The following is a 57,671-nucleotide window of genomic DNA, read 5'->3' as shown; positions in this document are numbered from 1 at the left end:
CCTTCACTTACGTTGGTTACTTTTACCTCTATATTGCCAAATGATTTTAGAACCTCCAGTGTATTTTCTGCGATAGTGTCATTATATTTCCCTCCGGAATGTCCAAAGTTTTGCCCTCCGTTGATGATTAATACTTTTTTCATTTTTATGATTGTTTACATTTTATGATGCAAAGTTAGGGTGGATTTATGTATAATAAAAATAGTATAAATTATACTGAACTATTATAATAATGATAGTTTGTAGTCTCAGATTAATGTGCTTTGCCTGTTGTACAAAATCTACGATTATATTGATGCGGTAAAAACAGACTATTCAAGGTTGTATGGTGAAATGTCATATCAGATCTGAGTCAAAATTCCTTTCTCTCTTGTACATTTGTTATGATAAACAGAATGAATATGATACAGATTGCAGTTTTTAGTGATGTGCATGGAAATCTTCCTGCGTTGAATTCGGTGTTGGAGGATATAGAGAAAAGGGGAATCCGTCAAAAATTCTGTCTGGGAGATCTTGTAGATTTTGCTCCATGGGGAAATGAAGTGACTGAAAAAATTAAAGAGCTGAATATTCCCTGTTTAATGGGAAACCATGACGAAAGGATTGCTTTCGATATTCCTGTGGTTCCATTATCTAAGCATACCGAAGAAGAAACTCTTGCCCGGTTCGTTGCTATTGATCATTCTAAAAAACACATTACAGAATCAAATAAAAAGTTTCTTTCTGAGCTTCCTTTTCATTTGAAATTAAACTATAAAATAGGGAAGAAGCACTGGAATATTCAGCTTATGCACGCAAGTCTATCGAGTAATGATACTTATCTGTATAAATCTGAGAGTGATGAGGTTTTTATAAAAATGCTGGAAGAGTCCAAATCTGATATTATTGTGATGGGGCATACTCATTTATCGTTTAAAAAGCAGTTTGATAATAATAGCTGGGCCGTTAATTGTGGCTCTGTAGGCCGCTCTAAGGAAGAGAATAGATTAGCTTCATATGTAATACTTACTTTAGATGAAGAAAAGATTATTCCGGAGATCATACAACTGAGCTATCCGCTTGATGAAACCGTTCTTAAGATACTGGAAAGCGAGATTCCTGATTATTATGCCTCGTTTTTAAGAAATCAAAATGTATTAATATTATAATTATGTTGTAGCTTTGTATTATAATATTAATAATTAATTCATGGTCAATTTAGAATGGTACCGTACTTTTAAGGCGATCTATAAAACCGGGACTCTGACAGGAGCTGCTGATGCTTTATTTATATCACAGCCCGGAGTGAGCTTACATTTAAGTTCATTGGAAGCTTATGTAGGATATAAACTGTTCGACAGAACCGGCAGGAAGATGATTCCTACGGAGCGGGGGAAAGTATTGTTTAATGCAGTAGCCGAACCTATCACGAAACTTGAAGATGTAGAGAAAAATTTTCAGAAATCTACGGAAAAACATACTCCGACCATTAGTGTGGGAATGTGTTTTGAAACTTTTCAGACGACTTTAGAGCAATATGTTTCTTCCCTGCCCTTTAATCTGATCATCAGCTTTGGGGAATATCCGGAAATGCTTGATCAGCTGGATAAAGGAATTCTGGATCTTATCATCACTCCTAAAAAAGGATCTTCTCCCAATATAGAGCATGAAGCATTTTCTTCTGAACAGATTGTCCTTGTTGGAGGAAAAGAGGTGGATACGGATGATTTTAAAAAAGTGTTGAAAACAAAAAATGCAGAACAGATAGAAGAGTGGCTGAAAAAAGAAAAATGGTATGGAACCACAGGAGACATGGAGCATCTTTTTCAATTTTGGACCCTAAACTTTGGTCACAAACCGAATTTTAGACCCAATTATATCGTTCCCAATTTAAACTCAATTATCCGTTGTTTAAAAGGAGGGGCAGGACTAGCCGTTGTTCCTGATTTTTTATGCAAAAACGAAATAGACGGCGGAGATGTAAAGCTGATCTGGGAAGGCAAAAAAAAGCTGGAAAATACCCTGTATTTCGGATGCCGGAAAAATACCAACTATCAAACGGAAATAGAACATATCAAGGGGCTATTCCGTAAGGTGATGGGTAAGTAGAACCATGTCCCGCATTTGTAATCCGTTTTCATAAATAGGATCCGGATAATTTTCAATAAAAAAATCCCTAAGAATTCCCTTTTTAATGAAACCGTTTTTCTCATAAAATCTGATCTGTTGGAAGCCGGTATCCGAGGTTCCAACTGTCAGAGTTTTATAGTCATGTTCTTTTGCAATTTCTTTTGCTTTATTCATCAGAATACTTCCTATTCCCTTGCTTCTATAGCTTTCTACAACAGCAATGTTTTTAATTTCCAATTCGGTATTGCTGTTCTTGTACAATGCCATAACAGCAATATCCTCCACACCATTCTGTAAAAGATAAATATCAGATTTGAAAATATACCGGTCAATAGCTTCTACAGTTTCATCTGCCAATAATAGCAGCCCGTATGGAATTTCCGAACCAGATTCAATACTGATGAAAGTGAAATTTTCCATTATAAGCTCATATGAATAAGTGGATACTCCTTTCCTGAACTGTCTTTTTCTGATCTTCCTATCGTTTTGAAGCCCATCTTCTCATAGAATCCAATGGCCTGTGGATTCTGTTCGTTAACATCTACTTTGGTAAGGCCTGTTTTCTCTTTCATGAATTGATAAAGAGCTTTTCCATAGCCTTTCCCACGGACGTCATTATGGATGAAAAGCATTTCCAGATTGCCTTCAGCAACGGATGAGAAGCCTTTACTTTCGCTGTTTTCAGTAATTACATAGACTTCCAGGTTGGGTAGATAGTCCCTTGGAATGGCTTCTTTGAAATAATTAAAATCTTCTTCAGTAAGAAAATCGTGGGTAGCCTTTACGGCAGATTCCCATATTTCCATGATTTTTGGATAATCTTCAGTAGTGGCAAGCCTTATTTGATGTGACATGATTTAAGATTTTGACAAAAATAGAAAATTAGAAATTAGGAAAGGAAGTTTATAATGTGTTGGAAAAACGCAAGGATGCAAAGAAGTTTCATTATAAACAGCTTTTAAGGTACAAGAAAATCAAAGATTTTCAGCAAGTTTTATGATATTGCTGCTTTAGATGAGCAGCGTTCAATTGTATCGAAGATAAAATCCTTGCGTCTTATAGCATAAAGTATGTAAAAACCCTTTGCGTCTTTGCGTTTCCAATATTCTATTATTTGAATGAGGTTTATGTTATAATGTGTTGGAAAAACGCAAGGGCGCAAAGAAGTTTCATTATAAATAGCTTTTAAGGTGCAAGAGAATCAAGGATTTTCAGCAAGTTTTATCAAATGAATATTTGTGGTTTTAGATGAGCAGCACTCAATTTTATCATAGATAAAATCCTTGCGTCTTATAGCATAAAGTATGTAAAACCTTTTGCGTCTTTGCGTTTCCAACATTCTATTATTTGAATGAGGTTTATGTTATAAAGTGTTGGAAAAACGCAAGGACGCAAAGAAGTTTCATTTTAAACAGCTTTTAAGGTACAAGAAAATCAAAGATTTTCAGCAAGTTTTATGATATTGCTGCTTTAGATGAGCAGCGTTCAATTGTATCGAAGATAAAATCCTTGCGTCTTATAGCATAAGGTATGTAAAAACCCTTTGCGTCTTTGCGTTTCCAATATTCTATTATTTGAATGAGGTTTATGTTATAATGTGTTGGAAAAACGCGAAGGCGCAAAGAAATTTCATTATAAACAGCTTTTAAGGCGCAAGAAAATCAAAGATTTTCAGCAAGTTTTATCAAATGAATATTTGTGGTTTTAGATGAGCAGCACTCAATTGTATCGAAGATAAAATCCTTGCGTCTTATAGCATAAAGTATGTAAAACCTTTTGCGTCTTTGCGTTTCCAACATTCTATTATTTGAATGAGGTTTATGTTATAAAGTGTTGGAAAAACGGGAAGGCGCAAAGAAATTTCATTATAAACAGCTTTTAAGGCGCAAGAAAATCAAAGATTTTCAGCAAGTTTTATGATATTGCTGCTTTAGATGAGCAGCATTCAATTTTATCATAGATAAAATCCTTGCGTCTTATAGCATAAAGTATGTAAAACCTTTTGCGTCTTTGCGTTTCCAACATTCTATTATTTGAATGAGGTTTATGTTATAATGTGTTGGAAAAACGCAAGGGCGCAAAGAAGTTTCATTATAAACAGCTTTTAAGGTGCAAGAAAATCAAGGATTTTCAGCAAGGTTTATCAAATGAATATTTGTGGTTTTAGATGAGCAGCACTCAATTTTATCGAAGATAAAATCCTTGCGTCTTATAGCATAAAGTATGTAAAAACCCTTTGCGCCTTTGCGTTTCCAACATTCTATTATCTGAATGAGGTTTATGTTATAATGTGTTGGAAAAACGCAAAGGCGCAAAGAAATTTCATTATAAACAGCTTTTAAGGCGCAAGAAAATCAAAGATTTTCAGCAAGTTTTATGATATTGCTGCTTTAGATGAGCAGCATTCAATTTTATTATAGATAAAATCCTTGCGTCTTATAGCATAAAGTATGTAAAACCTTTTGCGTCTTTGCGTTTCCAACATTCTATTATTTGAATGAGGTTTATGTTATAATGTGTTGGAAAAACGCAAGGGCGCAAAGAAGTTTCATTATAAACAGCTTTTAAGGTGCAAGAAAATCAAGGATTTTCAGCAAGGTTTATCAAATGAATATTTGTGGTTTTAGATGAGCAGCACTCAATTTTATCGAAGATAAAATCCTTGCGTCTTATAGCATAAAGTATGTAAAAACCCTTTGCGCCTTTGCGTTTCCAACATTCTATTATCTGAATGAGGTTTATGTTATAATGTGTTGGAAAAACGCAAAGACGCAAAGAAAAAATAAATAATATGTTGTTTTAAGGTGCAAGAAAATCAAGGATTTTCAGCAAGGTTTATCAAATGAATATTTGTGGTTTTAGATGAGCAGCACTCAATTTTATCATAGATAAAATCCTTGCGTCTTATAGCATAAAGTATGTAAAACCTTTTGCGTCTTTGCGTTTCCAACATTCTATTATTTGAATGAGGTTTATGTTATAAAGTGTTGGAAAAACGCGAAGGCGCAAAGAAATTTCATTATAAACAGCTTTTAAGGCGCAAGAAAATCAAAGATATTCAGCAAGTTTTATGATATTGCTGCTTTAGATGAGCAGCGTTCAATTGTATCGAAGATAAAATCCTTGCGTCTTATCGTGTAAAGTATATAAAAATCTTTTGCGCCCTTGCGTTTTTCCAACACTTTATGATCTCAAAAAATAACGTTTCAAAGAGCTTATTAAATACCAATTCTTGACACAACCAGTAAAAATGGTAGGTGAAAATTTCAATTTTTTATTGCAAATTTGTTTAATCACTTTATATTAAAAATTAAAACTAAGAGTTTATGCAAAAGAAAACCTACACAGGGCAGCCTGTGGTAACCTTAAATAATGGGATAGATATTCCTGCTTTAGGATTTGGAGTATGGCAGATGGAAGACCTGAAGGAATGTGAAAGTGCAGTCATTAAAGCTATTCAGACAGGATACAGAATGATTGATACGGCTGCTATTTATCAGAATGAAACTGCGGTGGGGGCTGCTGTGAAAAATAGTGGAATCAATAGAGATGAGCTGTTTATCACTTCAAAGGTTTGGGTTCAGGATCATGGATATGAAAAAACAAACAGTGCATTTCAGAGAACATTAAACCGATTACAAATGGACTATCTTGATATGTATCTAATCCATTGGCCTTATGGAGACTTTTTAGGAACCTGGAAAGCTCTGGAGGAATTGTATCAGGAAGGAAAAATTAAAGCAATAGGAGTTTGTAATTTTACGGTTGAGAAACTGGAAGAATTAAAAGCTCATTCAGCTGTTGTACCGGTGATCAATCAGATTGAGCTACACCCAGTCTTCCAACAGAAAGAATTACAGGTTTACGACAGAGAAAATAATATTGTAACACAACCCTGGAGCCCGCTTGGAAACGGAAATGCTAATCTTTTGAACAATATTGAATTAAAGGCTATTGCCGAAAGATATGGTAAAACTGTAGCTCAGGTTATTTTAAGATGGCATTTACAGGAAGGTTTCGTGGTCATCCCCAAATCAGTAACTCCATCAAGGATTGAAGAAAATTTTAATGTATTCGACTTTGAGCTGACAGAAGATGAGATGAATGCTGTCCGTTCTTTAGATACAGGAAAAAGACTGTTTTTTGATCCGAAAGATCCGGAATGGGAACAGAAGATGCTGAATGCTGTAGCAGATATTTAGTACTAAAAAGTTGAAATAATTCCCCACAGATTCCACAAATTTTAAGATTCAAAAGGTCTTTATGCCCGGTGGGATCTGTGGGATTCTTATTAAAATTATCTTTGTGAGCAATGTCATATTATTTTAATAATGAGCATTGTCTGCTTATCCGTAACTTCTAATAAAAATAATCCTTATGTTTTGGCCGGATACAATCAGTAAAAAATTAGGAGTAAAATATCCTGTAATTCAGGCTCCAATGTTTGGAGTAAGTACACCACAGATGGTTGCAGCAGCAACAAAAGCAAATTGTCTGGGATCTTTGGCGCTGGCTGATCTTTCAGCCGATCAGTCTATTGAGCTGATCAGAGAAACCCGGAAACTTACTGATAGGCCTTTTGCAGCAAATATTTTTGTACATTCTATTCCAGAAGTCACAGCAGATCTAAAAACGAAATTTGTAAAAACCAAAGAGTTCATAGAACAGCTGGCCAGAGAGCATACTATTGAAGTCAGACTTCCGGATCTTGAAGCTATTCAATTAAGCACCTATCATGAGCAGGTAGATGCTGTAATAGCTGAGAAGTGCAGTATTCTAAGCTTTACTTTTGGAAATTTAGATGATAAAAGTATTCAGAAGCTAAAAGAAAATGGGCTAACCCTTATTGGAACCTGTACTTCTGTAGAAGAAGCTTTAGTTCTGGAGAAATCAGGAATTGATATGATTTGCGTTCAGGGAATAGAAGCGGGAGGGCATAGAGGAAGTTTTGATGCGGATGATATTCCCCAGATTGGAGGCTTGTCTCTATTGTCACAGGTTTATGATCATGTGAATGTTCCTTTGATTTATGCAGGAGGAATTTATAATGCTAAAACAGTACAGGCAATCAATGATTTGGGAGCACAGGGTTTCCAGGTAGGTAATCTTTTGCTAGCGTCTACAGAAAGTGCTCTGCAACCTTTTGAAAAAGAGCGTCTAAAGAAAGTGAAAGAGAACGAGATTGTTTTAACGAAAAGTTTTTCAGGAAGATATGCCAGAGGGGTTAAAAATAAATACATTGAAGTCCTTGAAAATTCGGAATATATTTTACCTTATCCGTATCAGAATAAACTGACCAATCAGCTGCGTAAAGCTGCAAAATATTTACAGAACTCAGATTTTCTGGGACTTTGGGTAGGGCAGTCCATTCATCATTACAGTGAACTTTCTACTGAAGACATCCTGAGGAATCTCATTACCGAAGTAGGTAAACTTTAAAAAATAGTACTATTATCTTTCCAGATTAACCCAAGCTGTTATTAAAAGGTATTTTAAACGAATTAACTAAATGAAAAACCTCCTTTCAGCTGGAAGGAGGTTTGTTTTATACAGAATTCTGAAATGAAATTCATTTTCAGATTAGCATTACTTCGTAAGATCCAGGCCACCAAAGTTTCCGGAGCTCATCATCAAATAAACACCATTGGTCTTATCTAAAGTGTTCCAGTAGGCATGAAGATCTTCAGCATTGGTGAAAACCTTTAGATTTTCATTTTTGAATTTTTCTTTAATGAATTCGGGAGAGATAGGTTCCATTCTTTTGATTTTTAGGGCGTCTTCAGAATAAAATACAATAGCTTCTTCCAACCCATCCATTGCATGGTCATATTGCTCTAAAAAGACAGGATTTAAGCTGGAATACGTATGAAGTTCCAGGAACCCATATTTCTTTTTATTCTCAAATTGTTCTTTGAAGGCTTTTACTGCTGCCTTCACTTTACTTGGAGCATGGGCAAAATCTTTGTAAAGGATTCCTTTATCTTCTCTTTCTACTTTTTCAAGACGTTTGGAAGCCCCTTTGAAGCTCATAATTGCTTCATAGAAATCTTCGTCCATAATCCCAAGCTGGCGGCAGATATGTCTTGCCCCTTCCATATTTAATAGATTATGTGCCCCAAAAACGGAAAGAGGAACATCTCCCATTTCAGTTTGTAAGTATACCTGTCCATTATTGATTTCATATTCAGGTGTTTTGTAAGGGATTTTTCTGAAATAATTTTCAGCATCTTCCACTACTTTTACCACTTCCGGGTCTTCTTCGTTGTAAACCAAAACCCCGCCGGCAGTAATACTTGCCACAAATTTTCTGAACTGCTCAATATAATCATCAAAAGTTTTGAAAACATTGATGTGGTCCCAGGCAATACCGCTCATTAAAGCGATATTCGGTTGGTATAATAAGAACTTTGAACGCAGGTCAATAGGAGAGGACAGGTATTCATCACCTTCCAGCACCATAAAATCATTATCCTGAGTAAGTTTTACCATACAGTCAAAACCTTCCAACTGTGCTCCTACCATGAAATCCACTTCCTTCTGATGGAAGTTCAGAACATGAAGGATCATTGAAGTGATGGTTGTCTTACCATGTGAACCGGCAATTACCACTCTGGTTTTATTTTTTGACTGTTCGTATAAAAATTCCGGGTAGGAATATATCTTTAAGCCCAATTCTTTTGCTTTTGCCAATTCAGGATTATCCTGGTGAGCATGCATTCCCAGAATAACAGCGTCAATATCTGAGGTTATTTTTTCCGGAAACCAGCCCATTTCCTGTGGCAGGAGTCCTTTTTTTTCCAATCTGGATTTTGAAGGCTCAAAAATAGCATCATCTGAACCTGTAACCTGATATCCTTTATCTTTTAGCGCAATAGCAAGATTATGCATAGCGCTTCCGCCAATGGCAATGAAGTGGGTTTTCAATTGTATTTACTGTTTTTTAACATTATTATTAATGAGCTCCTGGAAAGCCTGGAGTATATTGTCCCAATTGGTTTGGTAGTTGGGAACAATCAGGCTTGCATCTGTTTTACTGCCTTCATTGGGCCCTTTCTTGATGTTGATAGAAGTGGTAATGTTATCGTAAAGTTTTTTACGGCTTTCCTGAATTCTTCTAAAATTGTTCTGAGAAAGGGTTTGATCCAGTTTTTTTAAATCTTCGTTTGAGATTTTAAAATCCTGTTTGTATTTTTTACCCTGCCCTTCGAAAGAATAGTGTGCATTATTACCTTTTATAAGCAGGTTTTCATATACCGGTGCATATCCTCCACTTTTGGAATAACTTATATCAAAATCTGAATATACTTTTTGGCTGTTACACGAAACTAATACTATGATGGCGAATAAGATTCCTATTATTCTGTTCATAATTTTTTAATTTACTTTAATTATTAGGGTCCTGTTGTTCTAATTTTTTAGCTTTAAGTTCTTCATCATAAGTGTGTAGGAGGTTGAAATCCTCGGTCTGCTCAATAGCAGTCATAATTTTTAATAAAATTTCCGGTGCTTTTTCATTATCATAGTCGATATCCAGAGGGGCTTTGAATTCCATCGTTGGCTTTACTCCGGTGACTTTTACACGAAGGCCTTTTTTATCAAAAGCTCTTCTAAACCCGTTTATTTTAATGGGAATGACAATAGGACGCTGGTTTTTCACCAGTTTAGCCGTACCTCTTCTTCCCTGGGCAAAAGCTGATGTTGTTCCCTGTGGGAAAGTGGCTACCCACCCATTGTCCAAAGCCTTCATAATATTGTCAACTTCACTCATATCTACCATTCTGTTAACATTCTTACCTTCTGCTCTCCAGGTTCTTTTTACGGTTACAGCTCCTGCAATTTTGAAAATTTTCGGAAGAATACCTTTATTCATGGTTTCTTCGGCTGCTACATAGTAAAAATCAATCTTTGGATTCAACAGGTAGATCGGGTTTTTTATGGTATTTAAATAGCCATTATTTACGGCACAGAATGCATGATACATTGCTGCCACATCCGCAAAATAGGTTTGATGGTTACACACAAAAAGTACATTGGAGTCCGGAAGATCCACAAGGTGCTCTGTGCCGGTTATCTTCAATTTATTAAAGCCATTGAATCGCCTATAGGATACAATTCCTAAAATAAAAATAACTAACCTTTTTAAAAAATAAGGTGTTCCGAATGCATCGGTGAAAATATTTTTCTTCGCCATCTCTCAATTAAACACGGTTGTGCAAAGTTACATATTTTTCAGCAACTGGCTGAATTCACTTAATATCATCGCTGTAGCGCCCCAGATAATATATCCATTGAAATTAATCACAGGAACTTCATGGCCTCCTGCACTGGGAAGAGCCATCATTTCCGGAATGTCAGACAGATTTAGAAAAGAGGTGATAGGAAATTCAATGGTTTCCACGGCTTCGCTCTGCTGAAGAACGAAAAGCGGGTTCTTTTTAGTATACGAAATATAAGGATATACATAAAAGTTACTCGGTGGAACATAGATAGGAGACATTTCCCTGATAATCCTCAGATAATGTTTATCGATTCCAATTTCTTCAGATGTTTCCCTAATGGCTGTTTCAGCAAAATCCTGATCCATTTCCTCCCGTTTTCCGCCGGGAAGTGAAATCTGGCCGCTATGTCTGTCATGCTCATTAATGGTTCTTTGGATCAGAGGAAAATACCATTCATTGTCTTTTAAATACAATACAATATTAACTGCTGCAAATTTGGGATTCTTTGCCAGTACTTCATCATACGTAAAAACAGGACGGTAAGGGGGCGAGAACACCCCATGAGCGTGCTCACCAGGCAGCTCTACATTAGTTATTTTCCTCAATAAATCTTTTCCAAAATTTTCCATACTTCAAATTTAACAATATATCTTGAAGAATTAAAGGGCTTAACAATAATTAACCTACGTTGTTTTTTGAGTGATAGAACTGGCAGGAGTCAGTTTTTGCTTCACAAAGTCAATAGTGAATTTTTTGCTCCTCAAAATGAATAGTCAATAGAACGTGCATAATTCACAAGCGAAATGGATTGACCATTGAAGATTCATGATCTCAATACTTTATTTTCCAATAACTGAAACCAATGGGATGTGTTTTACAGGGAAATTAACGGAATTGGCAATAAAACAATATTCATTGGCTTTATAATGGAGCTGTTCTGCAGTTTCAATCATAGATTTTTCAGCTACAATAACTGTGGGGTGTAGTGTTACTTCGGTGAAATGCCCGCTACCATTGGATGTTTCGGCCATTATTCCCGTAGCTTCGTCTGTATAGTCTATAACAATAATGCCTGCTTCAGAACAAAAATGGAGATACCAAAGCATATGACATGAGGAAAGTGATGACAAAAATATTTCTTCCGGGTTATATTTCATTTTGTCTCCCCGGAAAGAAGGGTCGGATGAACCTTCAATATTGGGTTTGTTTTCTGCTGAAATCGTGTGACTTCTTTCATAATCTCTGTAGCCGCTGGTTCCGGTTCCTTTATTTCCGGTCCATTGGACAATGGTTTTGTAGTGGTGCTCTTTACTCATTCTGTAAATTTATTTTGTTTAAGCTTAAAAACAAAAAAGTATTTACTTAAACTGTAAGTAAATACTTTTATCAGACTGAAAAAATTTAAAAAGGAAATTAATCCTTTATAAGTTTTTTTACAGATGTTTTTCCACTTTCAAATATTACTTTTGCAATATAATTCCCCTTTAACAAATCTGAAACATCAGTATTATTGTCTTTTAAAACTTTTATGGTTTTGCCGTCCATAGAATAAATTTCTATTTTGATTACTTTTTCTTTTGTGTTGAAAACCAAATCTTTCTTAACAGGGTTTTCGAAAGAAAATATGCTGTTCGTTTTTGTAATATCAGTTGTTGATAAAGTCGTATTGTTTAGCAAATATTTAGTAACATAGCCGTTTCCGCAGGCTATAATATTAGTGTCATTCACAATCATATCACCAATAAATGTTAGTTCCGGATTGGTCTCGGAGTAATAGCTGAAATTGGAATTTATACTACCATTTTGATTGAGTTTGGAAATAAAATGAGTAGGTCTAAAATCTCCTTCACCACTTCCTCCAATGTAATAATACCCATCCTTTTCAATAATGCTTGTAATCCATGCACCACCATTGATGCCGGAATGTGAATATAAATCATAGTTGAATGTAGTATCGGGAGTGCCGTCTGCATTAATTCTGAAAATTTCATCATTTATGTTCGAATAAATAATTTTATTGTTAGTATCCATCAATACACAGCCTGCATGATTTAAACTGGATGTCATTTGTAGAGTGCCATTATTCCCAAAACTTACTAATGGCTGGCCGTCTGCAGTAAGTTTTTTCAGAATACCAGTATTTGTAATGACCACTATATTGGATTGATTATCTGTAAGAACAAATGTTCCGTTTGACCAGCTTCCTTCAGTGAATACAGAACCGTTATTTCCAAAAGTGTTATCAATAGCTCCTGCGGCAGTAAGCCTGTAAATTCTGTGTTGATAAACCTGACCGTTTGAGTAGTCAATGCCGTGAACAATTATTTTTTCGTTTTGCAGGATAAGACCGTAGGAACGGGTATTTCCATCATTACCAAGTGCTGCTATGAAAGCAATGCCATTGGAGCCAAAAGTAGGATCTAATTGTCCGTTTGGAAGTATTCTTGATATAGATGCTCCCGTGTCTGAAAAACCAAATACCACAAGCTTTCCATCAGATTGTTTTTTTAACTGGCTGTCTGTAGCAGAATAAGGTAGCTGAAGTTCCCCGTTGATTCCAAAAGAAGTATCTATAATTCCGCCGGGGCTAAGCTTAGATAAAAAAGATTTTTCAATTCCTGTGTTGCTGTTATGGGTATTATAGGTGAAATAAATGCTGCCGTCCGGGTTTTGAATCATTCTCGACCAGGCATTATTACCAGACATAGTGTATATTCCGTTTGAAGCAAATGTTGGATCTTTGGAAATAATTTGTGCAAAAGCAGTTTGTACAGCAAGAAGCAGTACGAGAAATAATTTTTTTGTCATTGTTGTATTTTTAGTTTTTAATTGAAAATGAAAAGTGCTTGTTAATAGTAATCAAACACTTTAAGGGTAATGTTGAAAATATATATTAGTTTTTGATCAACTTCTTTGTGGCTGTCTTCCCATTTTCGAAGACAACTTTTGCAATATAAACACCTTCTGGTATCTCAGAAATGCTGGTGCCGTTACGTTCTATATTTTTGATACGCTTCCCATTTAAATCATGTATTTCTATGGATTGTACTTTTTCTTTTGTATGGTAAACCAAGCTTTGTTTAATTGGATTTTCAAAAGCAATATCAGAATCAGTTTTTGTAATATCTGTTGCTGATAATGTAGCATTATTAAGCAGGTATTTTACAATATAATTATTGCCTTTTACGATAATAGTATTGCTATTAACAATCATTTCGCTTATTGTTGAGAAAGGCGGAGTAAGATAGGGAGGATCAGCGAAATTTGATTCTATATAATAGTTGAAGGTAGAATTCATAGAACCATTTTGATTAAGTTTTGAAATGAAATAATTAGTATTAAATAAAGTATTTCCAGCATTTCCTCCAACATAATAAGATCCGTTTTTTTCATGTATACTAAAAATCTCCGGTCCTGAATTTAAGCCCAAACTGGTATATAAATCATAATTAAATGTGGTATCAAGGGTTCCACTCGGATTTATTCTGAAAATGCCATGATTCCCGTTTGTTGAGAAAAGAATTCTATTATCACTGTCTATCATTGCGGTGCTAACATTGCCTATAGGGGAGCCATTAATGTTAATTTGTGCCACTCCATTATTTCCAAAACTTGTCATCGTATGTCCGTTGGAGTCAAATTTTTCAACAATACTGATGTTATCACTGAAACTGATAATATTTGATTGATTATCAATGAATACGAATGTTCGGCCTGTAATGTTACCCTGTGTGGTTACATATCCGTTGCTACCAAAAGTTTGATCTATACTTCCGTTGGTATTCAGTCGGTAGATGGCATGATGCGGATTCTGACCTCTCCGGATACCATGCACAATTATTTTTTCATTCTGTAGAATAAATTCATAAGAATTATAAAAATCATCATGGTCCGCATATATTTCAGGAGAAATACCATTTGTTCCAAAAGAAGGATCCAGCTGACCGTTAGGGAGCATTCTTAGTATTTGAGCATTGCCCCATAAACCGAGAATTAACAGTTTCCCATCTGTCTGTAATTTTATTTGGTTCATGAATGGTTCGGAAGCTAGCTTAACCGTTCCATTATTTCCAAAAGATTGGTCCAGGGCCCCATCAGGAGTAAGCTTGGATACAAATCCATGGGTGACTCCTGTGGCAACGTCCACATTATAAGTGAAATAAATTTCTCCATTAGAATTTTGAACCATTTGATACGAGTTACTTATAGAATAGCTGGGGATTTCAGCGACTCCATTTGAAGCAAATGTTGGATCTTTAGTGATAATTTGTGCAAAAGCAGCCTGTACTGCAAGAAGCAGTACGAAAAATAATTTTTTTGTCATTGTAGTTTTTAGTTTTTAATTGAAAAATGAAAAGTGTCTGTTGTTAGTAAGCAGAAACTTTAGAAAATATTGTAAAATAGGTATGTATTAATTCTTGATCAACTTCTTTGTGGTCGTCTTCCCATTCTCGAAGACAACTTTTACCATATAAACACCTTTTGGTACCTCGGAAATACTGGTGCCGTTGCTTTCTATATTTTTGATACGCTTCCCGTTTAAATTATATATTTCTATGGATTTCAACCTTTCTTTTGTATGGTAAATCAGATTCTGCTTAACAGGATTTTCAAATGAAAATAAAGGAAGAGTGGCTTCCGGCACTTTGGCAGCGGTTCCTAATGTTGAATTACTTAATAAAAATTTTAAAATATTGGTTCCTTTTTCTGCAATGATCGAATTGTTATTGATAATCATGTCACCAATTCCTTCTGAAGTGGGAGTAGTTTCGGAGTAATAATTAAAAACGGGATCTACCGTTCCTGAAGGAGTCAGTTTTGAAATGAAAAAAGCTTCTCCCATTGCTCCTGTCTGTCCCGCAATATAATAACTGTTGTTTTTTTCAATTACAGAAGATAAGCTAATGATTGCAAAAGGATAGGAATTAGTACTGTCAAATGCAAAAGAGCTGTCATAGATTCCGTTGGCATTAATTCTGAAAATTTCGTTATTCATATTATAGCAGATAATATTGTTATTGCTGTCTATGAGAGCATTTCCTACCATTCCCGGATAATTGTTAAAGCCAGAGTTCCGTTACTTCCAAAACTTGTTAGAGGCTGTCCATCCGGACTGTATTTTTCTAATCCTCCGTTGGGATATAGAGTAGCTGCATTGGTGTGACTGTGATCGCTAATCAGACTTACAATATTTGACTGACTGTCTAGAAATATGTAATTTCCCACTGTCTTAATCAAACCGTTATTGCCAAATGTATGGTCAATACTTCCATTGTTATTCAGCCTGTAAATTGCTTTGTAAAAATTGGATTGTCCGTCAGTTGATAATCCATAAATAATGATGTTGTTATTTTGCACATATAACCCATAGCCATATCCGTTGAAGTCGGTAAAAACATTGGCTATTTTTGAAACTCCATTTATTCCAAAAGTAGCATCAACCTGACCGTTGGATAGCAGTCTTGTGATAACAGATCCCTCGGTATTGAAACCATAGATCAACAGTTTACCATCTGCTTGTTGAGCTAATTGGCTGTCTATGCCTGCAAAATAATTACTGATCACGGTTTCTCCATTATTTCCGAAAGCCGAATCAAGGGTTCCATTAGGGCTAAGTTTTGATACTACACATTCCGGGCTGCTTAAAACAGCATTGTCTCTGGCATAGGTGAAGTAAATGTTTTCGTCAGTATGTTGAAGTATTTTAGTGGGATAACTGGTGTTGGCGCCTGCTGTAATAGCATATTTTCCGTTTACAGCAAAGCTGTTGTCATATGAAACGATCTGGGAATACACACTCTGAATAATCAGAATGAGTACAAGAAATAAACTTTTTTTCATTGTGTAAATAAATTTGGCGTAAATGTAATAAAAAAACCTTCAGCATTGCTGAAGGTTTGAATTTTGTTCTGATTTAATTAGAATGTCCTATCAATTCTTCTTTTTTGGAATTGTAAATCCGGTATTCTAAATACTTAAAAGAATCCCTTGGGATAATGGTTACCCATTTTTTGTACTTTATAAACCATTTCATCTGAATGCTTTTGATGCCTTTAGTAAGGTAAGCTTCTACAAATGGATGTACATGAAGGTAAAGTTTACCTTTTTCTTTTTGCATAATGGTTCTGATGGTATCACCCATTTTTTCCACAATAACAATAGGAGCGGTAATTTCTCCATCTTTATTAGGGTTTTCCTCTTTGGTGTCGATCTGTTTTTCCGGACGGTTTCTTTGTCTGGTAATCTGGATCAGTCCAAATTTACTTGGAGGTAAGATTTTGTGGCGTGCTTTGTCACGCTTCATCTCTTCTTTCAGATGCTCGTAAAGATCTCTTCTGTGGTCGGCATTAGGCATATCGATGAAGTCGATAACAATAATACCTCCCATATCTCGAAGACGCAGCTGTCTGGCAATCTCTGTGGCTGCCATTTTGTTCACTTTTAGAGCGTGCTCCTTATTGACAGCAGCTCCGGTAGTAATATTATTTCCGGAATTGACATCCACAACATGGAGTGCTTCTGTGTGTTCAATAACAAGATATGCTCCTTTTGAGCTTGGAATGTTGACGTGTTTACCGAAGCTTTGTTTAAGCTGTTTTTCAACATTGTAATATTCCAGAAGTGGAATATGAGAGTCATAAAACTGGACAATATTTTTTCTTTCAGGAGCAATTACTTCAACGTAATTGGTCATCTCTTGTACCATCTGTTCGTCATCACAGATAATACTGACGAAATCCTGATTAAAATTGTCTCTTAAAATAGCGGAAGCTTTATCTTCTTCGCTTAAAACTTTAGACGGAACTTTATTTTTCTGGATGTTCTTAAAAGTGCTTTCCCATTTTTGAATCAGCTGATTCATATCGTTATGCAGGTCAGCTACTTTTTTTCCTTCGGCTACCGTTCTGATAATAACTCCAAATCCTTCAGGTTTTATACTGTCAATAAGGGTTCTGAGTCTTTCTTTTTCCTCAAAACTTCTTATTTTTTTGGAAATGGAAACTTTATTATCGAAAGGAATCAGAACCAAAAATCTTCCTGTCAAAGAAACCTGGGTAGAAATCCTGGGGCCTTTTGTGGAAATAGGTTCTTTAGTAATCTGCAGAAGAACCAAATCATCCTTTGCAATTACTTTGTCTACCGTTCCGTTCTTGTCTATTTCGGGTTGTATCTCGAAATTTTTTAAGCTTGAAGTGCTTTGTTTTTTAGAAATAGTATCTTTTAAAAACTTTCTGTATGTAAGATATTGTGGACCCAGATCCTGATAATGCAGAAAAGCATCTTTATCATATCCAATATTAACGAATGCTGCATTCAGGTTAGGTGCCAGTTTTTTTACTTTTCCTATAAACAGATCTCCAACTATAAAATCGCTTTTGTCCTCTTGCTCATGAAGTTCACATAGTCTTCCGTCTTCCAGCAGTGCAATCTTTGTAAGATCATCTTCATGCGAAACTATTAGTTCTTTCTTCATTTTGTTATAAGATAAAATTGTTAAGATTATAGGAAATTGGCTGGTGTCTCTGTTAATTCATAAATATAAATATAAGGATTTAGAATGAAAACCATTATATTTTTATTAAAATAATATTTGAAACCGGCTGTCTTCCGCGGAATCTTATAGTTGTAAATAAAAATATAGTCGGTGGGCCTTAAAACTTAAAACCACCAACTATATTATTATATTGTAAATCTCGAGAAGAAGAGATTATTTTTTCTTATGTCTGTTTGCTCTTCTTCTTTTCTTTCTCTTGTGTGTTGCAACCTTGTGTCTTTTTCTTTTCTTTCCGCTTGGCATAATTTTAATTTTTTAGTAACTAGTTAATATTCAGTTAATGTTCTTATTTTACTGCGACTTTAGTTTTTACTTTCTCCACAAAAGATTTTGATGGTTTGAAAGCAGGAATGTTATGAGCAGGAATCTCAATTGCAGTGTTTTTAGAAATATTTCTTCCTGTTTTAGCAGCTCTTGTTTTAATGATGAAAGATCCAAAACCTCTTAGATAAACGTTATCCCCATTATACATAGAAGTTCTGATCTCCTGCATAAAAGCTTCTACAACTTTCTGTGTTTCATTCTTTTCTGTTCCCAACTTATTTGAGATGGTGTTTACCAATTCTGCCTTTGTCATTTCCTTATTTTAATTTTAAATTTTAGGTGTGCAAATTTAGTTAAAAAAATTGAATACTAGCAAATTAGTGGCGAAATATTTTTGTTCTGATCGTTGAGTTTTTATTGTAAACACTATATTAAGGCAGACTTATGATGATTTAATAAATTAATAATATAGCGGTATGACAATGGTTAAAGTGAAAAAGAAGCATCCTTAGCCGGTGCAATAATAACTCCTCTTTAACACATTATAATTATTCAAACTTTTTTACATACTGGAATTATAATATCCGTTTTCTACACAAAAACGGATGAGGTGAAGTTTTGTTTTTAATCCCAGTTTTTCTGTAAGCCTGTTGATGTAAGTGTCAATAGTTCTTGTGCTTAAGTTAAGCTTTTCTGCAATTTCTTTATTGCTGTATCCTTCGTAGCAGAAGCGCATCAGCTGTATTTCTGCAGGAGAAAGTTCTTCCTGGCTTTTTTTCTGCCTATCCATGTATTCCTGTACGGCAAGTGGCTGCTGTTCCCATTCTTTGGAATAAGTATGGTAGTCAAACTCATCTGAAGCAATAGTACCTTTAATGATATCCTTAATCGTATTGCTTTTTTTCTGACAGTAATAAGTATTGGGAATCTTTGCAAGAATTTCGGCCATATCTTCCTGAAAGGTTCCGGAATAAGTAACAATAGGAGTTTCTGCATTACTTTTTCTGATATATTTTATGGCTTCAATTCCGCTTAATACCGGCATAAAGAGCTCTATAATGAACACGTCTTCCTGTCTTCTGTAGATTCTGTTTACCAGCTCATGGCCGTTATTACAGTCGTTCAGAAGCATATAGAAAGGGTTTTCCATAAGTGTTTTGATCATTATTTTTTTAAAATAAAAATCGCTGTCAGCAATGGAAAAACGCACGGTATTAGATAATATTTTACTCATTCTTAATATCGATTTGGCAAATGATATTTGAAATTCAGAGGCCTAATTTATGAAAAACTTATCAAAGAGAAAATTAATATTGGGTTAATCAGGGTTTTCACGAAATTAGCATGGGGAAAATACGTATTGTGCATAAAATTTTTTTTTTATATTTTCACAGGCCAAACAAATCGCAATTTATGTCTTCAAATCGGGAAAAAAAATTGAACAAATCTGACGTCAGAACGGGCATTTGGAAGTTTATTCTATCTTTTGCCGTTTTGTCTGTAGTTTCTTTTGCCTGTCTATTTCTCTTCTTTAAGAGTTATGATATGCAGAGAGAGGGAATCAGCAAGGAAGCTGATGCCTATAAGGAACTGATGCAAAGAAGTGATGTACTGAAAAATCATGTGGATATTATTTATGATCAAATGTCCCAACTTAATATAAATAAGGTGGAGAATGATGTTTTTCTCCGTACCAGTATTATGGATAATGTAAGGGATGCCAAAAATATCATGAGTAAGGATAGTGCCGGAAGCCTTAAGCATTATGCTGTTTTGATGAAACAGATAGGATCTATCATGAATTTAAAAAGTAAGATCATTGAAGTAGAGTATAAAAAGAAAATAGTCTTCAGAGATCTTGAAGAATGTATGGGTAAAACGGTAAGAGCCAACAGCGAACTGAGAAAAGACCCTACAAGAAATTTCACCGGAAGTAAAAGAAGAAAATAAAAAGAAAAACAATGCAAGGACAAATTACATTATCTAAAAAGGAAAGGCATTATCAGTTTTTTTATTTAATACTGATGCTTGTGATGTCTATGCTTTTTCTGGGAATTATCTTTTTAAAGGGATTTGAATCTCCATTTTCAGATGAAGATGTAAGAGGCATCCAGAATCTCGAGCAGAAAGCAGAATTCGAACAGCACCAGAAGATTGTTCTGCCTATCATGGACAGTACCTATACGATGATCACCAAACTTACGGATGAAGCCCCGCAGCCCTTTGTGGAAAACAATATTCAGGTCGGTATTAACGATTTGAATAACTACTTTAGCAACTATGATATTTCCGATATCCGAAAAGATGCTTACCCCCAAATTGCCAGGTTTTATAAAATGTATTTTGAAGACAAAAAAGTAATTTCAACAACTACTGAAGATATCAAAAGATTCGAAAAACAGGTTGAAGACTGCAGAATTGGCTTTAAAGATAAACAGAATAAACTCTATGAGCGTGAAAGTGCACTGAAAGCACGAACCCAATAGTCTCAGAATAAAATATTAGGAACTTAAACAGAACACATCACAATTATTAACTATGAATTATTTTCAAAAGAACAAAAAGAACATTATCATTGGTGTTATCGCAACATTGCTCATAGCAGCACTCGTTGCACTATGGCTGCAGAAAAAGGTGATTCACTCTGCGGATGATATTGTTGGGGTGGTTTATCCGTCCTCATTGTCTGTGGGAGATACACTTCTATTTGAAGATAAAACCCAATTTGCAAAAACCAAAAGATGGAATTTTGGAGATGGTACAACCTCTGACAAAAATAGTGGTATTCACTTTTACAACAGACCGGGATATTATCAGGTCAGCTTAATCGTTGACAATAAGTACACGAAATCTTTCCCTGTAATGGTGGCAGCAAGAAGCCTTCAGAAGGCTAAAGATACCTCAAAAATCAAGTCGACCATTGAAGCCCCTACCCAGGCAATGCAGAATGAAAACGTACAATTTCGTGCCATTTCTGAAGCTAAACAGTTTGCGTGGAAATTTGGAGAAACTGGAAATACAGATTCGAAAGATAAGCTGGCCATCTATTCTTATAAAAAACCGGGTGATTACCTGGTGACTTTATACACAGAAGAAAATCAGGAACCTATCTATCACAATATCAAAATTCTTCCTGCTTACAATGCTCTGGAAGAGGATGAAGTATCTGTAGGAGATGTATTTGATAAAATAGATAACGACTTTAAATATCATTTACAGCAGATTGCCAATGGAAACAGTTTTAATATGCACTACAACTACTTGCTGAAAACTTACCTGTGCAACAATGAGAACACCGTGGTAAAAGTAAATGACAGCAAAGTAAATAATTTCTATATGTACTGTGCAGGTCTTCAGTTTGACAAGAATACCGTGATTCAAACCGTAAAGGTGAATTTTGATGATACACAAAGCTGTGTAACTAAAGTAGATATTAACCAAAGCAAATAATACCTTCCGGCCCTGCCGGATGCGCCAATCATAAAAAGATAAAATAGGATGAGAAATACATTTCCTCTAGCAGCATATTATATAGGACTTTCAGTATTGTTGACGAGTTGCCAGGTAAAGCTTCCGTCAAAGAAAACTCCCGAACCATCTCAGTATGGAAAGGTAGATAATTCAACTGTTGTCAATGGATATCCCAAGAAATCCGTTCCATGGATTGTGATTTCAGACCGGTCAAGAAATACAGCTTATTTAGATAAAAATGACGAAAAATCATATAAAGAAGTTAAATTTTTAGAACCTTTAATGGTTTTAAAACATAGAGATGGAATGGTAAAGGTGGCCGAATATGTTCCGGATGCTTTAATGAAGAAAGTTTCATCAAAGTCTATTAAGACATATGGCTGGATTCCTGAGTCTGACCTTTTGTTATGGAACAATTCTTTAAAAAGTGAAAGAACAGGATATCCTGTAAGAGCAGCTGTAGTACCTAATAACAGCGAGGTGATCAGAAGTGCCGAAAGATACTATAAGAATGACTCTATCATTGTATTTAACTCACCAAGTCTTATTGAAACTGCCAATGTGAAAATTCCTAACGGACAGATGGTGTATGTCTATAAGCAGGCTGAGAATAATAAGAGGTTTCTGGTAGGTAAAAAGCCTTCTCTTGACATAGACAGTATCAGTACAGGTCTTTACGGATGGGTGAGCTCCAATGTGATTTCTACATGGGGAGAACGTTCTGCTATAAAGCTGAAAAACACCACAGGAATTAATGATTCCGAATTAGGGATACATGAAGGTTATCCGGGTGGATCAGCCTCAGATGCCACTAATAAAACAGCTATTCTTATTTCAGATATCAACAAAAGATCACCTTTGGAAAATATTTATCCGGTGAATCTGCCGTTGGATGAAGCTCCTACTCCGGATATCAAAACAAAATATTTTACCAATATTTTAGATTACAGTAAAAACTATGTTTACAATGTTTTAGGTGAACCTATTTATTTTGACCGTTACAGGGAAATTACAGAAAGGGATAAAAATATCAATATTGTTTTTGCACTGGATGTAAGTGCGCCTAATGCACCATACGCACCTATTGTAAAATCATTATTACAGGATTTACAGCTTAGATTTGAAAAACCATCTTATTTCAGTAACGTTAAGTATGGAGTGGTTTTGTATAAAAATAACCCTTGCGGAAGCAATACTTCAGTTTCGAACTTAAGTGCAGACTACAGTAAAATCACAACATTCATTACTGAAAAAACAAATGAAATGAACTGTAGCAGTAATAGTGGTTATCAACCGGTAGGAGAGGCACTTTCTGCGGCAGGAAATCTTCTTTCAAACGTTCCGGATGAAACGAATATTGTAGTAACTGTAGGAACTTCTGCCAACCAAAGCGGAAATATGTACAGTGTGATCAGTTCTCTTACCCAGGCTCAGGCAAGGCTAATTATGTTCCAGACAAGCGCAAGATCATCAGATACTTATAACGACTTCGTATTGATGGCCGAAAATATAGTAACCAATACGGCGAAAAATATTGCGGAGCTTAAAAAACAAAAGATTATCAATCAATATGATGTTCTTACCAAGAATAATTTCAGCCTTGTAGAAGGGGATGAAGGGTTCTTCTCATTGGCCTATCCTAAGCAGAGTATGTCTCAGGGCTATGTTATTTTTCCTAAAAAAGGAGATATTGCAACTCCGGGATACCTGAAAAAATCTGTGGATAGCCTTATAGCACAGGTTACTGCCGATAATGAGGCTATTGACCAGTCGCTTAATGAGTATTTCCATTCTTCCGTAGGAGCAGGAAAGACGGATGTTGACTTAAAATATAAATATCTGTATCCGGGACTTACCAATCCTGTATCTGCAGGAATTGCAGCTCAGCTGATTAACTATGGAAGCCCATTCCTGGTAAAAGGATATATCCCGAAAGATTTAAAAGAATTCACACCGGTAATAGAAAAAGGAATCCTTATTTCTGAATCGGAATATGATAATCTTAAAGCTTTCTATACTGAAGTCTACAGGAATACAGAAGCTGACAAGCCTGGATTTAACCAGTCAAAAGCGGTTAAAGAATATGTAAAACTTCTGAAGAAATACAATCCAACAATAAAATTCCTTGACAAAGGAGCTCTTTACGAACAGCCGATGTCTTATGCAATAGGAATGAGTACCGGATTTGATCTTACAGAAGAAGAACTGATGGCTAAATATAAGCTTAAAGGCTGGAGAAAATCTAAAATTGTTCCTAGTGAGACCGTGAAGAATTATTTCCATCATTATAAAGACCTTGCAGATAGAATGCTTGCCAACAGAAATAACCCGGCAGTGAAAATTCAGCAGAACGGACAGACGTTCTATTGGCTTAACGAGTATTTTACCCCAACAAGAATTCCAACAGAGCAGCCGGAATACACTAAACATTAATTGTTTATTTTTATAATATCAAAAGCAGAAGAGACCTACTTCTGCTTTTTTTGTGTCTGTTTGGGGAGGAAGGGAGTTAAGAGTTAAGAGTTAAGAGTTGAGAGTTGGGAGTTGGGAGTTGGGAGTTGGGAGGCAGGATATGGTATATACCTAAGATTGAATATTAGTTTTTTGCTTGACCTACTAGGATGTATGGATACATCAAATAACATTTAAATATGGATTCATAATTCTTAATCAAAAAACAAATGTAGAGGCTCATTTTAGTGCTGTAAATTTAATTTTTATGCCCTGAAAAGAGTTCTATTTCTCTTTTAAGTGGAAAATTACTTTTTTAACTTAAAAATTGAAGTTACTTAAATCCCTTTACTGTAGAGAGTTACCTGGATGTTTATAAATCTAATGTCGTAGAATTACTACACAAAATCGTAGAACTACTACAATTTTTCAGATTTACATTCAAAAGTTTTTTTTAGAGAAAAAGACCCTCTATATTTGCTGAACAATCACCGAATCACAAAATATTATTAACGATTAAAATTTACAAATCATGGCAGAAAGAAATTCGAGAGGAATCTTAAAATTCAATGGAGGAGAAGGACAAAAGCTATTAAAAATGAAATATAGCGTATCCAGATCTACCGATGTATCCGGACGTGTAGCATCAGATCCTTCTAACGCATTAATCAAAGTAACAGTAGAAGCAACAGAGAAGTCTGATATTCTTGAAAGTTTACTGAATGGTAAGTACAAGCCTACTGTAGGTGAAATTACATTCAACAAATCTCACGAAGAAGGAACATTAATTACTTTGAACTGGCAAAACGGATATGTCATCCAACACCAGGTAGAATTTGATGCTATTGACAGTAACAGTATGTTGATCAGCTTCGTAGTAAGTGCTGAAACAATCGACTACGGTACTTCTCAATATGCAGGACTTTGGCCAAGCAGCTAAAATTGACACATTATCACACATTCATACGAAAAAAGACTGTCCTTATCAAAGACGGTCTTTTTTTCTAAGATAAAGGTTTACGGAAATTCATTTTTATCACTTCGATAGGAAATACTAAATGATTATTTCGTGAAATATTACTATCTTTAAACAAACACAAACACAAACACAAAATACATATGAAAACTGACTTAAACGGATCTTCCTTCCGTCCGTCACAAAATGCAGATGCCATATCCGAAAACCATCATGCAGGGATCAACCGGTTAGTGAAATTATCACTGGTTGTGGAAGGTAAAATGATAAGATACTATAAACATTTCACTCTTAAGCAACGGGCAGATCGTCACCATGAATTTACTCTTATCCTTGCCCACGATGCTTTGGAAGAACAGCAGAATCATACCCTTGAAGAAGCTAATAAATTTTTAGGAAAACGCCTTACAGCAGTTATCTCCTATAAAGACATTGAGAAAAGCCCCGAAAGAAACTTTGTGGGGATTATTACAAAAGTAGGTTTCAGCCAGGATAAAATGAGCCTCGGAAATATTGTATTGTCAGGGTATAGTCCTACCATATTATTGGATGGAGCTCCCCATATTCAGAGCTTTGGCGGAGGCCAGCCCGTTAATATGGGAATTATTGCTGCAGATGTTATCAAACAGGGGATTGACAAAGAACGTTTTGATATAAGAATTGATACCAACGATTACTCCCAGATTATCTACAGCAGTCAATACGATGAAACCCATTACAACTACCTTGCAAGAATGGCAGAAGCATATGGCGAACAGTTTTACTATGACGGCGAAGTTTTGCACTTTGGAAAACTTCCGCCACAGAATAAACCGATAAAACTGATCTACGGAAGTAATGCAGATAACATCAAAGTAGAATTAAAAGCGGTACATACCAAGCCTCAATACTATGGCTACAACAGCAGTAAAAATGAAAAACTGACTTCCGGTGATACACCTGTTACCCATGTGGGAGATCTTGCCAAGACAGCATACAGCCATAACGAAAAAATTTATAAAACTCCGGCACTTCAGGTAGCCCCTATAAAGGCATCTACCCATTTGGATGTAGAAAATTCCCAAAAAAGTACCTCCGGAAGTGAAGCCGTAAGTGTATTTTCAGTTTCAGGATCTACAACAGTCCCTTTTCTGCACCCCGGATGTGTGGCAGATATCCATATGAGAAGACCGGATAGCAATGAAACCTCCTATTTTACTAAAGTGATGGTGACAGAAGCTGTACATGAAATTGATACCATTGGACATTATACCGGCAGTTTTGAATCTATAGCTGCCGATACAGGTTTCCTGCCGAAACCGGAATTTAAAGTACCTGCCGCACAACCTCAGATTGCCACAGTCATTTCCAATGCCGACCCTGAAGGACAGGGAAGGGTTCAGGTAAGATTCGACTGGCAGATGAATGACACAACCCATTTTATAAGAATGATGAGTCCTGATGCGGGAGGAACTGATCAAATTACTCAAAACCGGGGATATGTAGCCATTCCTGAAGTAGGAGACCAGGTAATGGTTAATTTTGTCCACAGCCATCCCGATAGACCATTCGTTATGGGCGGAATGTTCCATGGGGGAATAGGCCTTGGAGGTGGAGCAGATAACCGTGTAAAATCGATCCAAACCAGAAGCGGCCACAAGGTAGTTTTCACAGAAGATGAAAGCATCATTATCACGGATAAGAGCGGAAATGAGATTCATCTGGATACTACAGGAAGCAATATCAATATTACTGCACCTGAAACCATGACCCTGAATTGTAAGAACATGAATATTAATGTGAGTGAAAGCATGAATACAACGGTGGGGATGAATAAATCGGACAGTATTGGCCTGAATAATACAAAAAGTGTGGGAGCAATGAAGCTGACTTCCGTAATGGGTGATGCAAGTACATTTATTACGGGAAAACTGACTGAAATTATTGAAGGAGATGTGCACAGTGAAACAAAGAAAGGACGGAATGAGATTTCTGAAAAAGAAATGAACATAAGTTCTAATGCTTCGATTAATAAACATGCACAGAAGGAAGTACAAAATAATAGTGGGGAGAAATCTAAAGCACATTAATCATGAGCCGAACAAGAATTGTAAAAGGTACTTATAATAAAATCTCTCATGAAGACCACAATATGTATTCTCAGGAGAATATTATTTCGCGAGCCTATAAATGGTTTACAGAAAAGGGTGATAAAAAAGGAGTGAGTCATGGTACACCAAATGATCCTCCTCCATCAGAGATAAAAGCAAAATGTGTTGTACATTTTCGTAGTAAAAATGGATGGAAAGGTGAAGAATATGGTTTTGACTGGATGAGATTAGGTGAAACATCCAATTTTGGTGATGTTAATTATGAAGATATTGTAGCGAAGCAATATACAGATGCCACTTATGCCACATTAGAAAGAGATATTAATGAATATGATGGAAGTTTTAAAAAGGCTCCTACTTTATATTCTAAGCTAAAGCAGGTATATGGTGTATACAGTATTCCGTGGAAGAAAAAAGCGGATGGTACGCTTGAAAATTATTACTGCTCCTGGCTATCACTTTATCCTTCACAAATTAAAGATACTAAAACGAACCAGCTTACCGCTTCCAATTTTAAAAATACCAAAGCTATTTTAAGCCTGAATATTGAAGTTGATGAGGAACCGGATACTTTAAGATTTAAAGAAAATAAACTTTTTAAAATTTCTCCCATGGAGATTACACCTAAAACAAAAGGTAAACATGATCTTAAAGATTTTGTAACTATAGAATGTCTGGAAGAATTTTCAGATGATCAGATTATAGAAGTGATTGCCGTTAAGAAAGACAGTGCTGGTCTTGAAGTTTCTGAAGTAGCGGGCAGATTAAATGTTTGGGCTAATCATGCTGCAAAAAGGAAAAAATCAAAAATACTTATTATTAATTTAGAAACCGATATAAATGGTAAAAAGGCAGGGAATTCTACTGGTCAAAAGGAATTATTTGAAAGTTACTTGAGACAAGCACTTATAGAAGCAGATGTAGAAACCGAAACTGTAGATATGTCTGGTGATGCTCATTTTCAAATTGGAGGTAGATATGTGATTGGAGGGAAAATAGCAGCTTATTATGAGCCTGCTGGCAATGCTCCTTCCGGATTTGTTGCATTACAAAACTATGTTTACAATAAAGTGAAAGAAAACTTAAAAAGTAATAATATTCCTGAAACAAAATATAACAAATACTATGTCGCTATTTATTTAGGTGAAAATGGAGGTTTTGTTGATGCATCAGGAAATGTTAGGGGGCTTAATGGGTATAGTTCTGGGAATTTTGTGGTATTATTTCCTTCAAAAAATAATCAAACAGCAGCTCACGAATTTCTACATAGTTTTGCATTGCCACATAGTTTTACCAATTCAGAGGCTGATGCAAAGGCACAATTTACTTATGAATATGCCAAAACAGAAAATATTATGGACTATTCACATCACATTCCGGAAACACGTTATAATCTTTGGAAGTGGCAGTGGATAATCGCTAATGACAATGCAAAATAAAATTCTATGAAAAAAATAATGTTTTTTTTAAGTTTACTAATAATCCTTTCTTGCAAATCACAAAATACAAAAAATATGTTGCCTTTAATTGATAATAATTTTGAAAAATTTGATAATATCAGATATAATGAACTCCATCAGAACAAATCAAGTTCTGTTTATGAAAAACTAAATGATGGGACAATTATAGAAAGGATTAAAATAAACTCAGGATCTGCCTATTATGAATCACCTCCAAAATCATATTTTATGATTTTTAAAGATTTTTATCCCTCTGATAATATAAGAAAAAAAGGGCTGAAGTTTAATGTGTGGGGAGGTTTTCAAAAAGGTACTTGGTATGAATTTGATGAAAAAGGAAATTTAATAAAGGAAATAGATTATGACAAACCTTACAAATTTTCATTTGAAGATATCTTAAGATTCTGTGAAAAAGAAGGGATTCCTTTAACCAAAGGTCCTGTATTACAAAGTACAGGTTTTCATACCATCATTACCCGAAGAATAGAAAATGAAAAACCTATTTGGGAGATAGAATGGCTTAAAAAGCCAAGTTTAGTTGAAAATATTATTTTAGATGGTATTTCCGGCAAAGAAATTTCGAGAAAAGAATCGAAGTTTACTAACAATTAATGTTTGTTGTTACAGGAACAGGAATAAACAATAATAATATAAAACAGAATTTTATGAAAAAAATATTGTTTTTTCTAAGTTTAGTAATAATCTTTTCTTGCAAATCACAACATAAAAAAAGTATGTTGCCTTTAATAGATAATCATAGTGAAATATTCAATGCAAATAAGTTTCCTGATATTGATAAATTAGAAAATGTAAATAAAAAGACAGATTCTGGTTTTATTGAAATAATGAAAAATAAAACCAATATTAGCTATAAATTCACACCTAATAATTCGTTATTCAAGATTGTAAAAGTATATTACTTAAATAATATCATACAGACTAAAGGTATAACTCTTAATTTGCCCTGGAGTACCTTTCTTAAGGGTACTTGGTACGAATTTGATGAAAAGGGAAATTTAATCAAGGAAGTAGATTATGACAAACCTTACAAATTTTCATTTGAAGATATCTTAAAATTCTGTATGAAAGAAGGAATTCCTTTAACCAAAGGTCTTGTATTACAAAGTACAGGTTTTCATACCATCATTACCCGAAGAATAGAAAATGAAAAACCTATTTGGGAGATAGAATGGCTTAAAAAGCCAAGTTTAGTTGAAAATATTATTTTAGATGGTATTTCCGGCAAAGAAATTTCGAGAAAAGAATCGAAGTTTACTAACAATTAATCTTATCTCAACAAAGAATTTTTAATTAAGATAAACGTAGGAGAAGAATCCATATCGACGATTCCAGTGATGAAAAGGAAAATCTCCATACCATTTGATATGAAGAGCGGAATCAAAGGGTTACATAGCCAATATTTATTCTATAGCTCTTTGTTTATTTTACACTATATTGCCAAAAACAAAACCATAAAACCAATTAAACAAAATCTGCCAATGAGTACCATTACTACCCATTTAAAATACTTTTCAAAACTATCTGCAGCATTTATTTTCAGTGTCCTGCAGATTTACGCAATAGGAGTTTTTTCCACCATCATTACCCTTGTACTGGGAATTTATATTTTAGCAGACAGTTTAGGTTCGTCATTAGGACACAGTGGTGCACTCGCATTTTTAGTGGCTACTGTTACGGCAAAACCAGTTTCTGCGGGTATTTTCTATCTGCTGATCATCATAGCCCCTTTCTTTACTGTTATGTTTGCCACAAAATATGCGATGTCTGTGGTGATCAGTAAACTGTTGCAGGATCATTCCAAAACGATTGTAGTTCCTTTTATTGAAAAGGTGATTGGGATATGTAAGGCAAAGCAGCCTACTGTTATCCGAACCGGTTCAGATTTTGCCATTGCAAAAGTCAAACTGTTGAATGAGTTTAAAAACAGCTCAGAAAATAAAATAGTAAAACGCGCTGTAAGCTATGCTTTAGGCAAAATAAAATTCGATGAACTGAACTTATCTGCGGATAATGCAGATTTTTCAGATATCATTAAAGTGGCACTTATTGAAAAACTTCAGGAACTGGCAGAGCCTTCTGCTATGTTGTTCTATATCTTTATTGGCCTGCAATGGGTAAGTTTAATTTTACTTTATTTTCTAAAAATATAAAATGTTGTATTCTACATAGAAAAAAGGCAATCATTTGACAACGCAGACCTGTCCTGAAAATTAAAAAATAGCATGGTTACTTCTCTAATTGAAGAATTAACTATCTTTATCTCGTTTTAGAATAAAATATTTAATTTTAGGCAGATAAAAAATAATGGCTTCTGATTCTCCGCCATGAGATCATAAGTCTTACAAAACAGAGCGCAAATATTAATATAAGAAAAATTATAAATGGGAGTACTAGTAACCAACGAAACAGTAAAACAGCTATTTCATATTGCTCAGTCTATAGCGAAGGAAAATTATAATGCTACTTATGGTGGACCTCATATTCTTCAGGCTTTAATGCACAAAGATATCGGACTTAATGAATTTTTGAAAAGCATCGATAAAGATCCGGGATATTTCTACGAATGGGCAGATGTCCGTATTGAAGAATATCCTAAAACAGCCCACCTTCCTGATGAAGTGGCTCAGGATGATGCCATTGATACCCTTGTGGAAGAAGCAGACGATATCCGTTTAAAATTAGGTTTGGATGAGATCACACCGATCTGTATCCTTACTGCTATTGTAAAACCACAGGTTGTATTTACTCTTCAGCAGTTGAAATCACTTCCATTGAGAGAACATGAGATCTTTAACCTGTATAGAAAAGATACTCCTTTCACCGTATCTGAAAATGGAGATTTTGCGTCTTTATTTTCAAATGGTTCAGACTTTTCAGACTCTTCCTTTCCATCTATTAAAAGCTATTGTGTAGACAGAACAGCACAGGCCAGAAACGGAGATCTGGAAAATATAATAGGACGAGACAAAGAACTTAGAATGCTGGTAGAGATTCTTTGCCGCAGAAGTAAGCCGAATGTCATTATTATTGGCGAACCGGGAGTTGGAAAAACAGCTTTAGTAGAAGGTTTTGCTATTGAAATTACCAAAGGGAATGTTCCTGAAATGCTTAAAAACGGAACCCTTTTAGAACTGGACACAGGAGCTTTACTGGCCGGAACTTCTTATAAAGGTGAAATAGAAGACCGCCTGAAAAAAATAATCAATGAATGTAAGAAAATTGAAAAAGCAATCCTTTTCATTGATGAAATTCATACCCTTTTAGATCCGAAAGGCAGCATAGGAAATGTTGCCAATCTTCTGAAACCGGAATTGGCAAGAGGTGAAATTACGGTCATTGGAGCTACTACCCAGGAAGAATATAGAAAAATTATAGAACCGGAACAGGCTTTCAACCGTCGTTTTGAAGTGCTGACGGTTAATGAACCGGATGAGCAGACTTGCGTGAAAATGATCGATGTACTGCTTGATGGCTATAAAAAGCACCATGGTATTGAAGTGGAAAAAACTGCCATTCCGGAATGTGTACGTCTGGCTAAAAGATATGCAAAAGGTAAAAAATTACCCGATGCAGCCATCGATTTATTAGACAGAACCATGGCTGCTATTAAAATGCTTGACGAACTTTCAGAAAAAGAACTGGAAAGCTGGAAAGCAAGCTATGAAGAGATTTTAAAAGAAGAATATACAGACAATAAAGACCAGGCTGATGAATTGATCTGGACTTATAATCTGTTGCGTGATAAAATAAGCCCTATTTTATGGGGATCACTGAGCGAACAACCTGCTATTGACAATTCAATGCCGGTAGAGCAGATTCATAAAATTATTGATGATACTTACGAAGAGCTTCTGCAGCATGCAGCGAAGAAAAGAGAAAAAGTAGGAAGATTAGAGCTGGCTGCTGTGATGGCTGCTAAAACCAATATCCCAATCGGTAAAATTCAGGCTCAGGAAAAAGAAAAACTCCTGAACATGGAATCCCTTCTGTTAAATAGAGTAGTAGGGCAGGATCATGCATTGAAAATCCTTTCCGATGCTATTGTTGAAAACCGAAGCGGATTGAATAAACCGGGACAGCCCATTGGTTCGTTCTTCCTTTTAGGACCTACAGGAACCGGTAAAACTGAGCTTGCAAAATCAATGGCAGAATTGCTTTTCAACGATGAAAAAGCAATGGTACGCTTTGATATGTCAGAGTTTAAAGAAGAACATTCTGCCGCGTTACTATACGGTGCGCCTCCCGGATATGTAGGATATGAAGAAGGAGGTATGCTGGTTAACAAAATAAGACAGCAGCCATATACTGTTGTTTTATTTGATGAGATTGAAAAAGCTCACCATTCTGTTTTTGATGTATTCCTTCAGATCATGGACGAAGGAAAGGTTCATGATAAACTAGGAAAAGAAGGAGATTTCAGTAATGCATTAATCCTTTTTACATCCAATATCGGAAGTGAAGAAATTGTAAAACAGTTTGAAGAAGGAAAAATTCCGGAGTCATCTTCACTGATGCAGATCATGTCAGGTTCAGGAAGATTCAGACCCGAGTTTTTGGCAAGAATTACAGAAATTATTCCTTTTGCACCGATCACAGAGTCTATTGCAGAAAGAATTTTCAATATCCAGCTGAAATCACTTCATACTTCATTGACGAGATTAGGAATAGCCTTGAAAATTAGTGATGAGGCTGTGAAAAACCTTGCATTGGGAGGGTTCAGCAGTAAATACGGAGCAAGACAGATCTCCGGAGTGATCCGTGCCCAATTGGCAAGGCCTATCTCCAAAATGATTGTAAGAGAAGAAGTGAAATCCGGCCAGACCATCCATGTGGATTGGAATACAGAAGAAGACAAACTGAGCTGGAAAGTAGACTCATAATAAAGTAAAAAGGCTGACTGGCAAATCTGCTCTTTAGCCTTTTTATTTTTAGCTTTATAAACATATATTTAAAATGAAAACTATTGTCAGAAATATCTTTACAGGCTTGATGCTGGTAGGAACCGGTATATTTGTAAACGGACAGTTTTTAACGGCCTCTGATACTTCAGAAAGCAGCGTGAAAAAATATAAAGGAATCATAAATTCTAATAAAGATCTTGTGGAATTTATTGAGCAGTTACTCCTTCAGAAAGGACTTCCCAAACATCTGAGAAACCTGGCCCTGATTGAGTCCCATTTTAACAGAAATATTACCTCAGGTGCCGGAGCAGTAGGAATCTGGCAGCTTATGACAGCACATGCCAATCAATATGGACTTACAGAACAGAACCGTACCGATGTCTATAAAAGTACAAAAACAGCTGTATTATCATTAGGAAACCTTTATAAAAAGTATAACAACTGGGTAACGGTTGTTGCAGCTTATAATTGTGGAGAAGGAAATATAGCAAAAGCAATGCAGGCTGCAGGCTCTTCGCAATATCATGAGTTTTCAAAATACCTTCCCGAAGAGACGATCAACCATGTAAAAAAATACCTGAACGCCTGCTATGCGACAGGAGAACTTCAGAGTGTCCTCAGTAATTATAATGCCTCCAGAATTAACAAAGTCTTTTTTGAAAATGGCGGCAGCAATGTAACAAATGAAGCGCTTTCGGAAACAGAAATCAATGCCGGCTTTAATTTAAAGGTTGTTGCAGATGAACTGGATGTGGAAGTAGATAAAATCCTTGCCTGGAATCCGGGAATAGTAGAAGAATTGCAGAAAAAAGGAGAAAGTCCTTTCTACCTTCCCACAGACCTTATGCCCGATTTTCTTTTAAGGAAAAATAAAATACTTATGCGATCTATAAAAGAAGGGGGAAGTGCCCAGTAACAATTTATAGCAAATATCAAAAAGTAAAGAATCTGATTATGATAATAGTCAGATTTTGTATTGTTTTAATTTGATCTCTTTGAAACCTAATCTGTAAAATGGAAATTGAAGAGCCAAATATATGATCAGTAAAAATGGAGCCTGGTAAAAATAGCCTGCAGCCAGTTCACAGCCTTAGAGGTTTTAAAATCTATAAGGTTAAAAAAAATAAACGAATAATATTTTCGAAATTTTTATAATTCAGATCTGTTAAAGCATGCTAAATTATATTAAAAAACCTTAATATTTCTCATTGCTGTGGAAAATGCCTATTTTGATCGATGTTTTTATGTATTTATACATCATTGTATATCATGTTTTTATATATAATTGTTAACTCTATTGTCGTAGAATTACGACATAAAATCGTAGAACTACTACAAAATTTCAGATTTGTATTCAAAAGTTTTTTTTAGAAAAAAAGACCCTCTATATTTGCTATACAATCACCGAATCACAAAATATTATTAACGATTAAAATTTACAAATCATGGCAGAAAGAAATTCAAGAGGAATCTTAAAATTCAACGGAGGCGAAGGACAAAAATTATTAAAAATGAACTACAGCGTATCGAGATCTACCGATGTATCCGGACGTGTAGCATCAGATCCTTCTAATGCCTTAATTAAAGTAACAGTAGAAGCAACTGAAAAGTCTGATATCCTTGAAAGTTTATTGAACGGAAAGTACAAGCCTACTAAAGGAGAAATTACATTCAACAAATCTCACGAAGAAGGAACATTGATTACTTTGAACTGGGAAAACGGATATGTAATTCAGCATGAAGTAGACTTCGATGCTATAGACAGCAACAGTATGTTGATCAGTTTCGTGATAAGCGCAGAAACAATTGATTACGGTACTTCTCAGTACGCAGGACTGTGGCCTTCATCGGGTAAATAAGCCGATATTCATCATCTTAGTAAAAATAAAATTGGTACAGGACAGCGCGCTCGTGAGGGTATGCTGTTCTGTTTTTTCCATTATAAACACTAAGAAGAACATTAGGAATCATTTTTTAGAAAAAAAGAGTATAAGATGTTCTGCTATTTTTGATTCCATGTATGCTGTACAGCAGTAGTTTATTCAATAATTATTTAATTCAAACAAAGACGCTATGTTTCAGGATGATAAATCAATTAAAGTAGAGGGCCAACATACAACAAAGGCAGATGCCGGCAAGTTGAAAAACACAGTAAAGGAAAAAACTATCCAAAAGGCAGAAGGAAAATTAAATAAAGCGGGTGAAGAAGTAAAGAAGGCAGCAAAAGCAGGACAACAAAGCTTAAGCGCTGCACAGGGTGCAGATATGTTTATGAATCAGACCCTGGTTTCTAATAAACCTTCAATCATTGAAAATAAAGTATGGGCAAAACAGCCCACTTCAAAAATACATAATGCTCCAGCCATTGCTGAAAGCTTTATTGCCGGTATCAACCGTGTGGTAAAGCTGGATGTTATTGTTGAAGGGAGGATGATTAAGCATTTCAAACATTTTAAGCTGGTTCAGAGCGCTGCTAAACATCATGAATTCAGCTTAACACTGGCTCATGATACCTTAGGAAATGCGGAAAACCACAATTTAGAAGAAGCCCAGAATTTTCTGGGAAAAAGAATTACCGTAGTCTTCAAATATAAAGATATTGAAAAAGGAGCTGAACGTAACTTTGTAGGAGTCATTACAGAAGTAGGCTTCAGCCAGGAAAAAGGAAGCCTGGGAAATATTGTCCTTAAAGGATATAGTCCTACGGTACTTTTAGATGCTGCACCCCATATCCAGAGTTTTGGGGGAAGTCAGCCTGTCAGCCTGAACAGTATTGCAGATCAGGTAATCAGAGAAGGGCTGGGTCAGAACAAGTTTGATTTCCGGGTAGATGCCCAGCATGGAAACGTTTCCTACAGCTCTCAATATGAAGAGACTCATTATAACTACCTTGCCAGAATAGCTGAAGCCTATGGCGAACAGTTTTATTATGATGGTGAAGTACTGCATTTTGGAAAGCTTCCACCACAGGAGAAACCGGTGAAACTTACCTATGGCAGCAGTGTGAGTGATATTGCTGTCAAAATGAGAGCACAGCATGTCAACCCAACATTTTATGGGTACAACAGCAGCAAAAATGAAAAGCTGATTACCGGAAACTCAAAAATAAACCATACTTCAGATATTGCACGGCGTGCTTACGAAATATCAGAAAAAACATTTACAACACCCTCTTTGAGAGTAGCACCTATAAAAGCTACATCCTTTATGGATATCGATGCTTCTCAGAAAGGAACGGCAGGAAGTAAAGCTTCTGAAGTTTTTATTACTTCAGGAACTACCACAGTTCCGTTCTTATATCCGGGATGCCCCGCTGATATTGAAATGCGTAAATCCGGAAGCAATGAAACGTCCTATTTTACCAAGCTGATGATTCTTGAAGTCACTCATGAAGTAGATGCCAGAGGATATTATGACGGTAAATTTGAGGCCATTGCTGCAGATACAGGATTTATCCCCCGCCCGGAATTTGAAACTCCAAGAGCTGAAGCTCAGTTTGCAAAAGTAATTTCCAATACAGATCCCCAAGACCAGGGACGGGTTAAGGTACAGTTTGACTGGCAGAATGGTCCTGATACTACAGAATTCATCCGCGTAATGTCTCCGGATGCCGGAAGCAGTGACAAGGTGAACAAAAACCGGGGCTTTATGTCAATTCCTGAAGTGGGAGACCAGGTGATCATCAATTTTGTACATCAGCATCCTGACCGTCCATTCGTGATGGGAGGAATGTTTCATGGAGGTATCGGCGCCGGAGGTGGAGCTGGAAACAATGTGATGAGCTTTAGCGGAAGAAGCGGAGCCGAACTGAAATATGATAATGGAGCAGGATCAATGAATCTTAAAGACCAGGGCGGAGCCAATATGTTTTTTGATGGAGCGGGAAATGCGGAAACCAATACAAATAACAATAAAACGGTAACCGTAGGAAATGATAATACAAAAACAGTTAAGAATAAAAATACTACCAATGTAGGCTGTAAACATACAACAAACGTAGGAGAAGGTCAAAGCATACTGACAATGGGAAATGATGGTGTAATTGATCTTAAAGGAGCAGAAAAAGTTACTTTAAAAGTTGGAAGTAGCAGCATTGAGATTACAAAAGATCAGATAACGGTGAAAGCTGATACAGTGAACATAGAGGGGGTGAGCATTACCAACGTTGGAAAGGCAAAAGGAAGTCCAGGAATGGTTGTAGATAGCAATGTTACAATCAAAGGTACCCAGGTAGATATAAATTAACGCATATAAATAAGATCTTCAGATAAACATATCGTTGATCTTATACATATTTTTAACTATAAAATAACCAGAAATCCATTGTATGGAATACAGTACGCATCAGATAAAAAAAGGAGATACATTAGAATCAATAGCAGAAAAATATCAGATGACGGGCAAAGAGCTGCTAGCCTTTCATAATTTATATTCGCCCCTTACCCAGCAATTTTTTGGGGATTACCTGCCTATCCATATTAAGACTGTTATCATCCCTTATCAAAAGAATAAAGAGGAGAAAAAAAATATTGATTATACCGTATTTGAACAAGAAAGCAGATACAGAACTGAACAACTGAATATAACCAGAATTGAGGATGAGGTAAAAAGTTATTCCCAGCTTAAAAAAGAATATGATGTGAAATTTAATCTGCCACATCACTTGGTACAGGTTAAGCTTTGCGACTTCTTTTATGAGTTTAATCCACCGGCATTGTCACGTGTTTTTGATTTCGTGTCTGAAGTTGATTATATCAGAAATAACTGTTTGGTAGAAATCGATAAGCTGGGAAGGTTTTCCAGACTTGTTGATAAAGATAAATTAAAAGTAAATTGGGACAAATTTAAAAATGAAAGACTCAATGAAATTGAATTTGTAAAAGTAATAAAACAGACCAAGCCGCAGGAATATGCAAAGCTTCTGCAAGAGGGAGATTTTCAGTTTTCTGATAAATATAATGATGAAAAGGACTATAACAGAGATCTTTTTTACCTTACATTATTGGACAAATATCTTTATTGCAGCGAAGAAAATATGGAAAGAGAAGAATACACTTATCAATCTCAGCTTTTTCCTGATGTACTTGTACCTATGACTGTGAGATATGATATTATTAAAAAAGAAGAAGACCTCATTACTATTAGAAAAGTTTGGGAAACAGTGGAATCTGAGGAACTCTTGGAAAAAGTAACCAAAGGATATGAAAAGTATCATCAGCCTCTTATAAAATATAAGTTTTCTGAATATAAGCTGGATTTAAGAAATCTATTCACTTATAATCTGAAGACAAAAACTCTGGAAAAAGCAGAATTGTCAATTATTGAAAATATAGAGAATAATATAAAATCCGAATGCATATTTAATCTGAGAAAGATATAAGGAACATTAATAATTCTAGAAAAAAATGATTTTTATAAAGACTTTAAACAGTGGCAAAAAAATAGGTGTTGTGCTTGCAGCACTATTTATTGTTCTTATATATTCTTATTTTGTACCGGGATGGGAATATCTTGATTTTGTACTTCATACTCCAAGTCTTAAAATAGATAGAACTTTTCTGTATTTTGTACTCTTTGTGTTTTATTTGTTTCACTGTATTGTTCTCTATAAAATTCTGGATTATAGTTTTTCACCAATCGGCAGTATCAGGGAAGTTGATGATCAATCAGTCAGTATTGAGTACAAAAAGAATAATTATACAATATCCAAAAATGAAATAAAAATAGAGAATAATAAAATTCTTCTCCCATTGAAGGCCGAAAAAATTACAGTCTCAAAACATCCTTTTCAAAGCAGTGCAGAAGAATATAATGACTTTTTAATGGATTTACAGAGAGGTAAAACGAGTAAGACAATAACCAGTGCTGAGCAGATTCCGGTGAGTTCTTTTTTGATTAAAAACCCAAAAATGAAGTTCATTATTTTCTGTGTATCAGGCTTTGCATTTATGCTGCTTTTTAGGAATATAATGGAACCTTTCAAAAATGATATTGGCGTAATTACAAGGACTGGGAATGTGTTTTTAGAGATTTTGGTAACACTTCCTTTCCTATTCTTATATTGTTTTCTGGTATATCTGTACTTTTATTTTACTTCTGGAGTTAAAACTATTGAACTGTCAGCAGATACATTGATTTTTAAAGGTTCCGGGCAAATTATTTTACCGAAAAAAAAGGTAAATGAAGTACATATTGTAGAGAATGCGGGTGATCATAAAGTTTTGCGGATATTGTTTTATACAAACGATAAAAATACATATTCATTGAATTTTGTGACTCCAAAGATTGTAAATTCTATTAGTGATTATTGGGAACTCAATGTGTTTTCCCCTGAAATTGCTGTAGGTACAAATAAAAACCAAATAAAGAAAATTTATAAATTATGAGTAGGTATCTTCCTCAGGAAACACATGTAGTCTGTAGCTATCAGATGGATCCCTCCCCGGGAGTTTTGCTTGTAGATCCTAAAATGTGGAATCTTTCTGTTGTCTATAAATCGGAAAAACAACCATTGCTTACAGAAGTAGATATGGTACTAAAGGATGATTTCGAGTGTAAAAGCAATTGGGGAAAAGCTGCTGCATGGTCATTTTTAGTGGCTGGTTTAGCCCTTGGACTTGCTGTCGCGTTTTCAGTTTGTACTTTGGGAGTGGGAGCTGTCGTTCTGGGAGCACTGGCTGTTGCGGCAACAGTGATTATAGCATCAAATAGTACAAAATGTAATCCTAATCTTGTAGAATGGGTTAATCCTCACGCAAGTGTTAAATTCGAAGGACATAAAGCGCTTACCCAAAAATCATTTCTTACCTGTTCTGCCGGCCCGGGAATTCTTACACCATTTTTAGATGAAGGAGAAGCGAACGCTGCTGCGAAAAATGTGGCTTTCAGAAATTGGGGCGAAGTAAGTTTAACAGCTGTAATCAGTGGACTTTTCGGTTACGCTATAGGATTTTCTGGTGGAACAGCCTTCACTGCTACCGGTGGCGGATTAGGGGCAGGCCTTTTTGCAGGAGGAAAAGAAGCTGCAGTAGGAATAGTAGGTGCATATCTTATATTTCAGCCCATTTCCTATTTGGAAGCACAGGGAATGCAGGGAATGTTCAGTAGCGATGACAAAAGTACTGCTTATGATCAAATGCTGGCTTCCCGTAAAGAATTAGAAGGACCCTTTACTGTGGATACACCTGATGATCCATATATAGGGACATCACAAACAAGTGCAGCCGAAAACCTTCTTTATCATTCTTATGACAAGTACAGACAAAAACAGAACGAAAAGTATATCAAAGAAATCATGGAACTGAAAGGTACCCGTGCACAACGTGAGGCGAGAATTGCGGAAATAGTAGCTGAAATGAAGAAAACCAGATCTGGAGCTCAGGCTGTAGAAGCAATGAAGAGAAAAAACAGCGGGAAAATTCTTCCAAGAATAAAAACAAGCAATAAAGGTAATAGAGTAATTAATGAACATAAGGCAGAAACCAACAAAGGCATGAAAGCTGAGACCGCTAAAGGCTTTGGAGGAATAAATGGGGTAGGGCTTATACTTCCCTTACTGGTATCTCCTCTTAATGAATGGACTTTTAATGTATTAGCGGATTCATTTGAAAACCAATCAGGAGGTGGGGTAACAATCAAAGCCGAACAAAATTAACAATAAATATATTTTGTATTTTAGATGAAGCATCAGAATATTTTTTTTGCAATCTTCAATTTAATCATATAGACAAGATTAAAAGGTAGATATTTTTAGTTGGATGGGTTCCTTATATTTAAGAATAAGAATTATTAAATAGATAATTGGGTATTCAAACATTCAATTTTAAATATTGTCTTTTATCCAAACCTGTACAAAAAGTACCCGCCAGAATAATTTTAAAAATCAAAATAATAGAGTCTTTATATTAAAATATTTCCCATAAAAGTGTATTAATGTATGTATTATTGCTGTTTTTGAATTATGGATAAAATATTTATTAATAAGCGATTGGGGAGCCATTTAACTCTATTGTCGTAGAATTACGACATAAAATCGTAGAACTACTACAAAATTTCAGATTTCTTATCAAAAGCTTTTTTTTCCATACCAGGGTCTTTATCTTTGCTATATAATTATTGAATAACAATTTATTACTAACGATTAAAATTTACAAATCATGGCAGAAAGAAATTCAAGAGGAATTTTAAAATTCAACGGTGGCGAAGGACAAAAATTATTAAAAATGAACTACAGTGTATCCAGAGCTACTGATGTATCCGGACGTGTAGCATCAGATCCTTCTAACGCATTAATTAAAGTAACAGTAGAAGCAACTGAAAAGTCTGATATCCTTGAAAGTTTATTGAACGGAAAGTATAAGCCTACTAAAGGAGAAATTACATTCAACAAATCTCACGAAGAAGGAACATTAATTACTTTGAACTGGGAAAACGGATATGTAATTCAGCACGAAGTAGACTTCGATGCAGTAGACAGCAACAGTATGTTGATCAGTTTCGTAGTAAGTGCTGAAACAATCGACTACGGTACTTCTCAGTATGCAGGATTATGGCCAGGTAAATAAGCCATAAACCAAACAAAAATAATACAGAACAGTGTACTCTTGAGTATGCTGTTTTGCTTTTTATAACAGTATACGGTTTTTTTTAAACTGGGGATAGCTTAGACCTGTCACAATTTTTCCAAGTAAAAAAATGAACCCTGCATCATCTGTTTTTTAGAAACAAAAAATTTTATTCTAAAAGCGTTATTTCATTTTAATTAGTGTAATAATACTCAACCTGTTTAAACCAATTAAAAATTGAGTCACAAAAACTGAGTGAAATGCTATAAACACTTTAGTTTATTTTAAGTTTAAACTGATTGAAAATAAAAAAGTACACTTAAGCAAAAAATCTTTGATTTTCTTTAAAATTACGTGAGATTATTTTCACAACTTTATTAATGCATAAAGCTGATACCTCAGATAACTAAAGTGTTATAAATCTTATGGACTTTATGATTTCTGTGCGAGATAAGAGATAGAAGCCAATACCAACAGCTTTTATTGTAAATTTTAAAAACGGAGACCAAAAACTCACATCCCGCATCCCGAACCTCACAACTCATATCTCGAATTTTGCTCCTATTTTCATATATTTGTTCATTATAGACAATATGGACGCAACACAAGATAAAAGGCTATTTCTCATCGATGCTTATGCGATGATTTTCAGAGGATATTACGCACTGATCAGAAATCCGAGACTCACGAGCAAAGGTTTGGATACTTCTGCCATCTTCGGTTTTACAAATTCTTTGATTGAATTGATCAGAAGAGAAAAACCAAGCCATCTGGCCGTAGTTTTTGATGTAGGAAGAGCAAGCGTAAGAACTGATGATTTTGCAGATTATAAAGCTAACAGAAGTGAAACTCCTGAAGCAATCAAAATTGCTGTTCCATACATTCACAGGATTTTGGAGGCGATGCATATTCCTATTTTGGGAGTAGAAGGCTATGAAGCGGATGACGTGATAGGAACTATTGCCTGCAAAGCAGAAAAAGAAGGCTATACCACTTTTATGGTAACACCGGATAAAGATTTTGCACAGCTGGTTACTGACCATATTAAAATTTATAAGCCCGGCTTAAAAGGTGGAGATATAGAAATTCTGGGAGTAGAGGAGGTAAAGGCAAAATATGAAATTGAAGATCCTAAACAGGTTATCGATTTCCTTGCTATGATGGGAGATGCTGTAGATAATATCCCGGGACTGGAAGGAGTTGGGGAAAAAACAGCAATGAAGTTCCTGAAAGAATTCGGAAATATTGAAACTTTATTGGCAAACACCGATAAACTAAAGGGGAAATTAAAAGAAAAGGTAGAAGCTTCGGCAGAAAGAGGAATTTTGTCTAAAAAGCTGGCCACTATTATTTGTGATGCTCCTATAGAATTCCATCAGGAACAATATGATCTGGAGACTCCGGATTTTGAAAAAGTAAAGGAGGTTTTTGAAGAAATTGAGTTCCGAAGACTCTATGAAAACCTGTACAGAGCTTTTGCGCCTGCAGCAACAGAAACAGTAGTGGTAAGCGAAATTGAAGTAAAACAAACTCCGGCAGGTACTGAAGTAAAAGGACAGGTCATGCAGCTTGACCTTTTTGCTAATTTCGAAGAACTGGATCAGGCAACCTCCACGAAATCCACCATTGAGCAGAATGACCACCTTTATCAGTTTGTAGATAATCCAAAAGCCCAAAAGGCACTGGTTAATAATTTATTGAAACAACAGGCCGTTTGCTTTGATACAGAAACCACTTCATTAAATGAACTGGAAGCAGAACTGGTAGGAATGAGTTTCTCTTATAAAAAAGGTCTGGCTTATTATATTCCTTTGTCTGAAGATAAAGGAGAAGTCTTGCAAACACTGGAGATTTTCAGACCGTTTTTTGAAAAAGAAGATCTGCTGAAAATTGCTCACAACTTAAAGTTTGATTATAAAATATTAAAACAATACGACATCACCGTTAAAGGGGCTATGTTCGATACCATGATTGCCCATTACCTGCTGAATCCGGATGGAAGGCATGGTATGGATTATCTTTCAGAAGTGTATCTGAACTATAAACCAGTTTCTATTGAAACCATTATCGGAAAAAAAGGTAAAAATCAGGGAACTTTCAGAGATGCTGATCTTAGGACACAAACAGATTACGCTGCAGAAGATGCAGATGTTACCTTCCAGTTGTATGAGCTGTTTGCTCCACAGCTGAAAAAAGAAAATTTAGAAGAGCTTTTTTATACTATTGAAATGCCTTTGATGGAAGTTCTCGCGAAAATGGAACTTTCCGGAATTTCTTTGGATGAAAAGTGGCTGGCACAGGAAAGTATTGATCTTGAAAATGACCTGAAGCAACTGGAAAGCACCATCTTTGAACTTTCAGGAGAAGAGTTCAATATGAATTCACCTAAACAGCTGGGGGAAATTCTTTTTGAGAAAATGCAGCTTGACCCTAAAGCCAAAAAAACAAAAACAGGACAGTATGCTACCTCAGAAGATGTACTTCAAAAGCTGGTTTCAAAACATGAAATCATCAAGCATATCCTGGAATACAGAACCTATCAGAAATTAAAATCCACTTATGTAGACGCTCTTCCTTCACAAATTGAGAAAGAAGATAACAGGGTACATACCAATTTTTCACAGACTACAGCCGCTACAGGCCGTCTGGCAAGTGTGAATCCTAACCTTCAGAATATTCCGATCCGAACATTAAGAGGCCAGCAGATTCGTGGAGCTTTTGTTTCCGGAGAAGGGAAGAAAATCATCTCTGCCGATTATTCACAGATTGAACTTCGTCTTATTGCCGAGATTTCCGGAGAAGATAATATGATCAAAGCTTTCCAGGACGGAGAAGATATTCATGCTTCTACAGCAGCTAAGCTATTTAAAATTCCATTGGAGGAAGTGTCTAAAGTACAGAGAAGCCAGGCAAAAACGGTAAACTTTGGAATCATCTACGGACAGGGAGCTTTTGCTTTGGCAGAACAGACCGGACTGTCCCGTACGGAAGCTAAGCAGATGATAGAAGCCTATTTTGAGACCTATCCAAAACTGAAGAAGTATATGGCAGAACAGGTGAATAAAGCACGTGAAATGGGATATGTAGAAACTATTCTGGGCCGAAAACGCCATTTAAAAGATATCAATTCCAACAATTTTGTTGTAAGAGGACATGCAGAAAGAAATGCTGTTAATGCTCCGGTTCAGGGAAGCGCAGCAGACATTGTAAAAATTGCTATGATCAAAATAGACAGAGAACTTGAAGAACAGCAGTTAAAAACAAAGATGCTCCTTCAGGTACATGACGAATTGGTATTTGAAACCCCTGCAGATGAAGTAGAAGCGACTTCAAAATTGATAAAAAAAGAAATGGAGAATGCCTTAAAAACACAGGTTCCCTTACTGGTAGAAATTGGTGTCGGAGATAACTGGCTGGAAGCGCATTAATAGACGTTACATTCTAAAAAATAATTAAAAAGGTGAGCCACTATCAGCTCACCTTTTTTAATTATAAGAAGTAATAATTTGGCTTTCGGCAAAATAAAAACAAGACGGATCATAATCATGCCAACAAGCCTGATAATTAGGACCATCTCCATAATTTGAGGTATTTATGTTATTCGGTCTGCCTCTTATATATACCAGCATATCATAATGCATTCCAATCCAAATCTTATGTTCAGAAATTTTAATGCAGTCTTCTCTTGACCATTCAGGATGTTTTTTATGAATTTTCCCGGCTTTGGTTTTTAAGAATTTTTCATTTTCAATTTTTTGTTGTTGATCTATGCTGTCAATTTTTGCTTTATTTTTAATACTGTCCTCTTTAGAGAATTGGCTAACTGTTTCACTTGTAGAATTAGAATGATCTTTTGTTTCAGAACATGTTTTAATTAAAAATATTATAAACAATATCCCTATAAATAACAAAACAATACCACATCCGTTATTTTGTTTTTTAGGAGTATGAGAAGAGGGAACATCTGAATTTTTTTGTTTTGGATCAGCTTTGATTGAATAACCACATTGAGGACAAAAAACAACAGTGGAATTTATGTATTTTTGACATTGAGGACATTGAGTTAATGACATAATTATAATTTTTTCATGTACAAAAATATTTTGAACATTTGAAAATTATTTACGGTTTGCCGTACTTTGAAAATTAAAGTTTATGTTTTTTATAAACTATCCATCTAGCTTTTATTTCTTTATAATGTAATAGTAAAATGCAGATACATCCAAGAATAATAACCGACAAAGAGGAAAGAGTTAGTGTATAATAAAGTTCTGATTTAAAGTCATAGGTACTCCACGAAGACTCTCTGTCCACAAAAATGCTGTAGTTCCAGAATATCCACAGACTTATTAATAATAGAAACTCAATAGCTGCCTTAATGAAAATCTTTTTTACAAAGGAAAATAAAAGGAAAATAGCCGATAAGAATACACTCGTAACAGCAGACATGTAAATAGTATCTTCAAAGAGACTGCATTCCAGACAACTACTTGAGGTATGGTCGGAAAACTGTCCCACAGACCAGTAAATCTGCAGACTGGTTATTGCGAAAATAAGAGCTATAGAAATAGAAAGTTTCTGTAAAAAAGGAAATAATCTTGGGGCTTTAGAAGAAGCTGTACTTTTCAAAATAAGATGTTTATGAGTCGGATGGCTTTAAGGATGAGAATTTTTCTTCACAGTGTTAATCTCTTTCTGCATTCTGTCTTCCCACCTTTTGCCGTTTCTCCGGTCAAGATAGGGATATACTATTTCTGAATATTTTTCCTGGCCTGTGGTTTCAAAGCCGTCAATCACACAACCGGTATTGATATATCTTACTCCATACCTTTTCCGAATACTGTCAATTTTATTGAGCGTTGCAGGGTCATGTAATAATAATGGAAACCCTCCGCCAAATTGTATAGTAACCTGATCATTTTTAATATCCTGGGTAGCCTGTTGGGAATACCTATTTTCTATTGCTGAGACTTTTCTTTGTTTTTCTACCCATCCGTTGATTGATAAATAAATAAAAAATGCCAGAACCGGAAAATTGACTATCGGAAAGATCCTTAAAAATTTAGTTTTGAAACTTAAACCTTTAATATCCAAGCTGCTTATCAGATAAGAAACCAAAGCTGTAACACTTAGTATTACAGCCAGGTATTCTAATCTGCATTCTTTACTACTATAGATGAGGTTAAACACCATCGGATAATTCTCTACATAATATTCAAAAATATACACCGCTATAATGAGCAGAATCAAGATGATATTAATAAGTATGAATTTCCTGTTCATAAGAAATGATGTGAAAACCTATGTTGTAATTTAAACGTCAAACTCAATCTCACCAATATAATACAGCTTGTTGTCATCCTGCTCTACAGAAACAGGGTTAGGAATCACAAATCTGCTGGCAAAGATAATGGCGTTGACCGGAGTATCGAGGCTAAGCTCATTGAGTTTGCTTTCCAGTACAGGAAGCCATTGGTCTGCATACGAGTACTCTGAAAACTTTTCATAAATTCCCAGATTTTCATTCTCAAAACCATACTCTATAAAATCGTCATCAAACCATTTTATATTCTGTGATTCTGCAAATTTTGAAACATATTGGTCATCAGTTTCTTCTTCTATATAAAAATTTTCATCCTCTTCTACAAAGTCATAAAAGTCTTCCTCATTTTTAAAATATCCCAGCCAGAAGTGAGAAGTTTCCTTATCCATAAATTATTTTTTTTGTATTGTAAATTTATTCTAATCTTTTTAATTGTCCACTTTTGTCAATCGCTTTTTCCAATCTTGAAAGCCTTGTCTTTTCCTGTTTTGCACTCATAATCCAATGGATGATTACCCTTTTATAAGAAGGAGGCTGGGCTTCAAAAAAATTCCAGGCAGTTGTATGAGCCATAAACTGGTCTTTATAAACTGGAGCCAGCAGTATATTCTCCTTTTCATGAGAATAAATACCGGATTTTTCTTCTTTTCTAAGTGCAAATGCCTGTTGACCTGAAGGGGTCATAAGGCCTGCCTTTGAAAGCTCTTCTACCTTTTTGATATTAATAAGACTCCAGATACTCCCGGATTTTCTTGGGGTAAACCGTATAGAATACCTTTCGTGGTCTATGGATTTTCTTACACCATCTATCCAGCCAAAACACAAAGCCTGATCTACAGATTCAGACCAGCTCATAGAAGGTTTCCCACTTCCGGTTTTATAGAATCCTGCTAACAGCTCTTTTTCTTCTGTATGGTGTTTTTCCAACCATTCTCTGAATTCTTCTTTTGTAGCAAAAAAAGTAGCTTCCATACTATAATTGGCTTCCTATTGAGACTGTAATATTACAAAAGTTTTCCGTTAAAAAAGGAATTTTTAATATCCGGATAAAGTCTGAATTCAAAAATAGTTCCGTAAATTTTTTTGTCGTAATTTTATTCTACACTTAATTTTTTTTTAAATGGAATTTCTTCAGGACCATTATACCGTTAAAAACGAACTTATACTGATTTTTATTTCAGTTATCCTTGGATTGCTGATTGGTGCTGAACGTGAATACCGCAATAAGTCGGCTGGCCTTCGTACATTTATTTTAGTCTGTTTTGGTTCCTGTCTATTCACCATTCTTTCTATTAAAATAGGAGTTGCCAATCCGGACCGCCTTGCAGCCAATATTATTACAGGAATTGGGTTTCTGGGAGCCGGGGTTATTTTTAAAGGCGATAACAAGATCGATGGGATCACCACTGCCACCACAATTTGGGCTACAGCCTCAATAGGAATGGCAGTAGGATCAGGATATGTTTATTTTTCCCTGTTAGGAACAGTGCTTGTTCTCTTGATTTTGAGTTCTCTTACCTATCTTCAGACCTTTATAGACAATTATCATAAGATCAGGGAGTATAAAATATCAGTAGCAGGTTCGGAAGATGTGAAACATTGTGAGGCTATTTTTAAAGAACATCACCTGCAATATATGATGATCAAACAGCAGTATACACAAGGGAATTTATCCGTTACCTGGAGACTTACAGGAAAAAATAACCATCATGAAGAAGTCATCAGTTGCCTGATGGATGATGAGAAGATCATAGCCTATCAGTTTTAATATAAAGCAAAAAAATAAAGGCCTGAGCCTTTATTTTTTCTTGAAGACATATAGATCTTTATTGGGACCGTCAATTTCTTTTCCGTCCATATCCAGCTGGATAAGTATGTTTTCTCCAACCTTATATTTATAGTTGGCTGTTTTACCTTTCAGTGTAATGATGCTTCCTGTGGTATCCCATTCAAAAGATCCTTTATCCTGACTCTTTGAATTTCTTTCAAGATACTCCTCATTGATAATAAATGTTTTGTCGTTATTCAATGTTAAAGAAGTCTTGATACCAGGGCAGTCAGCACACGGAACAACAGCCTCATAAGTACCATTCCAATCCAATGCATTTTCAGAAGTGTCACCCGCAGCAGTAGGAGTGGCCTTTGAAATACTGTCTGTAGGAGTAGGTTGCACACTGGTAGAATCTGTTGTAGAACCTATTGTTTCAGTTGTTGTCTCTTTTTTAGAACAAGAAGCAAGAAATAAAGCAGCCCCGATTCCCAGGATAAACATTTTGTTTTTCATCATAATAATTATTTAAATATTGTTAATTTTAAACTGACTGGCATCGAACAAAAACCAAGCCATATCAGGTGGGAGAGTTTGAGGGTTTGAGAGTGGGAGAGTAGATGAATGGTCAATTTGCTTCGCTTGTGAATTTTTACGGATACTACATTCACTATTTACTTTGCAAGCAAAAGATTCGCTATTGATAAAATTACAGTGTGAATGGGTAATGGCCAATGGTCAATTTGCTTCGCTTGTGAATTTTTACGGATACTACATTCACTATTTACTTTGCGGAGCAAAAAATTCACTATTGATATGGTCATATTCAATACCTCAGTTCTATCTCAATTTCAAAAGTCTGTCATCTGAAATCTACTATCTCCATTCTCTAAAAATATCCATTCCAACTTTACACCCGTTTTATGAAGCCTGTTCGTATTTTTCTTCGTAAATTCGGGCAAAATTATGATTATGACAAAAAAGATACTTTTATCCGTATTTCTTTTGCCGGCTGCAATGGCATTTGCACAACAATATGGAGGAATGTGGATTCCTACAGAACTGAATGAGAAGGAAATGAAGGATTTGGGAATGAAGATTTCTGCCAAAGACATTTTCAACCCTCAGAAGCCGAGTATTAAAGATGCAGTAGTACAGTTTAACGGTGGATGTACCGCAGAAATTATTTCGCCTAAAGGACTGTTGCTTACCAATCACCACTGTGGTTATGGGCAGATTCAGGCACATTCTACAGTTCAGAACGACCTGCTTTCAAATGGTTTCTGGGCTAAAAATATGACTGGTGAATTACCTAATCCAGGAGTAAAAGTAGACTTTATTGTAGATATAAAAGAAGTGACATACCAGGTGTTGGAGGGTACAGATAACCTTACAGAACCTGAGCTTACTAAAAAGATCAATAACAATATTGAGGTTTACAAAAACTCTCAGAAAACTGAATCATACCAATCGATCTTAGTAAAGTCAATGTACTATGGAAACAAGTATTACGCTTATACCATCGAGACCTATAAAGATATCCGTCTCGTAGGAGCTCCACCACAAAGTATAGGAAAATTCGGTAGCGATACAGATAACTGGGTTTGGCCAAGACATACCGGAGATTTCTCAATGTTCAGAATCTATGCAGACAAAAACAATAAGCCTGCAGAGTTTTCAAAAGATAACGTTCCTTATGTTCCCAAACATTATTTACCGGTTTCTATAAAAGACAAAAACGAAAATGACTTCACTTTTGTATTCGGATTCCCAGGGAAAACTACAGAATATCTTCCTGCAGTAGCTGTAGAGAAGATCATGAAGGATATTGATCCTGCAAGAATTGCTGTACGTGATGTGGCTTTAAAAACATTGGACGAAAAAATGCGTGTCGATAGTGAAACACGTATCAAATATGCTTCAAAATATGCATCAGTAGCCAATTATTGGAAAAAATGGATCGGTGAGGTAGAAGGATTGAAAAAATCCAATGCAGTAGAAAAGAAAGTAATGTATGAAGGTTCTCTTGTCGCTAAAAACCCTGAGATCAAGTCTACTTTAGATCAATTGAATAAATTTTACAATGATCAGGCTCCTTACGCATTAAACAACGCTTATTATACAGAAGTTGTAAAAAATGCTGAAACATTGAAGCTTGCAGGTGACTATTATGACTTTATAACTGCTGTAGAAGCAGGGAGAATGGATGAAAAGGAACTTGCAAAATTAAAAACAAAATTATCCTCTTTCTATAAAGACTACAGTGCAGAACTGGATTCTAAAGTAACGGCTAAATTATTGGCTTTATATGCCAATAAAACAGCACCCCAGTTTTTGCCGGCAGGATTTAATAAATTTAAAGACGAAAATGCAAACATCCCTGTAGTGGAAGAGATGTCTAAAAGCTCTATCATCACAGGAAGAACAGCAGTAAACGGGGCTGCCCTGACTGCTGATATTGAAAAAGGATTCTCTAATCAGGATAAGCTGATTAAAATGTTGAAGAAAGATCCTGTTTATCAATTGTACATTTCTATGAGAGAAACTTACATGAAAACTGCTGATCCGCAATATACTTCACTTCAGGCCAAGATTGATGCTTTGCAGAAGAAGTTTATGGCACAACAGATGGAAACAGATAAAGACAGAAAATTCTTTCCGGATGCCAATTCTACCCTTCGTGTAACATACGGAAAAGTAAAAGGCTCTGCACCAAGAGATGCTGTTTCTTACGGATATCAGACTCACTTAGCCGGAGTAATAGAAAAGTATGTGCCGGGAGATTATGAATTTGATGTTCCTAAAAAGCTGATCGATCTTTATAACAAGAAAGATTTTGGAGCCTATAAAGATAAGACCGGAGATGTTCCTGTTGGATTTACAGCAACAAACCATACCACCGGAGGAAATTCTGGAAGCCCTGCGCTGGATGCTAACGGAAATTTAGTAGGCCTTAACTTTGACAGGCAATGGGAGGGTACAATGAGTGATATCAATTATGATCCCCGTTTCAGCAGAAACATCATGGTGGATACAAAATATATACTGTTCATCATTGAAAAATTTGCCGATTCAAAATGGCTTGTTGATGAAATGAAAGTAATCAAATAAAGAATAATGATAAGAACCTATTTAATCAAAATTAAATAGGTTTTTTATTTGATAAAGATATCGTAATCTTTAATGCGTAAGGGAAATTTAAGATTTTATGTATAGGTTAATTCTATGGATAAAGTGAATTGCAATATATTATATCTATGTAATTTTAAATAAAAATCTTATGAACGGGAGCGATAATAAACTTAAAATGTGTGCTGAATGTGGTACACAATATCCGGAAAGTTATACGGATAATGCCTGTATTATATGTGAAGATGAAAGACAGGCAGTACCCCAAAGTGGGCAATCCTGGATCAGCCACGAGAAACTTTTAGAAGAGCACAGTGTCAAAATAAAAAAAATCAATAATAACCTTTATGAGTTTGTGGTAAACCCTCGGTTTTCTATTGGCCAGCGTGCCCTCTTTGTGATTTCAGAAGATGGAAATATATTGTGGAATTGTATCCCATTACTGGATGAAGGAGTGGTAGAATTTATTAAATCAAAAGGAGGATTAAAAGCGATTGCAATTTCCCACCCTCATTATTATTCAATTATGAAAATGTGGGCAGAAGCTTTTAACAGTAAAATCTATATCATGAAAAAGATAAAGAATGGGTGGTGAATGGTGGAAGATTGGTAGAATACTGGACAGGTGATCATATGAAGCTTTGGAATCAGCTAACACTTCATAATATAGGTGGACATTTTGATGGAAGTTCGATCCTGGAAATTCCCTGGATGAGTGAAAAAGGAACGCTTTTAATTGGAGATACGATGTATTTATCCCCATCCATGAAGCATTTTGCGACCATGAGAAGCTATCCGAACAGAATTCCTCTCCCGCAGAATGAAATTAAAAGAATTGAAAAACGATTTGAAGAGCTCAGCTTTGATACAGTTTACGGTTTCTATTCCTATCAAAATGTAGAAAATAATGCCAAAGAAATTGTGAAAGATTCTTTTGCTAAATATCAATAAAAAAGAACGGAGATATTTCCGTTCTTTTATTAAATATAGAAGATGTATTAATGTCCAAAAATATCCTGTAAACTTACTTCTGTAAAAGTTCCCATTTTACTTACGGCTTCCATATTAAGGTTTTCTTTTTTACCGATAATAGCTGTATTAAAATGTACAGGTTTGATCTCTGCCTGATAAAACTCTTTGAGGTCTTCAAACTTCAGTACCTGAATCTGCTCATAGATGTCTTTTCTGAAATCGTGAGTAATATTCAGTTTTTTCAGTCTTAATGTATTGAAAAATATATTAGTCCTTGTAACCCTTGTTGAAGCGATTTGTTTTAAAGCGGCATTCTTTGAATTTTCAAACTGAGAGGGAACTTCCGGAAGCTCACTCATCAAATCATTCATCGTATCTACAGCAATCATCAGTTTATCCGGCTGAGTACCAATATAAGTGGTAATGTAATCAGGATGATTCAGTTCTGAATGGGCACTGTAAGAAACATAAGCAGAATAGGCAAGACTCTTGCTTTCACGGATTTCCTGGAAAACAATGGAGGATAATCCTCTTCCAAAATACTCATTGAAGACATTTACTTTCCCAAAATTGGATGGATTGACAGGATTTCCCTTTCCTGCTTTGCTCATTTCCATCTGAACCATGTCATAATTGATGAAAAATACATTTCCTCCTGTATTGGGTTCTGGATAAAGCTTCGGTGCCGGAATCTGAAGACTTTCAGCTTCTATATACTTTCCAATATATCCTTTAAAGTTTTCAAAATCTTTTCCATAGAAAAAAATTTCATATGGATATTTGAATAGATTCTTCATTCGGTCAGTAAAAACTTCTGCTTTACTGCTTTCAAGTTCCTCCTTGGAAATAATATCCAAAAATCGGGAAGTACTACCCAGTTTGGTGTAGGTGGTTAAGGCGGTCATAATTCGGTTTTTATCCTTCTTTACAGCCTCACGGTTTTCCAGGATAGTATCCACAAATTGAGTATAAATCTCCTGATCCGGTTTTACTTCATACATCCAGTGCTGCAAAAGACTGATCCCTTTTTCAATATTTTCCTCCAGTCCGCTTAACGTGATCAGTAGCTGATTATTGGTCGTCTTAAAATCATTACTGACCCCTATTTTAAAGAATTCTTTCTTTAAATCTTCAGGAGAAAATCTATGAGTTCCCACATATTGCAGGAATTGAGTTGAAGTTCCCAAATCTCTGTCATTATCACTTCCGAAAGGGAAAATGAAATGTACCTGGGCGATATCATTATGCTTATTTTTAACAAAGCTTAGCTTTTTATCCCGAACGTGATCTGTAGCAATTTCTTTTTGGTAGTTGATAAATTCAGGCTTGATATCTTCAGGCTGGTCAGCCAAAATCTCTTGTAAAAATTCAGATTGAGCAGCACGGTTGATTTTAACAGGAGTAATGCCTGGATTTTCTACCCGTACCAATTTATCATTAACCCCTTTTTCTTTATAAACAACAACATAATTGTTTTTGAAGAACGCCTGGGCAAAATGTATCACATCTTCCTTGGTGAAACTGGAATATTCATCCATTTCATTAAGTTCCTGTTCCCAGGTTCTTCCTTTTATATAGGTGTCATAAAGAGTCGTGGCCAGGCCTTCTGCCGTTTCAAGGCCCTTCATTCTTTGAAGTTTGAAATCGTTTATAATGGCAGGAAGCATCCAGTCAGGGAAATCTCCCTTTTTGATCAGTTCAATTTCTTCCAGCACCATTTCCTTCGCTTCATCCAACGCCTGTGTTTCCTTGGGAACAGCTACAATAGAAAAATAGCCATATTGTTTTAATCCTACAGAAAAAGCCTGTGCCCACAACATTTTTTGAGTCTGATTAATATGGAGGTCCAATAAACCGGCCTCCCCTCTGTTGCTAAGGATGTTGGCTACAATATCAGCAAGCATGGCTTCCCTTGTACCATAGCTATCCGTTCTCCAGGCCAGCTGAACCCTTGGAGTAGTGGGGCTTTTTACCGTTTTCGTAACAACCTCAGTGATGGGCTTTTCAATAACCGGAGTTTTCTCAGGAAGCTCTCTGTAAGGAATAGCCCCAAAATACTGATCAATTAATTGGATTGTTTCTTCAAAATCAAAATCTCCAACCAATACCATTGCATAATTATTAGGAACATAATATTCATCAAAATATTTATGAATAGCTTCCATAGAAGGATTTTTTAAATGTTCCGGCTTACCTAGGGTAGTTTGTTGCCCGTTAGGATGGGTAGGAAACAAAGCATCCATCAGTTCATAGTTCACCAGTCTGGAATCATTATCCTGTGCTCTGTTGAATTCTTCGTATACAGATTCCAGCTCCGTATGGAAAAGACGTAATACGATTTCAGAAAACCTTTCCTTCTCTATTTTTAGCCATTTTTCAAGCTCGTTGTTGGGAATATTATTCTTATAAACCGTTTCATCAAACCAGGTATGGGCGTTGGTTCCGCTAGCACCCAAAGACGAAATAGCTTTGTCATACTCATTGGCGATAGCATATTGACTGGCTTCCTGAGAGATCTGATCTATTTTTTTATAGATTTCCTTCTTTTTTTCAGGATCCTGCTCTGCTTTATGGGCTTCATAAAGTGCTGAAATCTGATCAATAAGTTTCTTTTCTTTTTCCCAGTCCTGAGTTCCTATCTTAGAAGTACCTTTAAACATCATATGTTCAAGGTAGTGGGCCAATCCCGTATTGTCTGCCGGATCATTATTGCTTCCCGTTCTTACCGGAATGAAAGTCTGAATTCTTGGTGCATCAAAATTTTGGGCAAGGAAAACCTTTAAACCATTCTTCAGCATGTAGACTCTTACCTTATTTTCATCGTGGGTTACTGTAGTATATTCGTAGTGGTTCATATCTGTATGAACTGTTTCCGTATATTTCTTGTCAATCATAGATAAACTCATTTCATCCTTTAAAATTCAGAATGTACTACAAATGTAAGCAATCAAAAAAAATGTTTCCCCTTTTTTATGACTATTACATCTATTATGATCGTTGAAAAAGTGAATAAGAGTAAAGCATGTAGCCAATATAAGTGTACAGCAGGGGATAACACACCATATATACCAATAAACTACTATATAATATATATAACTTCATTTCACTCCCAAATCTTCAGCTTTCCACTCCCAAACCCCTCTCGAACTCTACATCTCTCGAACTCTCAAACTCTCGAACTCAAGAGGAGCTTTTTCCCGCTATCCACTCATACTCCTCGCGCCATGGCTCCCTGCACTGTATCCTTCCCCTGTGCCGAGCTGTGCTGCGGGGTACCCGTTACTATCGGGGCTAGGGGAGGAATAGGTAATAAGTAGTTATGAGTGATGAGTGATGAGTGATGAGTGATGAGTGATGAGTAATAGGGTTGGATTTCAACAATATAAAATAGAGAGCCATTGTATTCATTATTATAAGTGTTTCCCAGACCCGTTTCTCATTGATTACTTAGAATCTTTGATTTCCGCAGGGATCTTGCGATTGTATCCACTATCTTTCATATGAATATCCAGCGTCTGGATCCTTACAAGATAAATGTACGTCCAGCTCAGAATAACGTAGCAATGCGAAACAAACAATCAGCTGTACCTATATAATTAAGAATGCCGTCAATAGGAGTGGGCTTTAGCCCGCTCAAATAAAAGCAGCCCCTGCCTTGGCTTTAGCCCAAACCTAATCCGGGAACCTTCAGATAAGACAGCCCGATCATATAAAATAATATATAGTAAAAGAACAATACCATATATATGGAATAACTTCCATCACCTATCACTCACAACTCACAACTCATAACTCATAACTCCTCACTTATAACTCCTCAAACATTTGTTTAAAACTTTTCACCTTACCTTCCAGCGTGTTAAGATAAAAAATGAACGTAATATGAATTTAGTGTTACATAAACTTGTTTGGTATAGGTAAGTTGGCTTACCTTTGCCGCACTGAAAAACGAAAGAAAATCAGTAAGCGCAGAAGGGCTTTTAGATAAGCATAAAACGTATACTCGAAAAGAAAATAAGTCTAAAAAAAGGCTTCAAAATTTTTAGAAATAAAAGTTGCGGAAGTAAAAAAGATTTGTATCTTTGCAGTCCCAATACGGGAGCGCAGGAGTATAGAAGATTAAGGGTTATAGAAGGAGTTAAGGTTACCAAATAAACTTTAAATTTTCTTTCGAAAACATTTGGTCATTACGAAATAAAGTTTTACTTTTGCACTCGCAAATATGGAGCGCCACTGACAGAGAGAGTGTTTCATTACAAAGCGAAAGATATAAAGATCATTGACATACAATATAACAACCAAGTAAGGAAAAACTAAAGCGTCAAAACTTTGAGTGAGTCAGACAAACATACAATGGAGAGTTTGATCCTGGCTCAGGATGAACGCTAGCGGGAGGCC

Annotated in this window: 49 protein-coding genes (1 of these 49 running past the window's edge); 27 read left to right on the top strand and 22 right to left on the bottom strand. The window is 35.6% G+C overall.

Annotated elements, in window-relative coordinates:
* Positions 1–143, bottom strand: partial view of an NAD(P)H-dependent oxidoreductase gene (locus LQV47_RS20330; RefSeq protein ID WP_230040949.1) — the beginning only. Its footprint begins 472 nt before the window's first position; the window shows 143 of its 615 coding nt (coding positions 1–143); the start codon lies at positions 141–143; its stop codon lies beyond the left edge, outside the window.
* A gap of 258 nt (positions 144–401) precedes the next feature.
* Here LQV47_RS20330 and LQV47_RS20325 point away from each other — a divergent pair, with 258 nt between their 5' ends.
* Positions 402–1,148 (top strand): metallophosphoesterase, encoded by a 747-nt coding sequence (locus LQV47_RS20325; protein WP_230040947.1) that lies wholly within the window; start codon positions 402–404, stop codon positions 1,146–1,148.
* A 40-nt stretch (positions 1,149–1,188) separates the two neighbouring features.
* On the top strand, positions 1,189–2,088 hold the full coding sequence (locus LQV47_RS20320; RefSeq protein WP_230040945.1) for a LysR family transcriptional regulator: 900 nt from the start codon (positions 1,189–1,191) through the stop codon (positions 2,086–2,088).
* Here LQV47_RS20320 and LQV47_RS20315 read toward each other — a convergent pair.
* Both LQV47_RS20315 and LQV47_RS20310 read right to left on the bottom strand, forming a co-directional pair.
* Complete coding sequence (locus tag LQV47_RS20315; RefSeq protein WP_230040943.1) at positions 2,062–2,529, bottom strand: GNAT family N-acetyltransferase; 468 nt, start codon at positions 2,527–2,529, stop codon at positions 2,062–2,064. The two genes, LQV47_RS20320 and LQV47_RS20315, sit on opposite strands and share 27 nt — an antisense overlap.
* Positions 2,529–2,963, bottom strand: a complete 435-nt coding sequence (locus LQV47_RS20310; protein WP_230040941.1) for a GNAT family N-acetyltransferase — start codon at positions 2,961–2,963, stop codon at positions 2,529–2,531. The genes LQV47_RS20315 and LQV47_RS20310 overlap by 1 nt, the downstream gene beginning before the upstream one ends.
* Before the next feature lie 2,472 nt (positions 2,964–5,435).
* On the opposite strand from LQV47_RS20310, the gene LQV47_RS20305 reads away from it, so the two are divergent.
* Positions 5,436–6,311, top strand: a complete 876-nt coding sequence (locus tag LQV47_RS20305; protein ID WP_230040939.1) for an aldo/keto reductase — start codon at positions 5,436–5,438, stop codon at positions 6,309–6,311.
* A gap of 175 nt (positions 6,312–6,486) precedes the next feature.
* Complete coding sequence (locus tag LQV47_RS20300; protein WP_230040937.1) at positions 6,487–7,548, top strand: nitronate monooxygenase; 1,062 nt, start codon at positions 6,487–6,489, stop codon at positions 7,546–7,548.
* Between the two features lie 147 nt (positions 7,549–7,695).
* Here the strand turns inward: LQV47_RS20300 and LQV47_RS20295 are convergent, their stop codons facing one another.
* The 12 genes from LQV47_RS20295 to LQV47_RS20240 form a co-directional block, all read right to left on the bottom strand.
* Complete coding sequence (locus tag LQV47_RS20295) at positions 7,696–9,033, bottom strand: Mur ligase family protein (RefSeq protein ID WP_230040935.1); 1,338 nt, start codon at positions 9,031–9,033, stop codon at positions 7,696–7,698.
* 6 nt (positions 9,034–9,039) lie between these two features.
* Positions 9,040–9,477 (bottom strand): hypothetical protein, encoded by a 438-nt coding sequence (locus LQV47_RS20290; RefSeq protein ID WP_230040932.1) that lies wholly within the window; start codon positions 9,475–9,477, stop codon positions 9,040–9,042.
* Between the two features lie 16 nt (positions 9,478–9,493).
* Entirely contained in the window at positions 9,494–10,300 is an 807-nt protein-coding gene (locus tag LQV47_RS20285; RefSeq protein ID WP_047494666.1) for a lysophospholipid acyltransferase family protein, read from the bottom strand.
* Between the two features lie 27 nt (positions 10,301–10,327).
* On the bottom strand, positions 10,328–10,957 hold the full coding sequence (locus LQV47_RS20280; protein ID WP_230040930.1) for a CoA pyrophosphatase: 630 nt from the start codon (positions 10,955–10,957) through the stop codon (positions 10,328–10,330).
* Between the two features lie 210 nt (positions 10,958–11,167).
* Positions 11,168–11,644, bottom strand: a complete 477-nt coding sequence (locus tag LQV47_RS20275; protein ID WP_230040928.1) for an OsmC family protein — start codon at positions 11,642–11,644, stop codon at positions 11,168–11,170.
* A 97-nt stretch (positions 11,645–11,741) separates the two neighbouring features.
* Positions 11,742–13,136, bottom strand: a complete 1,395-nt coding sequence (locus LQV47_RS20270; protein ID WP_230040926.1) for a T9SS type A sorting domain-containing protein — start codon at positions 13,134–13,136, stop codon at positions 11,742–11,744.
* An 85-nt stretch (positions 13,137–13,221) separates the two neighbouring features.
* The gene (locus tag LQV47_RS20265; protein WP_230040917.1) at positions 13,222–14,652 is read right to left on the bottom strand and encodes a T9SS type A sorting domain-containing protein; all 1,431 of its coding nucleotides are present in this window, start codon (positions 14,650–14,652) and stop codon (positions 13,222–13,224) included.
* Positions 14,653–14,739: 87 nt separating this feature from the next.
* Positions 14,740–15,375 (bottom strand): T9SS type A sorting domain-containing protein, encoded by a 636-nt coding sequence (locus LQV47_RS20260; protein ID WP_230040911.1) that lies wholly within the window; start codon positions 15,373–15,375, stop codon positions 14,740–14,742.
* Positions 15,369–16,169: a hypothetical protein gene (locus tag LQV47_RS20255; protein ID WP_230040909.1), complete on the bottom strand. Its 801-nt coding sequence runs from the start codon at positions 16,167–16,169 to the stop codon at positions 15,369–15,371. The genes LQV47_RS20260 and LQV47_RS20255 overlap by 7 nt, the downstream gene beginning before the upstream one ends.
* A gap of 73 nt (positions 16,170–16,242) precedes the next feature.
* Positions 16,243–17,802 (bottom strand): ribonuclease E/G, encoded by a 1,560-nt coding sequence (locus LQV47_RS20250; RefSeq protein ID WP_230040907.1) that lies wholly within the window; start codon positions 17,800–17,802, stop codon positions 16,243–16,245.
* A gap of 367 nt (positions 17,803–18,169) precedes the next feature.
* Positions 18,170–18,460, bottom strand: a complete 291-nt coding sequence (locus LQV47_RS20245) for an HU family DNA-binding protein (RefSeq protein WP_002984212.1) — start codon at positions 18,458–18,460, stop codon at positions 18,170–18,172.
* 249 nt (positions 18,461–18,709) lie between these two features.
* Positions 18,710–19,381 (bottom strand): response regulator transcription factor, encoded by a 672-nt coding sequence (locus LQV47_RS20240; protein WP_230040905.1) that lies wholly within the window; start codon positions 19,379–19,381, stop codon positions 18,710–18,712.
* A 203-nt stretch (positions 19,382–19,584) separates the two neighbouring features.
* On the opposite strand from LQV47_RS20240, the gene tssO reads away from it, so the two are divergent.
* The 19 genes from tssO to polA all read left to right on the top strand — a co-directional run bounded on the left by tssO (position 19,585) and on the right by polA (position 45,509).
* Positions 19,585–20,097: a type VI secretion system TssO gene (gene tssO, locus LQV47_RS20235; RefSeq protein ID WP_230040903.1), complete on the top strand. Its 513-nt coding sequence runs from the start codon at positions 19,585–19,587 to the stop codon at positions 20,095–20,097.
* Between the two features lie 11 nt (positions 20,098–20,108).
* Positions 20,109–20,633, top strand: a complete 525-nt coding sequence (locus LQV47_RS20230; protein WP_230040901.1) for a type VI secretion system transmembrane protein TssO — start codon at positions 20,109–20,111, stop codon at positions 20,631–20,633.
* A 52-nt stretch (positions 20,634–20,685) separates the two neighbouring features.
* Entirely contained in the window at positions 20,686–21,597 is a 912-nt protein-coding gene (locus LQV47_RS20225) for a PKD domain-containing protein (RefSeq protein WP_230040899.1), read from the top strand.
* 48 nt (positions 21,598–21,645) lie between these two features.
* A complete protein-coding gene (gene tssR / locus LQV47_RS20220) occupies positions 21,646–24,051 on the top strand; it encodes a type VI secretion system protein TssR domain-containing protein (RefSeq protein ID WP_230040897.1) in 2,406 nt (801 codons plus the stop codon).
* Positions 24,052–24,601: 550 nt separating this feature from the next.
* Positions 24,602–25,009 (top strand): type VI secretion system tube protein TssD, encoded by a 408-nt coding sequence (tssD, locus tag LQV47_RS20215; protein WP_047494621.1) that lies wholly within the window; start codon positions 24,602–24,604, stop codon positions 25,007–25,009.
* Positions 25,010–25,188: 179 nt separating this feature from the next.
* Complete coding sequence (locus LQV47_RS20210; protein ID WP_230040895.1) at positions 25,189–27,114, top strand: phage baseplate assembly protein V; 1,926 nt, start codon at positions 25,189–25,191, stop codon at positions 27,112–27,114.
* Positions 27,115–27,116: 2 nt separating this feature from the next.
* Entirely contained in the window at positions 27,117–28,574 is a 1,458-nt protein-coding gene (locus LQV47_RS20205; protein ID WP_230040888.1) for a hypothetical protein, read from the top strand.
* Between the two features lie 6 nt (positions 28,575–28,580).
* Positions 28,581–29,207 (top strand): hypothetical protein, encoded by a 627-nt coding sequence (locus tag LQV47_RS20200; protein ID WP_230040886.1) that lies wholly within the window; start codon positions 28,581–28,583, stop codon positions 29,205–29,207.
* Between the two features lie 53 nt (positions 29,208–29,260).
* On the top strand, positions 29,261–29,881 hold the full coding sequence (locus tag LQV47_RS20195; protein ID WP_230040884.1) for a hypothetical protein: 621 nt from the start codon (positions 29,261–29,263) through the stop codon (positions 29,879–29,881).
* A 213-nt stretch (positions 29,882–30,094) separates the two neighbouring features.
* Positions 30,095–30,766 carry a hypothetical protein gene (locus tag LQV47_RS20190; protein ID WP_230040882.1) on the top strand — a complete coding sequence of 224 codons (672 nt, stop codon included), beginning with the start codon at positions 30,095–30,097 and terminating at the stop codon, positions 30,764–30,766.
* Between the two features lie 231 nt (positions 30,767–30,997).
* Positions 30,998–33,496 carry an ATP-dependent Clp protease ATP-binding subunit gene (locus LQV47_RS20185; protein ID WP_230040880.1) on the top strand — a complete coding sequence of 833 codons (2,499 nt, stop codon included), beginning with the start codon at positions 30,998–31,000 and terminating at the stop codon, positions 33,494–33,496.
* Positions 33,497–33,569: 73 nt separating this feature from the next.
* Complete coding sequence (locus LQV47_RS20180) at positions 33,570–34,433, top strand: lytic transglycosylase domain-containing protein (protein ID WP_230040878.1); 864 nt, start codon at positions 33,570–33,572, stop codon at positions 34,431–34,433.
* A 529-nt stretch (positions 34,434–34,962) separates the two neighbouring features.
* The gene (tssD, locus tag LQV47_RS20175; protein WP_230040876.1) at positions 34,963–35,376 is read left to right on the top strand and encodes a type VI secretion system tube protein TssD; all 414 of its coding nucleotides are present in this window, start codon (positions 34,963–34,965) and stop codon (positions 35,374–35,376) included.
* A gap of 214 nt (positions 35,377–35,590) precedes the next feature.
* Positions 35,591–37,762, top strand: a complete 2,172-nt coding sequence (locus LQV47_RS20170; protein ID WP_230040874.1) for a phage baseplate assembly protein V — start codon at positions 35,591–35,593, stop codon at positions 37,760–37,762.
* Between the two features lie 82 nt (positions 37,763–37,844).
* Complete coding sequence (locus LQV47_RS20165; protein ID WP_230040867.1) at positions 37,845–38,897, top strand: LysM domain-containing protein; 1,053 nt, start codon at positions 37,845–37,847, stop codon at positions 38,895–38,897.
* Positions 38,898–38,922: 25 nt separating this feature from the next.
* Positions 38,923–39,903, top strand: a complete 981-nt coding sequence (locus LQV47_RS20160) for a hypothetical protein (RefSeq protein ID WP_230040866.1) — start codon at positions 38,923–38,925, stop codon at positions 39,901–39,903.
* Complete coding sequence (locus LQV47_RS20155) at positions 39,900–41,171, top strand: PAAR-like protein (RefSeq protein WP_230040865.1); 1,272 nt, start codon at positions 39,900–39,902, stop codon at positions 41,169–41,171. Before LQV47_RS20160 ends, LQV47_RS20155 begins: the two co-directional genes overlap by 4 nt.
* A gap of 502 nt (positions 41,172–41,673) precedes the next feature.
* The gene (gene tssD, locus LQV47_RS20150) at positions 41,674–42,081 is read left to right on the top strand and encodes a type VI secretion system tube protein TssD (protein ID WP_230040864.1); all 408 of its coding nucleotides are present in this window, start codon (positions 41,674–41,676) and stop codon (positions 42,079–42,081) included.
* 593 nt (positions 42,082–42,674) lie between these two features.
* The gene (gene polA, locus LQV47_RS20145) at positions 42,675–45,509 is read left to right on the top strand and encodes a DNA polymerase I (protein WP_230040863.1); all 2,835 of its coding nucleotides are present in this window, start codon (positions 42,675–42,677) and stop codon (positions 45,507–45,509) included.
* Between the two features lie 57 nt (positions 45,510–45,566).
* Here polA and LQV47_RS20140 read toward each other — a convergent pair whose 3' ends face one another.
* From LQV47_RS20140 to LQV47_RS20120, 5 genes are all read right to left on the bottom strand, one after another.
* A complete protein-coding gene (locus LQV47_RS20140; RefSeq protein ID WP_230040862.1) occupies positions 45,567–46,154 on the bottom strand; it encodes a hypothetical protein in 588 nt (195 codons plus the stop codon).
* 73 nt (positions 46,155–46,227) lie between these two features.
* Positions 46,228–46,710, bottom strand: coding sequence for a hypothetical protein (locus tag LQV47_RS20135; RefSeq protein WP_230040861.1), 483 nt, complete (start codon positions 46,708–46,710; stop codon positions 46,228–46,230).
* 27 nt (positions 46,711–46,737) lie between these two features.
* A complete protein-coding gene (locus tag LQV47_RS20130) occupies positions 46,738–47,364 on the bottom strand; it encodes a hypothetical protein (protein WP_230040860.1) in 627 nt (208 codons plus the stop codon).
* 30 nt (positions 47,365–47,394) lie between these two features.
* Entirely contained in the window at positions 47,395–47,793 is a 399-nt protein-coding gene (locus LQV47_RS20125) for an immunity 22 family protein (RefSeq protein WP_230040859.1), read from the bottom strand.
* Between the two features lie 25 nt (positions 47,794–47,818).
* Positions 47,819–48,376, bottom strand: a complete 558-nt coding sequence (locus tag LQV47_RS20120; RefSeq protein WP_230040858.1) for a YdeI/OmpD-associated family protein — start codon at positions 48,374–48,376, stop codon at positions 47,819–47,821.
* Positions 48,377–48,524: 148 nt separating this feature from the next.
* On the opposite strand from LQV47_RS20120, the gene LQV47_RS20115 reads away from it, so the two are divergent.
* Complete coding sequence (locus tag LQV47_RS20115) at positions 48,525–49,172, top strand: MgtC/SapB family protein (RefSeq protein WP_230040857.1); 648 nt, start codon at positions 48,525–48,527, stop codon at positions 49,170–49,172.
* Positions 49,173–49,202: 30 nt separating this feature from the next.
* Here the strand turns inward: LQV47_RS20115 and LQV47_RS20110 are convergent, their stop codons facing one another.
* Entirely contained in the window at positions 49,203–49,691 is a 489-nt protein-coding gene (locus tag LQV47_RS20110; protein ID WP_230040856.1) for a copper resistance protein NlpE N-terminal domain-containing protein, read from the bottom strand.
* A gap of 453 nt (positions 49,692–50,144) precedes the next feature.
* Here LQV47_RS20110 and LQV47_RS20105 point away from each other — a divergent pair, with 453 nt between their 5' ends.
* The 3 genes from LQV47_RS20105 to LQV47_RS20095 all read left to right on the top strand — a co-directional run bounded on the left by LQV47_RS20105 (position 50,145) and on the right by LQV47_RS20095 (position 53,252).
* Entirely contained in the window at positions 50,145–52,283 is a 2,139-nt protein-coding gene (locus tag LQV47_RS20105; RefSeq protein ID WP_230040855.1) for a S46 family peptidase, read from the top strand.
* A 169-nt stretch (positions 52,284–52,452) separates the two neighbouring features.
* The gene (locus LQV47_RS20100; RefSeq protein WP_230040854.1) at positions 52,453–52,896 is read left to right on the top strand and encodes a hypothetical protein; all 444 of its coding nucleotides are present in this window, start codon (positions 52,453–52,455) and stop codon (positions 52,894–52,896) included.
* Positions 52,893–53,252, top strand: coding sequence for a hypothetical protein (locus tag LQV47_RS20095; RefSeq protein WP_230040853.1), 360 nt, complete (start codon positions 52,893–52,895; stop codon positions 53,250–53,252). Before LQV47_RS20100 ends, LQV47_RS20095 begins: the two co-directional genes overlap by 4 nt.
* 47 nt (positions 53,253–53,299) lie before the next feature.
* On the opposite strand, the gene LQV47_RS20090 is transcribed toward LQV47_RS20095, so the two are convergent.
* Positions 53,300–56,167, bottom strand: coding sequence for an insulinase family protein (locus LQV47_RS20090; RefSeq protein WP_230040852.1), 2,868 nt, complete (start codon positions 56,165–56,167; stop codon positions 53,300–53,302).
* Positions 56,168–57,671 lie beyond the last annotated feature (1,504 nt).

It is taken from the genome of Chryseobacterium sp. Bi04, assembly GCF_918698085.1.
Lineage (GTDB): Bacteria > Bacteroidota > Bacteroidia > Flavobacteriales > Weeksellaceae > Chryseobacterium.
Note: the sequence above shows the minus strand (reverse complement) of the source record. Positions and strands in the feature narration are given on the sequence as shown.

Coding starts and splice junctions, on each gene's coding strand:
- LQV47_RS20125 (WP_230040859.1), bottom strand. CDS start 47,793: ATGGATAAGGAAACTTCTCACTTCTGGCTGGGATATTTTAAAAATGAG.
- LQV47_RS20260 (WP_230040911.1), bottom strand. CDS start 15,375: ATGGTAGGAAATGCTCTCATAGACAGCAATAACAATATTATCTGCTAT.
- LQV47_RS20185 (WP_230040880.1), top strand. CDS start 30,998: ATGGGAGTACTAGTAACCAACGAAACAGTAAAACAGCTATTTCATATT.
- LQV47_RS20270 (WP_230040926.1), bottom strand. CDS start 13,136: ATGACAAAAAAATTATTTCTCGTACTGCTTCTTGCTGTACAAACTGCT.
- LQV47_RS20320 (WP_230040945.1), top strand. CDS start 1,189: ATGGTCAATTTAGAATGGTACCGTACTTTTAAGGCGATCTATAAAACC.
- LQV47_RS20315 (WP_230040943.1), bottom strand. CDS start 2,529: ATGGAAAATTTCACTTTCATCAGTATTGAATCTGGTTCGGAAATTCCA.
- LQV47_RS20115 (WP_230040857.1), top strand. CDS start 48,525: ATGGAATTTCTTCAGGACCATTATACCGTTAAAAACGAACTTATACTG.
- tssD (WP_230040876.1), top strand. CDS start 34,963: ATGGCAGAAAGAAATTCAAGAGGAATCTTAAAATTCAACGGAGGCGAA.
- LQV47_RS20205 (WP_230040888.1), top strand. CDS start 27,117: ATGAGCCGAACAAGAATTGTAAAAGGTACTTATAATAAAATCTCTCAT.
- LQV47_RS20240 (WP_230040905.1), bottom strand. CDS start 19,381: ATGAGTAAAATATTATCTAATACCGTGCGTTTTTCCATTGCTGACAGC.
- LQV47_RS20250 (WP_230040907.1), bottom strand. CDS start 17,802: ATGAAGAAAGAACTAATAGTTTCGCATGAAGATGATCTTACAAAGATT.
- LQV47_RS20285 (WP_047494666.1), bottom strand. CDS start 10,300: ATGGCGAAGAAAAATATTTTCACCGATGCATTCGGAACACCTTATTTT.
- LQV47_RS20140 (WP_230040862.1), bottom strand. CDS start 46,154: ATGTCATTAACTCAATGTCCTCAATGTCAAAAATACATAAATTCCACT.
- LQV47_RS20200 (WP_230040886.1), top strand. CDS start 28,581: ATGAAAAAAATAATGTTTTTTTTAAGTTTACTAATAATCCTTTCTTGC.
- LQV47_RS20210 (WP_230040895.1), top strand. CDS start 25,189: ATGAAAACTGACTTAAACGGATCTTCCTTCCGTCCGTCACAAAATGCA.
- LQV47_RS20195 (WP_230040884.1), top strand. CDS start 29,261: ATGAAAAAAATATTGTTTTTTCTAAGTTTAGTAATAATCTTTTCTTGC.
- tssD (WP_047494621.1), top strand. CDS start 24,602: ATGGCAGAAAGAAATTCGAGAGGAATCTTAAAATTCAATGGAGGAGAA.
- LQV47_RS20170 (WP_230040874.1), top strand. CDS start 35,591: ATGTTTCAGGATGATAAATCAATTAAAGTAGAGGGCCAACATACAACA.
- LQV47_RS20110 (WP_230040856.1), bottom strand. CDS start 49,691: ATGATGAAAAACAAAATGTTTATCCTGGGAATCGGGGCTGCTTTATTT.
- tssR (WP_230040897.1), top strand. CDS start 21,646: ATGAGAAATACATTTCCTCTAGCAGCATATTATATAGGACTTTCAGTA.
- LQV47_RS20275 (WP_230040928.1), bottom strand. CDS start 11,644: ATGAGTAAAGAGCACCACTACAAAACCATTGTCCAATGGACCGGAAAT.
- LQV47_RS20180 (WP_230040878.1), top strand. CDS start 33,570: ATGAAAACTATTGTCAGAAATATCTTTACAGGCTTGATGCTGGTAGGA.
- LQV47_RS20090 (WP_230040852.1), bottom strand. CDS start 56,167: ATGATTGACAAGAAATATACGGAAACAGTTCATACAGATATGAACCAC.
- LQV47_RS20165 (WP_230040867.1), top strand. CDS start 37,845: ATGGAATACAGTACGCATCAGATAAAAAAAGGAGATACATTAGAATCA.
- LQV47_RS20225 (WP_230040899.1), top strand. CDS start 20,686: ATGAATTATTTTCAAAAGAACAAAAAGAACATTATCATTGGTGTTATC.
- LQV47_RS20290 (WP_230040932.1), bottom strand. CDS start 9,477: ATGAACAGAATAATAGGAATCTTATTCGCCATCATAGTATTAGTTTCG.
- LQV47_RS20305 (WP_230040939.1), top strand. CDS start 5,436: ATGCAAAAGAAAACCTACACAGGGCAGCCTGTGGTAACCTTAAATAAT.
- LQV47_RS20300 (WP_230040937.1), top strand. CDS start 6,487: ATGTTTTGGCCGGATACAATCAGTAAAAAATTAGGAGTAAAATATCCT.
- LQV47_RS20155 (WP_230040865.1), top strand. CDS start 39,900: ATGAGTAGGTATCTTCCTCAGGAAACACATGTAGTCTGTAGCTATCAG.
- LQV47_RS20310 (WP_230040941.1), bottom strand. CDS start 2,963: ATGTCACATCAAATAAGGCTTGCCACTACTGAAGATTATCCAAAAATC.
- LQV47_RS20230 (WP_230040901.1), top strand. CDS start 20,109: ATGCAAGGACAAATTACATTATCTAAAAAGGAAAGGCATTATCAGTTT.
- LQV47_RS20280 (WP_230040930.1), bottom strand. CDS start 10,957: ATGGAAAATTTTGGAAAAGATTTATTGAGGAAAATAACTAATGTAGAG.
- LQV47_RS20325 (WP_230040947.1), top strand. CDS start 402: ATGATACAGATTGCAGTTTTTAGTGATGTGCATGGAAATCTTCCTGCG.
- tssD (WP_230040864.1), top strand. CDS start 41,674: ATGGCAGAAAGAAATTCAAGAGGAATTTTAAAATTCAACGGTGGCGAA.
- LQV47_RS20100 (WP_230040854.1), top strand. CDS start 52,453: ATGAACGGGAGCGATAATAAACTTAAAATGTGTGCTGAATGTGGTACA.
- LQV47_RS20130 (WP_230040860.1), bottom strand. CDS start 47,364: ATGAACAGGAAATTCATACTTATTAATATCATCTTGATTCTGCTCATT.
- LQV47_RS20160 (WP_230040866.1), top strand. CDS start 38,923: ATGATTTTTATAAAGACTTTAAACAGTGGCAAAAAAATAGGTGTTGTG.
- LQV47_RS20190 (WP_230040882.1), top strand. CDS start 30,095: ATGAGTACCATTACTACCCATTTAAAATACTTTTCAAAACTATCTGCA.
- LQV47_RS20120 (WP_230040858.1), bottom strand. CDS start 48,376: ATGGAAGCTACTTTTTTTGCTACAAAAGAAGAATTCAGAGAATGGTTG.
- LQV47_RS20245 (WP_002984212.1), bottom strand. CDS start 18,460: ATGACAAAGGCAGAATTGGTAAACACCATCTCAAATAAGTTGGGAACA.
- LQV47_RS20255 (WP_230040909.1), bottom strand. CDS start 16,169: ATGAAAAAAAGTTTATTTCTTGTACTCATTCTGATTATTCAGAGTGTG.
- LQV47_RS20105 (WP_230040855.1), top strand. CDS start 50,145: ATGACAAAAAAGATACTTTTATCCGTATTTCTTTTGCCGGCTGCAATG.
- polA (WP_230040863.1), top strand. CDS start 42,675: ATGGACGCAACACAAGATAAAAGGCTATTTCTCATCGATGCTTATGCG.
- LQV47_RS20265 (WP_230040917.1), bottom strand. CDS start 14,652: ATGACAAAAAAATTATTTTTCGTACTGCTTCTTGCAGTACAGGCTGCT.